This is a genomic window from Pseudonocardia sp. ICBG1034 (assembly GCF_020131375.1).
Lineage (GTDB): Bacteria > Actinomycetota > Actinomycetes > Mycobacteriales > Pseudonocardiaceae > Pseudonocardia > Pseudonocardia alni.
On sequence record NZ_JAHLEK010000015.1, the window covers coordinates 2,677,897 to 2,735,567 of the forward strand.

General features: G+C 75.0%; 50 protein-coding genes and 2 pseudogenes (2 of these 52 only partly in view). 38 read left to right on the forward strand and 14 right to left on the reverse strand.

Translation table 11 applies throughout. The features are described from left to right. Positions 1–1,866: the 3' portion of a bifunctional (p)ppGpp synthetase/guanosine-3',5'-bis(diphosphate) 3'-pyrophosphohydrolase gene (locus KPF22_RS14050; protein WP_208823712.1), read on the forward strand. The gene continues 420 nt to the left of window position 1, outside the view; 1,866 of the gene's 2,286 nt are visible here — the last part of the coding sequence; its start codon lies off the left edge, out of view; it ends in the stop codon at positions 1,864–1,866. 39 nt (positions 1,867–1,905) lie between these two features. Here the strand turns inward: KPF22_RS14050 and KPF22_RS14055 are convergent, their stop codons facing one another. Beyond that, positions 1,906–2,757 carry a peptidylprolyl isomerase gene (locus KPF22_RS14055; protein ID WP_208823689.1) on the reverse strand — a complete coding sequence of 284 codons (852 nt, stop codon included), beginning with the start codon at positions 2,755–2,757 and terminating at the stop codon, positions 1,906–1,908. 136 nt (positions 2,758–2,893) lie between these two features. Here KPF22_RS14055 and hisS point away from each other — a divergent pair, with 136 nt between their 5' ends. Continuing rightward, positions 2,894–4,195 carry a histidine--tRNA ligase gene (gene hisS, locus KPF22_RS14060; protein ID WP_224402302.1) on the forward strand — a complete coding sequence of 434 codons (1,302 nt, stop codon included), beginning with the start codon at positions 2,894–2,896 and terminating at the stop codon, positions 4,193–4,195. 7 nt (positions 4,196–4,202) lie between these two features. After that, on the forward strand, positions 4,203–4,742 hold the full coding sequence (locus KPF22_RS14065) for a bifunctional 2-polyprenyl-6-hydroxyphenol methylase/3-demethylubiquinol 3-O-methyltransferase UbiG (protein WP_208823691.1): 540 nt from the start codon (positions 4,203–4,205) through the stop codon (positions 4,740–4,742). Here the strand turns inward: KPF22_RS14065 and KPF22_RS14070 are convergent, their stop codons facing one another. Further along, positions 4,743–6,164 carry an amidohydrolase family protein gene (locus KPF22_RS14070; protein WP_208823693.1) on the reverse strand — a complete coding sequence of 474 codons (1,422 nt, stop codon included), beginning with the start codon at positions 6,162–6,164 and terminating at the stop codon, positions 4,743–4,745. Between the two features lie 128 nt (positions 6,165–6,292). On the opposite strand from KPF22_RS14070, the gene KPF22_RS14075 reads away from it, so the two are divergent. The 4 genes from KPF22_RS14075 to KPF22_RS14090 all read left to right on the forward strand — a co-directional run bounded on the left by KPF22_RS14075 (position 6,293) and on the right by KPF22_RS14090 (position 9,988). Beyond that, positions 6,293–7,102, forward strand: coding sequence for an IclR family transcriptional regulator C-terminal domain-containing protein (locus KPF22_RS14075; RefSeq protein WP_208823695.1), 810 nt, complete (start codon positions 6,293–6,295; stop codon positions 7,100–7,102). Between the two features lie 74 nt (positions 7,103–7,176). After that, positions 7,177–8,328, forward strand: coding sequence for a CaiB/BaiF CoA-transferase family protein (locus tag KPF22_RS14080; RefSeq protein WP_224402303.1), 1,152 nt, complete (start codon positions 7,177–7,179; stop codon positions 8,326–8,328). Further along, complete coding sequence (locus KPF22_RS14085; protein ID WP_208823699.1) at positions 8,325–9,122, forward strand: citryl-CoA lyase; 798 nt, start codon at positions 8,325–8,327, stop codon at positions 9,120–9,122. Before KPF22_RS14080 ends, KPF22_RS14085 begins: the two co-directional genes overlap by 4 nt. Then, entirely contained in the window at positions 9,119–9,988 is an 870-nt protein-coding gene (locus KPF22_RS14090; RefSeq protein WP_224402304.1) for a dioxygenase, read from the forward strand. The genes KPF22_RS14085 and KPF22_RS14090 overlap by 4 nt, the downstream gene beginning before the upstream one ends. A gap of 15 nt (positions 9,989–10,003) precedes the next feature. Here the strand turns inward: KPF22_RS14090 and KPF22_RS14095 are convergent, their stop codons facing one another. Next, on the reverse strand, positions 10,004–11,551 hold the full coding sequence (locus KPF22_RS14095) for a YibE/F family protein (RefSeq protein ID WP_224402305.1): 1,548 nt from the start codon (positions 11,549–11,551) through the stop codon (positions 10,004–10,006). 109 nt (positions 11,552–11,660) lie between these two features. On the opposite strand from KPF22_RS14095, the gene KPF22_RS14100 reads away from it, so the two are divergent. From KPF22_RS14100 to KPF22_RS14120, 5 genes are all read left to right on the forward strand, one after another. Continuing rightward, a complete protein-coding gene (locus KPF22_RS14100) occupies positions 11,661–13,661 on the forward strand; it encodes an intein-containing Rv2578c family radical SAM protein (protein ID WP_208826599.1) in 2,001 nt (666 codons plus the stop codon). Positions 13,662–13,719: 58 nt separating this feature from the next. Next, the gene (aspS, locus tag KPF22_RS14105; protein ID WP_224402306.1) at positions 13,720–15,513 is read left to right on the forward strand and encodes an aspartate--tRNA ligase; all 1,794 of its coding nucleotides are present in this window, start codon (positions 13,720–13,722) and stop codon (positions 15,511–15,513) included. Then, on the forward strand, positions 15,514–16,455 hold the full coding sequence (locus KPF22_RS14110; protein ID WP_208826595.1) for a DUF389 domain-containing protein: 942 nt from the start codon (positions 15,514–15,516) through the stop codon (positions 16,453–16,455). Positions 16,456–16,466: 11 nt separating this feature from the next. Beyond that, a complete protein-coding gene (locus KPF22_RS14115) occupies positions 16,467–17,663 on the forward strand; it encodes a hypothetical protein (RefSeq protein ID WP_208826593.1) in 1,197 nt (398 codons plus the stop codon). 96 nt (positions 17,664–17,759) lie between these two features. Beyond that, complete coding sequence (locus tag KPF22_RS14120; protein WP_208826605.1) at positions 17,760–18,626, forward strand: SGNH/GDSL hydrolase family protein; 867 nt, start codon at positions 17,760–17,762, stop codon at positions 18,624–18,626. A 14-nt stretch (positions 18,627–18,640) separates the two neighbouring features. Here KPF22_RS14120 and KPF22_RS14125 read toward each other — a convergent pair whose 3' ends face one another. From KPF22_RS14125 to KPF22_RS14135, 3 genes are all read right to left on the reverse strand, one after another. Next, positions 18,641–19,795, reverse strand: coding sequence for an aminotransferase class I/II-fold pyridoxal phosphate-dependent enzyme (locus KPF22_RS14125; RefSeq protein ID WP_224402307.1), 1,155 nt, complete (start codon positions 19,793–19,795; stop codon positions 18,641–18,643). Further along, complete coding sequence (locus tag KPF22_RS14130; RefSeq protein ID WP_073574671.1) at positions 19,792–20,307, reverse strand: Lrp/AsnC family transcriptional regulator; 516 nt, start codon at positions 20,305–20,307, stop codon at positions 19,792–19,794. The genes KPF22_RS14125 and KPF22_RS14130 overlap by 4 nt, the downstream gene beginning before the upstream one ends. A 77-nt stretch (positions 20,308–20,384) precedes the next feature. After that, a complete protein-coding gene (locus KPF22_RS14135; RefSeq protein ID WP_224402308.1) occupies positions 20,385–20,603 on the reverse strand; it encodes a hypothetical protein in 219 nt (72 codons plus the stop codon). Between the two features lie 179 nt (positions 20,604–20,782). Between KPF22_RS14135 and KPF22_RS14140 the strand changes: the two genes are divergently transcribed. After that, positions 20,783–22,141, forward strand: coding sequence for an energy-coupling factor transporter transmembrane protein EcfT (locus tag KPF22_RS14140; RefSeq protein WP_224402309.1), 1,359 nt, complete (start codon positions 20,783–20,785; stop codon positions 22,139–22,141). Positions 22,142–22,185: 44 nt separating this feature from the next. Next, positions 22,186–23,556: a replication-associated recombination protein A gene (locus KPF22_RS14145; RefSeq protein ID WP_224402310.1), complete on the forward strand. Its 1,371-nt coding sequence runs from the start codon at positions 22,186–22,188 to the stop codon at positions 23,554–23,556. Between the two features lie 10 nt (positions 23,557–23,566). Here KPF22_RS14145 and KPF22_RS14150 read toward each other — a convergent pair whose 3' ends face one another. After that, on the reverse strand, positions 23,567–24,619 hold the full coding sequence (locus KPF22_RS14150) for a S1 family peptidase (protein WP_224402311.1): 1,053 nt from the start codon (positions 24,617–24,619) through the stop codon (positions 23,567–23,569). 468 nt (positions 24,620–25,087) lie between these two features. Here KPF22_RS14150 and shbA point away from each other — a divergent pair. The 5 genes and pseudogenes from shbA to KPF22_RS14175 all read left to right on the forward strand — a co-directional run. Then, a pseudogene (gene shbA, locus KPF22_RS14155) lies at positions 25,088–25,609 on the forward strand (RNA polymerase sigma factor ShbA); the annotation flags it as partial. A 394-nt stretch (positions 25,610–26,003) separates the two neighbouring features. Beyond that, positions 26,004–28,676: an alanine--tRNA ligase gene (alaS, locus tag KPF22_RS14160; protein ID WP_208826926.1), complete on the forward strand. Its 2,673-nt coding sequence runs from the start codon at positions 26,004–26,006 to the stop codon at positions 28,674–28,676. Then, entirely contained in the window at positions 28,673–29,122 is a 450-nt protein-coding gene (gene ruvX, locus KPF22_RS14165) for a Holliday junction resolvase RuvX (RefSeq protein WP_208826928.1), read from the forward strand. Before alaS ends, ruvX begins: the two co-directional genes overlap by 4 nt. A gap of 141 nt (positions 29,123–29,263) precedes the next feature. After that, on the forward strand, positions 29,264–30,358 hold the full coding sequence (mltG, locus tag KPF22_RS14170) for an endolytic transglycosylase MltG (protein ID WP_208826930.1): 1,095 nt from the start codon (positions 29,264–29,266) through the stop codon (positions 30,356–30,358). 103 nt (positions 30,359–30,461) lie between these two features. Beyond that, positions 30,462–31,514, forward strand: a complete 1,053-nt coding sequence (locus KPF22_RS14175; RefSeq protein WP_224402312.1) for a 2,3-butanediol dehydrogenase — start codon at positions 30,462–30,464, stop codon at positions 31,512–31,514. 9 nt (positions 31,515–31,523) lie between these two features. On the opposite strand, the gene KPF22_RS14180 is transcribed toward KPF22_RS14175, so the two are convergent. Beyond that, positions 31,524–32,396, reverse strand: a complete 873-nt coding sequence (locus KPF22_RS14180) for a spermidine synthase (protein WP_224402313.1) — start codon at positions 32,394–32,396, stop codon at positions 31,524–31,526. 87 nt (positions 32,397–32,483) lie between these two features. On the opposite strand from KPF22_RS14180, the gene KPF22_RS14185 reads away from it, so the two are divergent. The 6 genes from KPF22_RS14185 to KPF22_RS14210 all read left to right on the forward strand — a co-directional run bounded on the left by KPF22_RS14185 (position 32,484) and on the right by KPF22_RS14210 (position 37,565). After that, positions 32,484–33,149 carry a prepilin peptidase gene (locus KPF22_RS14185; RefSeq protein WP_224402314.1) on the forward strand — a complete coding sequence of 222 codons (666 nt, stop codon included), beginning with the start codon at positions 32,484–32,486 and terminating at the stop codon, positions 33,147–33,149. Between the two features lie 13 nt (positions 33,150–33,162). Continuing rightward, on the forward strand, positions 33,163–34,365 hold the full coding sequence (gene aroC, locus KPF22_RS14190) for a chorismate synthase (RefSeq protein ID WP_073575277.1): 1,203 nt from the start codon (positions 33,163–33,165) through the stop codon (positions 34,363–34,365). Beyond that, positions 34,362–35,048: a shikimate kinase gene (locus KPF22_RS14195; protein WP_308010392.1), complete on the forward strand. Its 687-nt coding sequence runs from the start codon at positions 34,362–34,364 to the stop codon at positions 35,046–35,048. The genes aroC and KPF22_RS14195 overlap by 4 nt, the downstream gene beginning before the upstream one ends. Beyond that, positions 35,045–36,178 carry a 3-dehydroquinate synthase gene (gene aroB, locus KPF22_RS14200; RefSeq protein ID WP_224402315.1) on the forward strand — a complete coding sequence of 378 codons (1,134 nt, stop codon included), beginning with the start codon at positions 35,045–35,047 and terminating at the stop codon, positions 36,176–36,178. Before KPF22_RS14195 ends, aroB begins: the two co-directional genes overlap by 4 nt. Position 36,179: 1 nt before the next feature. After that, positions 36,180–37,064, forward strand: a complete 885-nt coding sequence (locus tag KPF22_RS14205) for a YhjD/YihY/BrkB family envelope integrity protein (RefSeq protein WP_224402316.1) — start codon at positions 36,180–36,182, stop codon at positions 37,062–37,064. 129 nt (positions 37,065–37,193) lie between these two features. Continuing rightward, positions 37,194–37,565, forward strand: coding sequence for a hypothetical protein (locus KPF22_RS14210; RefSeq protein ID WP_224402317.1), 372 nt, complete (start codon positions 37,194–37,196; stop codon positions 37,563–37,565). On the opposite strand, the gene KPF22_RS14215 is transcribed toward KPF22_RS14210, so the two are convergent. Then, positions 37,560–38,276: an MBL fold metallo-hydrolase gene (locus KPF22_RS14215; RefSeq protein WP_062395645.1), complete on the reverse strand. Its 717-nt coding sequence runs from the start codon at positions 38,274–38,276 to the stop codon at positions 37,560–37,562. The genes KPF22_RS14210 and KPF22_RS14215 overlap by 6 nt on opposite strands. Positions 38,277–38,306: 30 nt before the next feature. Between KPF22_RS14215 and KPF22_RS14220 the strand changes: the two genes are divergently transcribed. Further along, a complete protein-coding gene (locus KPF22_RS14220; RefSeq protein WP_224402318.1) occupies positions 38,307–39,386 on the forward strand; it encodes a Xaa-Pro peptidase family protein in 1,080 nt (359 codons plus the stop codon). On the opposite strand, the gene KPF22_RS14225 is transcribed toward KPF22_RS14220, so the two are convergent. From KPF22_RS14225 to KPF22_RS14240, 4 genes are read right to left on the reverse strand one after another with little or no spacing between them, the layout of a single operon-like run. After that, positions 39,373–40,575, reverse strand: a complete 1,203-nt coding sequence (locus KPF22_RS14225; RefSeq protein WP_208821256.1) for an ABC transporter permease — start codon at positions 40,573–40,575, stop codon at positions 39,373–39,375. The two genes, KPF22_RS14220 and KPF22_RS14225, sit on opposite strands and share 14 nt — an antisense overlap. Then, positions 40,572–41,507, reverse strand: coding sequence for an ABC transporter ATP-binding protein (locus tag KPF22_RS14230; protein ID WP_208821254.1), 936 nt, complete (start codon positions 41,505–41,507; stop codon positions 40,572–40,574). The genes KPF22_RS14225 and KPF22_RS14230 overlap by 4 nt, the downstream gene beginning before the upstream one ends. 29 nt (positions 41,508–41,536) lie before the next feature. Further along, positions 41,537–43,642, reverse strand: a complete 2,106-nt coding sequence (locus tag KPF22_RS14235; protein ID WP_224402319.1) for a histidine kinase — start codon at positions 43,640–43,642, stop codon at positions 41,537–41,539. Then, positions 43,629–44,294, reverse strand: coding sequence for a response regulator transcription factor (locus tag KPF22_RS14240; protein WP_073574688.1), 666 nt, complete (start codon positions 44,292–44,294; stop codon positions 43,629–43,631). The genes KPF22_RS14235 and KPF22_RS14240 overlap by 14 nt, the downstream gene beginning before the upstream one ends. A 105-nt stretch (positions 44,295–44,399) precedes the next feature. On the opposite strand from KPF22_RS14240, the gene efp reads away from it, so the two are divergent. Both efp and nusB read left to right on the forward strand, forming a co-directional pair. Beyond that, positions 44,400–44,960 (forward strand): elongation factor P, encoded by a 561-nt coding sequence (efp, locus tag KPF22_RS14245; protein ID WP_073574689.1) that lies wholly within the window; start codon positions 44,400–44,402, stop codon positions 44,958–44,960. Position 44,961: 1 nt separating this feature from the next. Continuing rightward, positions 44,962–45,381 carry a transcription antitermination factor NusB gene (gene nusB, locus KPF22_RS14250; RefSeq protein ID WP_073574690.1) on the forward strand — a complete coding sequence of 140 codons (420 nt, stop codon included), beginning with the start codon at positions 44,962–44,964 and terminating at the stop codon, positions 45,379–45,381. Between the two features lie 107 nt (positions 45,382–45,488). On the opposite strand, the gene KPF22_RS14255 is transcribed toward nusB, so the two are convergent. Beyond that, entirely contained in the window at positions 45,489–45,980 is a 492-nt protein-coding gene (locus KPF22_RS14255; protein WP_020625790.1) for a transcriptional regulator, read from the reverse strand. Between the two features lie 583 nt (positions 45,981–46,563). On the opposite strand from KPF22_RS14255, the gene pyrR reads away from it, so the two are divergent. From pyrR to coaBC, 10 genes and pseudogenes are all read left to right on the forward strand, one after another. Continuing rightward, a complete protein-coding gene (gene pyrR / locus KPF22_RS14260) occupies positions 46,564–47,157 on the forward strand; it encodes a bifunctional pyr operon transcriptional regulator/uracil phosphoribosyltransferase PyrR (protein WP_062395627.1) in 594 nt (197 codons plus the stop codon). Then, entirely contained in the window at positions 47,154–48,098 is a 945-nt protein-coding gene (locus KPF22_RS14265) for an aspartate carbamoyltransferase catalytic subunit (protein ID WP_179762644.1), read from the forward strand. The genes pyrR and KPF22_RS14265 overlap by 4 nt, the downstream gene beginning before the upstream one ends. Next, positions 48,095–49,387 (forward strand): dihydroorotase, encoded by a 1,293-nt coding sequence (locus KPF22_RS14270; RefSeq protein WP_224402320.1) that lies wholly within the window; start codon positions 48,095–48,097, stop codon positions 49,385–49,387. The genes KPF22_RS14265 and KPF22_RS14270 overlap by 4 nt, the downstream gene beginning before the upstream one ends. Further along, positions 49,387–50,490 (forward strand): annotated as a pseudogene (gene carA / locus KPF22_RS14275) (glutamine-hydrolyzing carbamoyl-phosphate synthase small subunit); the annotation flags it as partial. The gene KPF22_RS14270 and the pseudogene carA, both read left to right, overlap by 1 nt. Before the next feature lie 713 nt (positions 50,491–51,203). After that, the gene (carB, locus tag KPF22_RS14280) at positions 51,204–54,515 is read left to right on the forward strand and encodes a carbamoyl-phosphate synthase large subunit (protein ID WP_208821244.1); all 3,312 of its coding nucleotides are present in this window, start codon (positions 51,204–51,206) and stop codon (positions 54,513–54,515) included. Further along, positions 54,512–55,345: an orotidine-5'-phosphate decarboxylase gene (pyrF, locus tag KPF22_RS14285; protein WP_208821242.1), complete on the forward strand. Its 834-nt coding sequence runs from the start codon at positions 54,512–54,514 to the stop codon at positions 55,343–55,345. Before carB ends, pyrF begins: the two co-directional genes overlap by 4 nt. A gap of 509 nt (positions 55,346–55,854) precedes the next feature. Next, a complete protein-coding gene (gene mihF, locus KPF22_RS14290) occupies positions 55,855–56,169 on the forward strand; it encodes an integration host factor, actinobacterial type (RefSeq protein WP_020627642.1) in 315 nt (104 codons plus the stop codon). A gap of 33 nt (positions 56,170–56,202) precedes the next feature. Then, complete coding sequence (gene gmk / locus KPF22_RS14295; RefSeq protein WP_208821276.1) at positions 56,203–56,793, forward strand: guanylate kinase; 591 nt, start codon at positions 56,203–56,205, stop codon at positions 56,791–56,793. Positions 56,794–56,831: 38 nt separating this feature from the next. After that, complete coding sequence (rpoZ, locus tag KPF22_RS14300) at positions 56,832–57,101, forward strand: DNA-directed RNA polymerase subunit omega (protein WP_020627644.1); 270 nt, start codon at positions 56,832–56,834, stop codon at positions 57,099–57,101. A gap of 9 nt (positions 57,102–57,110) precedes the next feature. Next, positions 57,111–57,671, forward strand: the 5' end (the start) of a protein-coding gene (gene coaBC / locus KPF22_RS14305; protein WP_208821240.1) for a bifunctional phosphopantothenoylcysteine decarboxylase/phosphopantothenate--cysteine ligase CoaBC. The gene runs 657 nt beyond the window's last position; only the first 561 of its 1,218 coding nucleotides appear in the window; the start codon lies at positions 57,111–57,113; the stop codon falls past the right edge of the window.

A 57,671-nucleotide genomic window follows, 5' to 3' on the forward strand; every position in this document is an offset into this window, starting at 1 on the left:
GGCTCCGCCGCAGAGGCCGAGACGATCCGCAAGATGGTCGTCGCGATGGCCCGGGACCCACGGGTGCTGGTCATCAAGCTGTCCGACCGGCTGCACAACATGCGCACGATGCGCTTCCTGCGCCCGGAGAAGCAGGTCAAGAAGGCCAACGAGACCCTCGAGGTGTTCGCCCCGCTCGCGCACCGCCTCGGCATGGCCACGGTGAAGCTGGAGCTGGAGGACCTGTCCTTCGCGATCCTGCAGCCCAAGAAGTACCAGGAGATCGTCCGGCTGGTCGCCGACCGGGCGCCGTCGCGCGACACCTACCTGCGCCAGGTCATCGACGAGGTGTCCGCGCAGCTGGACTCCGCGCGGATCCCGGCCAAGGTCGAGGGCCGACCGAAGCACTACTACTCGATCTACCGCAAGATGATCGTCAAGGGCCGCGACTTCGACGACATCCACGACCTCGTCGGGGTCCGGGTGCTCGTCGACGAGGTGCGCGACTGCTACGCCGCTATCGGCATGGTGCACGCGCTGTGGCAGCCGATGCCCGGGCGGTTCAAGGACTACATCGCCCAGCCCCGGTTCGGCGTCTACCAGTCGCTGCACACCACGGTGATCGGGCCGGACGGCAAGCCCCTCGAGGTGCAGATCCGCACCCATGCCATGCACCGCACCGCCGAGTACGGCATCGCCGCGCACTGGCGGTACAAGGAGGTCAAGGGCGGCGGCAACAAGGAGGTCGAGGTCGAGGAGATGGCGTGGATGCGCCAGCTGCTCGACTGGCAGCGCGAGGCCGCCGACCCCGGCGAGTTCCTCGACTCGCTGCGCTTCGACCTCGCCGCGCGGGAGATCTTCGTCTTCACCCCGAAGGGCGACGTCGTCACCCTGCCCACCGGCTCCACCCCGATCGACCTGGCCTACGCCGTGCACACCGAGGTCGGGCACCGCTGCATCGGCTCGCGGGTCAACGGCAAGCTCGTCGCCCTGGAGCGGCAGCTGTCCTCCGGCGACGTCGTGGAGATCTTCACCTCCAAGGCCGAGGACGCCGGGCCGTCGCGGGACTGGCTGCAGATCGCGAAGTCCCCGCGGGCCAAGGCCAAGATCAAGCAGTGGTTCGCCAAGGAGCGCCGCGAGGAGGCCGTCGAGGAGGGCAAGGAGGCCATCACCCGGGAGGCCCGCCGCACCGGGATGCCGCTGCAGCGGCTCATCTCCGGCGACGCGATGTCCGCGCTCGCCCGGGAGATGCACTACTCCGACGTCTCCGCGCTCTACGCCGCCGTCGGCGAGCACCAGGCCAGCGCCCAGCACGTCGTGCAGCGTCTCGTCGCGTGGTTCGGCGGCGAGGAGGAGGCCGAGGAGGAGCTCGCCGAGCGGGCGACGCCGTCGACGGTCCGCCACCGGCGTCCGTCGGGCAACGCCGGCGTCGTCGTCAGCGGCGAGGACGGGCAGGCCCTCGCCGACCTCTACATCAAGCTCGCCCGCTGCTGCACCCCGGTGCCGGGCGACGAGATCCTCGGGTTCGTCACCCGCGGCGGCGGGATCAGCGTGCACCGCACCGACTGCACCAACGCCGGGGACCTCACCGCGCGCGAGGAACGCCTGGTCGACGTGACCTGGTCGGTGTCGCCGGAGTCGGTGTTCCTGGTCGCCATCCAGGTCGAGGCGCTCGACCGGCACCGGCTGCTGTCCGACGTCACGAAGGTCCTGGCCGACGAGAAGGTCAACATCCTCTCGGCGACGACGACCACCTCCCGCGACCGCGTCGCGATCTCCCGGTTCTCCTTCGAGATGGGCGACCCGAAGCACCTCGGGCACCTGCTCCATGCGGTGCGCAACATCGAGGGCGTCTACGACGTCTACCGGGTGACCAGCGCGGCCTGACCCCGGCCCGCCCCACCCGGGGGCGGACCGGGGAGCCGGTCAGCCGAGGGTGGTGCGCTGGATCTCGACCGGGATGCTCGGCACGCCGTCACCGGAGCCGACGGACTCGCCGCCCTTGGCGACCTTGTCCAGCGTCGCGAGGCCCTCGGAGCCGATGGAGCCGAACACGGTGTAGCTCGGCGGCAGCTGGGCGTCGCCGTAGATCATGAAGAACTGGCTGCCGTTGGTGTCGGGGCCGGCGTTGGCCATCGCGAGCAGCCCGCGGCCGTAGGTGAGGCCGGGGAACACCTCGTCGGCGAAGGAGTAGCCGGGGCCGCCGCGCCCGCTGCCGCTCGGGTCACCGCACTGGAGCACCTGCAGGCCCGGGCTGGTCGTCAGCCGGTGGCAGGAGGTCCCGTCGAAGTAGCCCTGCTGCGCCAGGCTCTCGAAGCTCTTGACCGTGCACGGCGCCAGGCCGCGGTCCAGCGTCAGGTCGATCGGGCCCGCGCTGGTCTGCAGGTCCGCCGTGACCGTGCCCTGGGCCGGGGTGGAGCCGGCCGCCGGCGGGTTCACCGGCTTCGAGGCGGGCTCGGGGGACTTCGGGTAGGTGCAGTCCACCGACGCAGGCAGCGCCGTCGGGCGCGTGGGCAGCGGCACGGTCGGCCGACCGGCGGTGTCCGGGCCGTCCCCGGCGGGCGCCGGCGCCGCGGCGCTCTGCCCGGCGTCGTCGGAACCGCCCCAGGCCGAGGTCAGCGCGTACACCCCGACCGCGGCCAGCACCACGACCAGCACCGTCACGACGGCCGCGATCGTCGTGTTCCGCTTGCGCTGCTGCTGCCGCTGCGCCCGGTGGGCCTGCTGCGCCTCCAGCTTGCGCTTGGCCGCCTCCCGGCGCTGCTCGTTCGTCGCCACGTCCCGCCCAACTCCCTGACTTGATCACTCGTACGCGCGGTGAGGGTATCGGGGCGACCTGGGGAGAAAGCTGAGAGACACCGGTTCTAGGCTGGAGGACCCCCGACATGATCCCCGGAGAGGACGTGCAGCAACCGTGACCGCCACCGAGCCGCAGGTGGGCCGGGCCCGCAGGCCCGAGCCGTTCGCCGCGCCGAAGGGCATCCCCGAGTACCTCCCGCCGTCCTCGGCCGGGTTCGTGCACGTGCGGGACACCCTCGCCGCCGCCGCCGAGCGCGCCGGGTACGGCCACATCGAGCTGCCCGTGTTCGAGGACACCGGCCTCTACGCCCGCGGGGTGGGGGAGTCCACCGACGTCGTCTCCAAGGAGATGTACACCTTCGCCGACCGCGGCGACCGCTCGGTGACGCTGCGCCCCGAGGGCACCGCCGGTGTGGTCCGCTCGGTGATCGAGCACAACCTCGACAAGCAGGGCCTTCCGGTCAAGCTCCGCTACGCGGGTCCCTTCTTCCGCTACGAGCGGCCCCAGGCCGGGCGCTACCGGCAACTCCAGCAGGTCGGTGTCGAGGCGATCGGGGTGGACGACGCAGGCCTGGACGCCGAGGTCATCGCGATCGCCGACGAGGGCTTCAAGGCCCTCGGCCTGACCGGCTACCGGCTGGAGATCACCTCGCTCGGCGACGCCGAGTGCCGGCCGGCCTACCGGGAGCGGCTGCAGGAGTTCCTGGCCGGGCTCGACCTCGACGAGGCGACCCGGGCCCGGGCGGGGATCAACCCGCTGCGCGTGCTCGACGACAAGCGCCCCGAGGTCCGCGCCGCGATGGCCGACGCGCCGCTGCTGATGGACCACCTGTCCGACGCCGCCGCCGACCACCACGCCCGGGTGCTCGCCCACCTCGACGACCTCGGCGTCGCCTACACGCCGAACCCGCGCATGGTCCGCGGCCTGGACTACTACACCAAGACCACCTTCGAGTTCGTCCACGACGGCCTCGGCGCGCAGTCCGGCATCGGTGGTGGCGGCCGCTACGACGGCCTGATGGCGACCCTCGGCGGCCCCGAGCTGTCCGGCGTCGGGTTCGGCATCGGCGTCGACCGCACGCTGCTCGCCTGCCGGGCCGAGGGTGTGCAGCCCTGGTCGGACGCCCGCGTCGAGGTGTTCGGGGTGTCCCTCGGCGCCGCCGCACAGCGCCGCCTGGTCGTGGTCGCCGCGCAGCTGCGGGCCCGCGGCCTGCGGGTCGACCTGGCCTACGGCGGCCGGGGGCTCAAGGGCGCGATGAAGTCCGCCGACCGGTCCGGCGCGCGGTTCGCGCTGGTCCTGGGGGACCGGGACCTGGAGAACGGCACCGTCGGGCTCAAGGACCTCGTCTCCGGCGAGCAGCAGGACGTCCCGCTGGACGCGGTCACCGACGCCGTCGTGACCGCCCTGGCGGGCTGAGGCCGCGGTGGCGGCCTCGGACCGCGAACGCTGGGATGCCCGGCACACTGCCGCGGGCGCCGGGTCGCCGCTCCCGCCGGACGCGCTGCGCGGGCGCACGGACCTGCTCCCGTCCTCGGGCCGGGCGCTGGACGTGGCCTGCGGGCGCGGCGCGGTCGCGGTGTGGCTGGCGATGCAGGGGCTCGACGTCGTCGCCGTCGACGTGTCCCCGGCCGGGCTCGCCGCGGGCGCCGGGCTGGCCGCCGCCCACGACGTACGGGTGCGCTGGGTGGAGGCCGACCTCGACGCCGGCTTCCCCCGCGACGACGACCGCTACGACGTCGTCGTCTGCCAGCGGTTCCGCGACCCGGCGCTCTACCCGGCGCTGCGTGCCGCGCTCGCGCCGGGCGGGCTGCTGGTGGTCACGGTGCTGTCCGAGGTCGGCGACACGGGCGGCCCGTTCCGGGCGGTGCCCGGTGAGCTGACCGCCGCGTTCGCCGGCCTCGAGGTCCTCGCCCACGGCGAGGGCGACGGGGAGGCGCACCTGGTCGCCCGCCTCCCCGCCTGATCAGCCGCCGTGCGTGGCCGCGCTGCGGTAGTCGGTGTAGGTGTAGGGATTGTCGAGGACCTCGGTCTCGGGGATATCGGGGTTCATCCCGGCCTGCCAGGCCGCCTCGCCCATCGTGGCGCGCAGGTGCTCGACGGTGGCGGTGACCGCGGTCCGCGCGGCGACGAGGTCGACGTCGACCAGGCGCCCGTCGCGCTTCACCACGCGCCCGTCCACCAGCACGGTGTGCACGTCGCCGCGCTGGGCCTGGAACGCGACGTGACCGTGCGGGTTGAGCAGCGGGAACGACACCGGTGAGTGGTCGTTGCGCAGCAGCACCAGGTCGGCCTTCTTGCCGACCTCGACCGAGCCGAGGTCGGACTCGCGCCCGATCGCGCGGGCCCCGCCGCGGGTCGCCCACTCCACGACCTGCTCGGCCCGCAGCGACGAGTGGGTGACGGTGTCCCCGCGCGCGTGTGCCTCCAGGTGCTCGCGGGACCGGTCGGCGCCCAGCGTGGTGCGCATCGCCGAGAACAGGTCCGCGCTCCACCACATCGAGGTGTCCATCGACAGCGACACCGGGATCCCGTGCTCGCGCAGCGCCCAGGTGGGCGGGTAGCCCTGACCGGCGCTCTGCTCGCTCTCGGTGGACACCGACACCGAGCCGCCGGTCGCGGCGATCCGGTGGTAGGAGTCGGCGGACAGGGTCGCGGCGTGCACGTAGACGGTGTCCGGCCCGGCGAAGCCGTGCTCGTGCATCAGCCGGACGCCGTCGTCGTTGGTCGCGCCCCACACCCCGGCGTGCGTGGTGACGCCGACGCCGAGCTCGCGGGCCACCTCGAACGCGGGGCGCTCGGGGAACGCGGGGTCACCGGTGACGTCGAAGGCGAGCTGGAAGCCGAGCATGTCGTCGCCGGGGGTGATGCGCCGCGACACGAACTCGCGGAACCCGGGGTCGGCGGTCCAGTTCGCGGGGGCGTCGTGGATGTTGCCGTAGGCGAGCACGAACCGGCCCGCGGTGGCGGTCAGGGCGTCGACGGCGGCGTCGGCGTGCTGCGGGGTCTGCAGGCCGTGCGACCAGTCGACGGTGGTGGTCACGCCCGCGTCGAGGGCCTCCAGCGCGGCGAGCAGGTTCCCCGCGTGGATGTCCTCCGGGCGGAAGATCCTGCCCCACTCCAGGTAGTTCCAGACGAAGTACTGGGTGAGCGTCCAGTCGGCGCCGTACCCGCGCAGCGAGGTCTGCCACATGTGCCGGTGGGTGTCGACCATGCCCGGCATCACGATCCCGCCGGTCGCGTCGACCTCCTCGGTGCCCGCGGGCACCTCCAGGCCGACCCCGACCGCGGCGATCCGGTCACCGGTCACCAGGACGTCGTGGCCGGACAGGACCGTCCGGCCCGCGTCCACGGTCAGGACGGTCCCGTTGCGGAAGACGACGCTCATCGACGCACCCCTCAGTTCTGCGGACAAGCGTCCGCTGTGCGGACATCGCACGGACGGCGGCCACTGTCGCGCACCCTCCTTGTGCTGTCAACGGCCGGGTCGCGGGGGTGTCCGGCTACCGTGGGCCCATGCCACGCGACGGGACCGGCCCGGACTTCATCGAGGCGCTCGCCCGCGGTCTCGAGGTGATCACCGCCTTCCGGCCCGGCCGGGCGGAGATGACCCTCGCCGACCTGGCCGGCGCGACCGGGCTCGCCCGCCCGACCGTGCGCCGGGTGCTGCTCACCCTCACCGAGCTCGGCTACGTCCGCTCCGGCGAGCGCGGCTACGCCCTCACCCCGCGGGTGCTGGACCTGGGCGTCGCCTACGTCCGTTCGACCGGGCTGTGGGACGTCGCCCGGCCGCACCTGGAGCGCCTCGTCGCGCGGACCCACGAGTCGTGCTCCATCGCCCAGCTCGACGGCAGTGACATCGTCTACGTCGCGCGGGTCGCGGTGCCCAAGATCGTCGCGCTGTCGGTGCAGATCGGGACGCGGTTCCCGGCCGCGTCGACGTCGCTGGGGAAGGTGCAGCTCGCCGCGCTGGCCCCCGAGGAGCTGGAACGGGTGCTGGCCGAGCCGTCGCGCTCCGGGCTGACCCCGCGGCACGCCCCGGCGCCCGCCGAGCGCGACGCCGAGCTGCGCGAGGTCCGAGCCCGCGGCTGGGCGCTGACCGACGAGCAGCTCGCCCCGGGCATCCGCTCGGTCGCCGCCCCGCTGCGCGACGGCGAGGGCCGGGTCGTCGCCGGGGTCAACGTCAACTGCCACGCCGCGGAGACCTCGCTGGAGACCCTGCTCGAACACCATCTGCCGCTGCTGCTGCAGGCCGCGGGCGACATCAGCGCCGACTTCGCCAGGCTCGCCTCCGCGCCGCACGTGACGGTGTCGGCCACGGCTTGACCGCCGCCCGCGCCCGGGGCCACGATCGTCTGGCGGACACTCGTCCGCACAGCGATCACTTCGGAGGGACACCGATGGCGGAACCCGGAACCGGCGGGCCGCTCGACGGCGTACTCGTCGCCGACTTCTCCCGGATCCTGGCCGGGCCGTACGCGACGATGCTGCTGGCGGACATGGGCGCCGACGTCGTCAAGGTCGAGGGACCGGCGGGCGACGACACCCGCACCTGGACCCCGCCCGAGCGCGACGGCGAGGCCACCTACTACCTCGGCATCAACCGGGGGAAGCGGTCGATCGCGCTCGACCTGCGCGACCCCGGCGACCTCGCCGCGGCCCGCGAGCTCGCCCGCCGCGCCGACGTCGTCATCGAGAACCTGCGGCCCGGCGGGATGGCCCGCTTCGGGCTGGACCACGCCTCCGTCGCCGCCGACAACCCCGGTGTCGTCTACGCCTCGATCTCCGGGTTCGGCTCCGGTGCGGGCGCGCACGTCCCCGGCTACGACCTCATGGTGCAGGCGATGTCCGGGCTGATGAGCCTCACCGGCGACCCGGACGGGCCGCCGTACCGGGCCGGGATCTCGGTGTTCGACGTGATGGCGGGCAACCACGCCGCGATCGGGATCCTGGCCGCGCTGCGCCACCGCGACCGCACCGGCGCCGGCCAGCACGTCGAGGTCAACCTGCTGTCCTCCGCGCTGACCGGGCTGGTCAACCACAGCTCCGCCTGGGTCGCCGGCGGGACGGTGCCCTACCGGATGGGCAACGCCCACCCCTCGGTCTTCCCCTACGAGCCGATGCCCACCGCCGACGACGACCTCATCGTGGCCGCCGGCAACGACGCCCAGTTCCGCAAGCTCTGCGGCGTGCTCGACGTGCCCGGCCTCGCCGACGACCCCCGCTTCGCCCGCAACGCCGACCGCACGGTGAACCGGGAGGAGCTGCGCCCGCTGCTGGAGGAGCGCCTCGCGACCCGGGGGGCCGTCGAGTGGTTCGAGCTGCTCACCGCCGCCGGCGTGCCGTCCGGGCCGATCCAGACCATCGACGGTGGGTTCGCGATGGCCGAGCGCTTCGGGCTCGACCCCGTCGTCACGGTCGGGGAGGGGGACCGCGCGGTGCCCACCACCCGGCACCCGGTCCGGTTCTCCGCCACCCCGGCCGTCTACCGGCTCCCTCCGCCGCGGCTCGACGAGCACGGCGCCGACCTGCGGAAGTGGCTCGACTCATGACCTACCCCACCGCCCTGGGCGCCTCGTCGAAGGACGCCATCACCCTGCTCGGCCACGACCTCGCCGACGACGTCATGGGGGAGGTCGGGTTCGGCGAGCTCGCGTTCTGGCTCGCCACCCAGCGCCGCCCCACCCCCGGTGAGACCCGGGTGTTCGAGGCCGTCCTCGCCGCGCTGGCCGACCACGGGTTCACCCCGACCGCGATCGTCACCCGGCTCACCCACCTGTCCGCGCCGGACTCGGTGCAGGGCGCACTCGCCGCCGGGCTGCTCGGCGGCGGGTCGCGCTTCCTCGGCGTCACCGAGGACTGCGGCCGGTTCCTGCACGACCACCTGCCCGCCGACCGCCCCACCACCGACGACGGCTGGGACGCCGTCGCCCTCGACGTCGTCACCGCGCAGCGGGCCGCGAAGCGGTTCGTGCCCGGCCTCGGCCACCACGTCCACAAGGACGGCGACCCCCGCACCCCTCGACTGTTCGCCATCGCCGCGCAGGAGGGGCTGACCGGCCCGCACCTGAGCCTGTTCGCCGCGATCGGCCGGGTGCACCCGCAGGTGCTGGGCCGGACGCTGCCGCTCAACGGCGCCGGCGTCTGCGGCGCCGCGCTGGCCGACCTCGGCCTGCCGCTGGAGCTGCTGCGCGGCTTCGCCCTGCTCGCCCGCACCGCGGGCCTGATCGGCCAGCTCGCCGAGGAGCTGCGCCATCCCGTCGCCAACGACATCTTCCTGTCCGTGGACCTGCACAACCGGTCCGTCGACCCCGACCCGTACCAGCCCGAGGGAGACCTGCGATGACGCAGCCCACCACCGTCACCGAGGACACGATCACCGACGCCGCCGTCGCGCGCTGGGCGACCGCGCACGACCCGCGCACCGCCGAGCTGATGACCGCCCTGGTGCGTCACCTGCACGACTTCGCCCGCGAGACACGTCTCACCGAGGACGAGTGGATGGCCGCGGTGCGCTGGCTGACGGCCACCGGGCAGATCTCCGACGACAAGCGCGAGGAGTTCATCCTCGCCTCCGACGTGCTGGGGCTGTCCATGCTCGTCGTCCAGCAGAACCACCGGCTCGACCCGGCCGCCACCCCGGCGACGGTGCTGGGCCCGTTCCACATCGACGGATCCCCGGAGAAGGCCTCCGGCGAGGACATGTCCGACGGGCTGCCCGGCGACCCGCTGTTCGTGCACGGCAGCGTCCGCGCGCTCGACGGCACCCCGGTGACCGGAGCGGTCCTCGACGTCTGGCAGTCCGACGCCGACGGCACCTACGAGGCCCAGCTCGACGTCGACGAGGCCCGGCTGCGCGCGAAGTACACCACCGGCGACGACGGCGGCTACTGCCTGCGCACCATCGCCCCGCTCGGCTACGCCATCCCGATGGACGGCCCCGTCGGCGACCTCGTCTCGCGCACCGACATCAGCCCGATGCGGCCCGCGCACATCCACTTCCTGCTGGCCGTGCCCGGCTACGAGCCGCTGATCACCCACCTGTTCCGGGAGGGCACCGAGTTCCTCGACTCCGACGTCGTGTTCGGGGTCAGGCGCGAGCTCGTCGTCGGCTTCACCCGCCGCGAGCCCGGCCCGACGCCGGACGGTGGGCACAGCGAGGTGCCCTGGTACGAGGCCCGCTACGACTTCGTGCTCCAGCCCGCCGGGTAGGTCGCCGGACCGGACTCAGCGCCGGCCGACGACGAGTGCGGCCAGCCCGGTCGTCACCGGGACGGCGGCGACCAGCCCGACGCTGCCCACCAGGGTCCGCACGATCTCGGTCGCCACGTCCTGGCTGGTGAGCACCTGGGTCACGCCGCCCGCCGCCACCGTGAACAGCAGCAGCAGCGGGAGCGCGGCGCCGGCGTAGGCCAGCACCAGGGTGTTCACCGCGGACGCGACGTGGTCGCGCCCGATCCGCATTCCGGCCGCGAACAGCTCGCGCACACCCAGCTCGGGGTTCGCCGCGCCCAGCTCCCACACCGCGGAGGCCTGGGTGACGGTGACGTCGTCGAGCGCCCCGAGCGCGCCGATCACCAGTCCGGCCAGCACCAGGCCGCGCGGGTCGACCGGCACCCCGGGGCCGAGCGTGCCGATCAGGGTGGCGGTGGTGTCGTCGAGCCCGGTGAGCCGCGAGGTGACGGTGAACAGGTAGCCCAGCACCCCGATCAGGGCGAGCGAGGCCAGCGTGCCGAGCACCGCGCAGGAGGTCCGCGCGGTGAACCCGTGGGTCAGGTACAGCACCACGAACATGATCAGGCAGGCGCCGGTGACGGCGACCGCGAGCGGGGAGCCGCCGGACAGGATCGCCGGCAGCACGAACCACAGGAGGATCACGAAGCTCAGCGCCAGGCTGACCAGGGCCGCGAACCCGCGCAGCCGCCCGAGCACCACGACGGCCAGCGCGAACGCCGCCGCCAGCCACCCCAGCGGAGCGCCGCGCTGGAAGTCCACGAGCTGGTAGGAGCCCGCGTCGTCGGGGTTCGCGCCCGACCAGGACAGCGTGACCGGGTCGCCCACCGCGAACCGCGGCGTCGACGGCTCGTTCGGCACCAGCTGCACCAGGTCCCGCCCGGCGCGCGGCCCGTCGGACAGCGCGACCGTCACCCCGGTGCAGCGACGGTCCCCGGCGCCGGGGGAGCAGTCCGCGACCTGCACCGCGGTGACGGTCCCGTGCACCTGCTGGGTGGGTGGGATCTCCGGGACCGGGGTCGCACCCGGCCACAGCAGGGCCACCCCGGCGAGCGTCGCGAGCACGCACGGCACGAGCAGCGCGACCAGCAGTCTGCGCACCCGTCGCCCGGCCGGGGACGCGGCGCCGTGCCCGTGTCCGTGCCCGTGTCCCGGCGTGTGTCCCTGCCCGTGTCCCCGGCCGGGGGCGGGCGGCGCCGCCGGGCCGGGTGTGGCGCCGAGGTCGGCCTGGCCGGGGCAGTCGCCCCAGCCGCCCGGGTGCCCGGGGTGGGGGATGGGACCGGTCTCGGCGCCGTCGGCGGGGTCCGCCGCCGCGCCGCGCGCCGGTGCGGGCCCGGGGCGGTCCTCCACGGGGGCCGGACGCCGCGGGGCCGGAGCGTGGCGGGCCCGGTGCCGCGCCGGTTCGCCACCCGGGGGCCGGTGCCCGCCCGAGGCGCCCGGGGGCCGGTCCTCGGCGCGCCGCCGCCCACCCGTCCGCGGGGCGGCGGGCCGCCCGCCGTCGGGGGCGGACGGGTCGCGCGGGACGGGCGGGGGCGGGGGCACGTCCGCATCCTTGCAAACGATCTTCGACCTGCGGGGTGCCGTTCGCCCGGACGCGACCGCCCGGCGACGACCGGTTGTCCGACGTTCGAACTTGTGTTCGACTGACTCGGTGCGATGGGACGGACAGCAGGTCGGGGCGGACGGTGTCGGGAACGCGACGGCGCTGCCGGGGATGCGGGGGTTGCTGCGCTCGGTGCGCACGCCGGGGTTCGCGGACACGGTGTTCCACGAGGTCGAGGCGCGCTCGGTGCTGAACCGGGTGCCGTCGTCGTCACCGGTGCCGTTCGGCTGGACGGTCAACCCCTACCGCGGCTGCTCGCACGCGTGCACCTACTGCCTCGTCCCGGAGACCCCGGTACTCACCGCCGACGGCCGGTCGCGGCCGATCGGGGAGCTGCGCCCGGGCGACGAGGTGGTCGGCACCGTCACCGACGGCGGCGGTCGGCGCCGCTTCGTCCGCACCCCGGTGCTCGCGCGCTGGTCGACGCGGCGCCGCGCCCAGGAGGTGACCCTCGACGACGGCACGCGGCTCGTCACCTCCGCCGAGCACCGCTTCCTCACCACCTCCGGCTGGGCGCACGTGCGACCGGGGCGCTGCCGGGCCTCCGCGGACCGGCCGCACCTGAGCCCGGGGACGGCGCTGGTCGGGCCCGGTGCGGCCGCGGTCCCGGGCGGGGCCCGGCCCGACGGATACGCCGAGGGCTGGCTGTGCGGGCTGGTCCGGGCCGACGCGGTGCGCGGCCGGGTGCGGGCCGAGCCGTTCCCGACCGCCTGGGTCGAGCTGGAGGCGCTCGCCCGCGCCCACCACCTGCTGACCGCACGGCCGGCGCCCGTGGCCGCCGGGATGATCGCGGCGCCCGCCCCGTCGCCGGCGGCCTGGCCGCAGCGGCCCGCCCGCGGCTGGACGGCCGGGTTCGTCGGCGGGATCGTCGACGCCTGCGGTGAGGTCTCCGCCGGTGTGCTGCGGATCGTGCCCGGCGACGAGGAGCTCACCCGGGCCTGCGTCGACGCGCTGCGCCGGCTCGGGTTCCGCGTGGCCTCCGAGCCGTCGGCCCGGCCCGGGGTGCGGGCGCTGCGGGTGCTGGGCGGGGTCGCCGAGCAGCTGCGGCTGGTCGCGGTGACCGACCCGGCCGTGGCCCGGGTGCGGGACGTCGGCGGCGCCCGCGTCGAGGAGCCGCCGGGGGGAGCGCCGCGGGTCGTGGCGGTCCGCGACACCGGCACCCTCCGCCCGATGGTCGACATCACCACCGGCACGGGGGACTTCGTCGCCGCCGGGGTGGTCAGCCACAACTGCTTCGCCCGCAACACCCACACCTACCTCGACCTCGACGCGGGCGCGGACTTCGACTCCCAGATCGTGGTCAAGGTGAACGTGGCGCGGGTGCTGGAACGGGAGCTGGCCCGGCCGTCGTGGCGGCGCGAGCACGTCGCGATGGGCACCAACACCGACCCCTACCAGCGGGCGGAGGGCCGCTACCGGCTGATGCCCGGGGTGATCACCGCGCTGGCCCGCTCCGGCACGCCGTTCTCCATCCTGACCAAGGGCACCGTGCTGGGCCGGGACCTGCCGCAGCTCGCGGCCGCGAACGCCGACGTCCGCGTCGGCACCGGGGTGTCGATCGCGCTGCTGGACCGTGAGCTGCAGTCGCACCTGGAGCCGGGCACCCCCGGTCCGCGCGCCCGCCTCGACCTCGTCCGCCGGATCACCGACGCCGGCCTGCCCTGCGGGGTCATGGTGGCCCCGGTGCTGCCGTGGCTGACCGACTCCACCGAGGCCCTCGACGCCCTGCTGGCGGAGATCGCCGCCGCCGGGGCGAGCCGGGCCACGGTGCTCGCGCTGCACCTGCGTCCCGGGACCCGGGAGTGGTTCCTGGCCTGGCTGGGGCGCACCCACCCCGCGCTGTTGCCGCGCTACGAGCGGCTCTACCGCGGCGGGACGTACGCCACCCGGGACTACCGCGGGGCCCTGGCCCGGCGGGTCGTCCCGCTGCTGGCCCGGCACGGCCTGGACCGGCCCGAGCCGAACCCGCGCGACCCGGGGTGGACCCGGCAGCCGGTCGCGTCGCCGCGGGCTGCGGAGCCCGGGGACGGGCAGCTGAGCCTGCTGTGAGAACCCGCCGGAAACCTGGTGGCAGACGGCCCGGGGGGTGCCGATAGCCTTGACCGCCGTGATGCGAACCCACCTCGTCGGCACGCTGCGTGCCGAGAACGCCGGCCAGACCGTGACCCTCGCCGGATGGGTGGCCCGCCGCCGCGATCACGGCGGCGTGATCTTCATCGACCTGAGGGACCGCTCCGGATCGGCCCAGGTCGTGTTCCGCGAGGGCGAGATGGCCGAGCGTGCCCACCGGCTGCGCTCCGAGTTCTGCATCCAGGTCGTCGGCGAGGTCGTCCGCCGGCCCGCGGGCAACGAGAACTCCGACCTGCCGACCGGCGACATCGAGGTCACGGTCACCGAGCTGACCGTCCTGTCGGAGTCGGCGCCGCTGCCGTTCCCGATCGACGAGCACACCGGCGTCGGCGAGGAGATCCGGCTCTCCCACCGCTACCTCGACCTGCGTCGTTCCGGGCCCGCCGCGGCGATGAAGCTGCGCAGCGACGTGAACAAGGCCGCCCGCGACGTGCTGGCTGCGGAGGACTTCATCGAGGTCGAGACGCCGACCCTGACCCGCTCCACCCCCGAGGGCGCGCGCGACTTCGTCGTCCCGGCGCGGCTGCGCCCCGGCTCCTGGTACGCGCTGCCGCAGAGCCCGCAGCTGTTCAAGCAGCTGCTCATGGTCGGCGGGCTGGAGCGGTACTACCAGATCGCGCGCTGCTACCGCGACGAGGACTTCCGCGCCGACCGCCAGCCGGAGTTCACCCAGCTCGACATCGAGATGAGCTTCGTCGAGCAGGACGACGTCATCGCACTCGCCGAGAAGGTCCTCACCGCGCTGTGGCGCCTCGTCGGGTACGAGATCGAGACCCCGATCCGCCGGATGCCCTACGCCGAGGCGATGGCCCGCTACGGCTCGGACAAGCCCGACCTGCGCTTCGACATCGAGCTCACCGAGCTCACGTCGTACTTCGCGGGCACCGGGTTCCGGGTCTTCCAGAACCCCTACGTCGGCGCCGTCGTCATGCCGGGCGGTGCGTCGCAGCCCCGCAAGGTGCTCGACGGCTGGCAGGAGTGGGCCAAGCAGCGCGGCGCCCGCGGCCTGGCCTACGTCCTGATCGGTGAGGACGGGCAGGTCGACGAGCGCGGCCCCGTGGTCAAGAACCTGTCCGAGGCCGAGCGGTCCGGCCTGGCCGAGGCCGTCGGCGCGAACCCCGGCGACTGCATCTTCTTCGCCGCCGGCAAGCCCTCCGAGGCCCGTGCACTGCTGGGCGCGGCCCGTGGCGAGATCGCCCGGCGGACCGGTGCGATCGACTCCTCGGCCTGGTCGTTCGTCTGGATCGTCGACGCGCCGCTGTTCGAGTCGGCCGCCGACACCGACGACGTCGCCGTCGGCGGCGGTGCGTGGACCGCGCTGCACCATGCGTTCACCTCCCCGACCCCGGAGTGGATCGACACCTTCGAGAAGGACCCGGGCAACGCCCTGGCCTACGCCTACGACATCGTCTGCAACGGCAACGAGATCGGCGGCGGCTCGATCCGTATCCACTCGGCCGACGTGCAGAAGCGGGTCTTCGAGATCATGGGCCTGTCCGCGGAGGAGGCCCAGGAGAAGTTCGGCTTCCTGCTCGACGCCTTCTCGTTCGGCCCGCCGCCGCACGGCGGGATCGCGTTCGGCTGGGACCGGATCACCGCGCTGCTCGCCGGCGTCGACTCGATCCGCGAGGTCATCGCGTTCCCGAAGACCGGCGGCGGGTTCGACCCGCTGACCCAGGCACCCGCGCCGATCACCGCGGCCCAGCGCAAGGAGGCGGGCGTGGACGCGAAGCCCGAGCGCGCCCCGGAGAAGCCCGGCCCGGCCGCGTAGGTGCTGCACCTGCGGGTGGTCTGCCCACCCGGGCGGACGGTCGAGGTCCGCAGCGTCCTCGACGCCGAACCCGGGGTGGCCCACCTGGTGGTCCACCCCGGGGTGGCGGTGCACCCGGCCGGTGACCTGGTCGAGGCCGACGTCGCCCGGGAGTGCGCCGACGACCTGCTGGGCCGGCTCGCCGACCTCGGCGTCGACCACGACGGCGGCATCACCCTCGAGCAGCTCGACACGGTGCTGTCCGACCGGGCCGACGCCGCCGAGGAGGCCGCGCCGGGGGACGGGGCCGACGCCGTCGTCTGGGACGAGCTGATCCAGCGCACCGGCGAGGAGTCGCGGCTGTCCGCGACGTTCCTGACCTTCCTCACCATCGCCTGCCTGCTCGCCGCCGTCGGCGCGGTCACCGACTCGCCGGTCACCGTGGTCGGGGCGATGGTGCTGGGCCCGGAGTTCGGCCCGATGGCGGCGATGGCGATCGGGCTGGTGCTGCGCCGCCGCGACCTGGTCTCGCGCGGTGCGCTCGCGCTCGCCGCCGGGTTCCCGCTCGCGATGGCCGTCACCGCCGTCGCGACCCTGGTGTTCGACCTGCTCGGCTGGCTGTCCTCCGCCGGGCTCGACGACCTCGAGCAGATGGACTTCATCTACGAGGTGGGGCCGTTCTCGCTGGTCGTCGCCGTGCTCGCCGGGGCGGCCGGGATGCTGTCGCTGACCTCGGCGCGCTCGTCGGCGCTGGTCGGGGTGTTCATCTCGGTGACGACCGTCCCGGCCGCCGCCTACGCCTCGGTCGCGGTGATCGAGGGACGCTGGAGCGAGGCGGCCCAGTCGGTGCTGCAGCTGGGGGTCAACCTGGTGGGCGCCATCGGTGCGGCGGCCGCGGTGCTGGTGCTCGCCCGTCGCGGATCGCGTCGTCGGGGCGCGGACCGCGCGCTCTCCGAAGGGTAGGGTCCCCTTCGATGACCGATCCGCAGTCGACTCCCGGCGCGGTCGCGGCGGTGGCCGGGGCCGCGCGGTTGCTGTCGCGGCGGGCGGGCTCGGAGGTCGAGCTGTTCGAGCCCGAGGACCTGGGCGGCAGCGGCCGCTCCGTCGTCGCCCGGGCCCGGATGGCGAAGAACCCGTTCTCCGACCGGCGCAGCGTCGTCGTGAAGCACTACGCGCCGCCCGAGGACGGCACGGACCTGGCGTCGGACCCGTTCCGCTACGAGGTCGCGTCCTGCCAGCTGTTCACCGCGCTGCCCAGCGACGTCCGGCCCAGCCCGGTGATCATCGCGCACGACCCGGTGCAGCGGCTGCTCGTACTGGAGGACCTCGGCCGCAGCCTGACCCTGGCCGACAAGCTGTTCGGCCCGGACGCCCAGGCCGCCCGGACCTGCCTGCTCGGCTGGGCCCGCGGCCTGGGCCGGATGCAGGCCGCGACCGCCGGTCGGGAGGGCGACTTCGGGGCGCTGCTGCGCCGGCTGGGGGAGAAGGCGCGCCGGGACCCGGTCGCCGACCAGGCCCGCGCCGCGCTGGCCGGTCTCCCGGAGCTGCTGGCCGGGATCCTCGGCGTCGAGGTGCCGGAGATGGCGCTGTTCGAGGCCCAGGGCGGCGTGCGTCTGCTCGGCGGCACCGGGTTCCGCGCGTTCAGCCCCTCCGACACCTGCCCGGACAACAACCTGGTCACCAGCCGCGGGGTGCGGTTCGTCGACTTCGAGTGGGGCTGCTTCCGCGACGTCGTCCTCGACGCCGCCTACGTGCGGGTGCCGTTCCCCGGCTGCTCGTCGAGCTTCGCTCTGCCCGACGCCGTCGCCGACGCGATGCTCGACGCCTGGCGGGCCGAGGTCGCGCCGGTGTGGCCCGAGCTGGACGACCCCGAGCTGCTGGAGTCGCGCCTCGCCGACGCCCATGTGCTGTGGGTGTGGTGGTCGACCTGGCAGCTGCTGCCGCGGGTGCCCGAACGCGACGGCCCGATCGGCCCCGACGCCGGCCGGTCCCCGCGGATCTCCACGGCGCTGCGGCACTACTGGCGGGGCCTCGGCGTCACCGCGGAGGCGACCGCCCGGCCCGGCACGGCCGCGCTGGCCGCGGCCGTGGTGACCGCGCTCGACACCCGTTTCCCGGACGCGTCGTCGACGCTGCCGCTGTTCCCCGCCTTCCGCGGCGGCGAGTGGTAGGGGCCCGCCCCGAGAGTTCCCACGGCGGTACGGGACCCGTCACCGGTTGCACACGGAAACGGTGGCTGCGGCGGTGATGGTGTCGGCGTGTCCCCGATGACCGTGCGCCCGTCCGTCGTCGATCCGGTCGTCCGCCCCGTCGCCGTACCGCACGTGTCCGGCCGGCCCGTCCGGCACCTCGTCCTCCTGGGCGACTCCACCGCCGTCGGGCTGGGTGACCCCCTCCCCGGCGGTGGCTGGCGTGGGTTCGGCCCGCTGCTGCGCGACGCCCTCGACGATCCCGCCCACCCCGGCTCGGTCCGGCTGGACAACCACGCCCGGACCGGGGCGCGGATGGCCGACGCCCGGCACGGGCAGGTGCCCGCGGCCGCGGCGTCGGGGCCCGATGTCGTCGTGCTGTGCGCCGGGATGAACGACACCCTGCGCTCGGACTTCGACCCGGCCGCGATCCGGCGGGACTGCGCCGGGTCGCTGGAGCTGCTGCTGCGGGCCGGTGCGACCGTGCTGCTGCTCCGCTTCCACGACCACACCCGCGTCTGGCCGCTGCCGGGGCCGTTGCAGCGGGCGCTCGCCACCCGGATCGCCGCCCTGAACGGGGCCGTCGACGGGGCGGTGGCCGACGCCGTCGCCGCGACGGGACGGTCCGCCGTCGGGATCCTCGACCTCGACACCGCCGGCAGCTACGACCCGGCGGCGTGGAGCGTGGACCGGTTGCACCCGTCCGAGCTGGGGCACCGGTTGCTGGCGCGTGGTTTCGCCGCGCTGCTCGGCGCCGCAGGGTTCGTGGTGCCGGGGGAGATCGGGCTCGACGCCGCCGGCGGGCGGGAGGTGACGGCCTGGCAGCGGGGGGCGTGGCTGGTGGTGCAGGGGGTGCCGTGGCTCGTGCGGCGGTCCCGGGACCTCGGGCCGGTGATGGTGCGGGGGCTCGTGGAGGGGGCGCGGGCGCGGAAGGTGCCCGCCTGACCCCGGCGGCCCGGTCACAGGCGTCGCAGGAAGTTCCCGATCCGCTCCACGGCCTGCTCCAGCTGCGGCAGCGCCGTCGCGTACGAGCAGCGGATGTGCCCCTCGCCGGAGGGCCCGAACACGCTGCCCGGGACGACCGCGACCGACTCCTCCCGCAGCAGCCGCTCGGCGAAGGTCTCCGAGTCCAGCCCGGAGGCGCGGACCGAGGGGAACGCGTAGAACGCGCCCGCCGGCTCCGGGCAGTCCAGCCCGGCCTCGCGCAGCCCCTTCACGAACACCCGGCGGCGACGGTCGTAGTCGGCCACCATCTCCGCGACGTCGCCCTCCGCGCTGGTCAGCGCCTCCACGGCGGCGATCTGCGAGATGTGCGGCGCGCACAGCATCGTGTACTGGTGCACCCGCAGGCACAGCTCCGCGATCGGTTCCGGGGCGGCGAGCCAGCCGACCCGCCACCCCGTCATCGCCTGGGCCTTGGAGAACCCGCCCAGGACCACCGTCCGCTCCCGGGCACCCGGGACCGCGCCCAGGCAGGTGTGGGCGCCGGTATAGGTGAGGCGGTCGTAGATCTCGTCGGAGAGCAGGTACAGGTCGTGCCGCTCGGCCAGCGCGACGAGCTCGCGCAGCACCTCGGGCGGCTGCACCGCGCCGGTCGGGTTGGCCGGCGAGCCGATCAGGATCGCCTTCGTCCGCGGCGTCACCGCGGCCTCGACCGCGGCGATGTCGATCGCGAACCCGTCCTCGGCGCGGGTCGGCACCCCGACCGGCACCCCACCGGCGAACGCCACACACGGCTGGTAGGCAACGTAGCAGGGTTCCGGGACGATGACCTCCTCGCCCGGGTTCAGCAGCACCCGGAACGCCAGGTCCAGCCCCTCGGACACCCCGGTCGTCACCAGGCACTCGGTGGCGGGGTCGTAGTGGGCGTCGTAGCGCGACGCCAGGTCCGCGCACACCAGCTCACGCAGCTTCGGCAGGCCCGCGTTCCCGGTGTAGGTGGTGTAGCCGCGCTCCAGGGCGTAGATCCCGGCCTCGCGGATCCGCCACGGCGTCACGAAGTCGGGCTCACCGACACCGAGGGAGATGACGTCGTCCATCTCGGCGGCGATGTCGAAGAAGCGCCGGATCCCCGACGGCGGGATCGCCGAGATCGTCGCGTTGAGCGCCTTCACGGGGTCACCGGCAGCCGGTGGTCGGGCTCCGGCTCGGCGAAGGAGTCGCCGTCGCGCTTGTGCGTGGCCAGCACGAAGTGCGTGGCGGTCGAACGGACCCGGTCGATCGTGGACAGCTTCTGGGACACGAAGTCGCTGACCGCGCGGATGTCCGGGCCGACGACCGTGCAGCGCAGGTCGTGCCCACCGGAGACGAGGTAGCAGTCGCGGACCTCGTCGAAGCGGGAGATGCGGGCGGCGACGTCGTCGAACCCGACCCCGCGGGCCGGGGCGACCGACACGTCGATGAACGCCGTCACCTGCGCCCCGGCGCGGCCGGCGCCGGAGTGGCCGTTGCCGCCGTCCTCGTACCGGGCCCAGTCCACGACGGCCTTGTGCCTGCGGATCACCCCGGAGCGTTCCCACTCCGCGATCCGGGCGTCGACCTCGTCCCGGGGCAGACCCAGCATGGTGGCGACGGTGTCGTGGCTCAACGACGCGTCACGTTCGAGCAACTCGAGGATCTCGCGCACGGCGTGACCCTACGACGACCGCCCGTCGCCGTGCCGCGGGCCGGGCGGGTCGGTGGTGGCCCGCCCCGTCCGACCGGTCAGGCCGCGTGCGGCAGCGGGGCCGCGGCGTCCGGGGCGACACCGCCGCGTGCCGGGTCGAGCAGCCCGCACTCGAGGTCGACGAGGTGGGTACGCGTGCACGGACCGCACACGTACACCGTGCCGGCCGGGCCGTGGTGGCTGCTCCAGGCGAGTCCGCGGACGTCGGCGGGGGTGCGCGGACGGGTGCAGAGCGGGCAACTCGGGATCGTGTCCATGCCCCATGAGCGTGCACGGGTTCTGTTGCGGGCCGGTGACAGCGCGCGTCCGCGGCGTTGCGTTCCGGCGACGATCCGGGGTCGGAGACGATCACGCTGCGTACGCGTCGGTCACGAATCGGGGGCGAGCCGGTGAATTCGGCACCGCCGTACCCCGCCCGCAACTAGGGTCCGCGCGCATGAGCAGCAACGAACCGCCGCGGGGCGAGGACCCGCAGGCCGGTCCCGGGGGAGCCGCGACGCCCGGTGGCGCCCAGGAGCCCGGGCAGGCGGCCGGGAGCGGGGACCAGCCGGGCACGCCGTACCCCGGCGGGCAGCAGGCCGGGCAGGACGACGCCGCCGGCGCGCAGGAGCCGGGACAGCACGGCAGCGCCGCCCCGTCCCAGCACGGCGGGCAGCACGGCCAGCAGTACGTCCAGGACCTCGGGCAGCAGTACGGCCGGCCGTACGCGCAGGACCCCGGCCCGCAGTACGGCCCGCAGTACGGCCAGGCCCCGTACGGTCAGGCCCCGGGACAGCAGTACCCCGGCCAGCCCTACGGGCAGCAGCAGTACCCCGGACAGCAGCAGTACCCCGGCGCAGGCCAGTACGGCCAGCAGCAGTACGGGGCCCAGTATCCCGGCCCGTACCCCGGGGCCGGGCAGCAGTACCCGGGCCAGTACCCGACCGGTCAGCAGTACGGCGGCCAGTACCCGCAGGGCGGCTACGGCCAGCCCGCCCACCCCTCCGGCGGTGCCCCGCCCAGCGGCACCTCCCCGGACCCGCTGGTGCCGTTCTCCTTCGGGGACTGGTTCTCGAAGATCGTCGGCGTGCTGCAGCGCAGCTGGAAGCCGCTGCTGATCATCAACCTGATCGTGCTGATCCCGACCGCGGTCCTCAGCGGCATCAGCTACCTCCTCGACGGGGGTCCGCGGTCGTCGTTCGACCCCGTCGACCTCGACCTCGGCACGGGGTTCGTGGCGGGCCTCGGCCTGACCAGCCTGGTCCTGGCCGTCGTCGCGATCGTGCTGTCCGCGCTCGGCTACGCGGCGTCGGTGTTCGTCGTCGTGCGCGACGCGGCCCAGCGCCCGTGGAGCCAGGACCAGGTCATCGCGTTCGCGAAGAACCGCGCGCTCCCGGTGATCGGCTGGTCGCTGCTGGCCGGGCTGCTGTTCGTCATCGGCTTCTTCCTGCTGATCATCCCGGCCATCTACCTGGGTGTGGTGTTCACCGGCGCGCTGATCGGGGTCGTCGTGATCGAGCGGGCCGGGATCGGCCGCACGTTCACGCTGGTCAACCCCCGGTTCTTCCCCGTGTTCGGCCGGCTCGTGGTCTTCTTCCTGATCGCGATCGTGTACTCGCTGGTGACCTCTCTGGTCGTCGTCGCGCCGCTGACGTACCTCAGCCCCGTCCTGGGGCAGGTCGTGGGGACCCTGCTGCAGCTGCCCGTGCAGATCGCCGGCGTCGCAGCGATGATCGTCACCTACGCCGAGTGCCGCTTCCACGAGCACAACCCGGTGCACACCCCCGTCCTCGCCGACGAGATCGACCGCGCCTGAGCCGCCCGTCCCTCCGGGGACGGTGTCCTGGCACGCTGGACGCGATGAGCACCGACGGCCTGTTCGACATCGACCCCGGGGGCGACGAGCGCGACACCGGTGACGGCGACGCCGTCCGCCCCGACGCGCCGCTCGCCGCGCGGATGCGCCCGCGCACCCTCGACGAGGTCGTCGGCCAGGCCGACCTGCTCACACCCGGTGCGCCGCTGCGCCGACTGCTCGACGGCGGGGCCGCGGCGTCGGTGCTGCTCTACGGCCCGCCCGGCACCGGCAAGACCACCCTCGCCCGGCTGATGGCCGGCGCCGGGGGAGCGGAGCGGCACTTCGTCGCCCTGTCGGCGCTCTCGGCCGGGGTGAAGGAGCTGCGGGCCGTCATCTCCGAGGCCCGCCGGCGTCGCGACCGCAGCGGCACCACCACGGTGCTGTTCATCGACGAGGTGCACCGCTTCTCCCGCACCCAGCAGGACGCCCTGCTCGGAGCGGTCGAGGACCGGCTCGTCCTGCTCGTCGCCGCGACCACCGAGAACCCGTCGTTCTCCGTCGTGTCCCCGCTGCTGTCCCGCTCCCTGGTGCTGCAGCTGCAGTCCCTCGGGGAGGACGACGTGCGCACCCTGCTCCGGCGCGCCGTCACCTCCGAGCGGGGCCTGAACGCGGCCGTCCAGCTCGCCGAGGACGGCGAACAGGCACTGGTCCGGCTCTCCGCGGGCGACGGGCGCCGCGCGCTCACCGCGCTGGAGGCGGCCGCCGACGGTGTCCTCGGCGCCGGCGGCGAGCCGGTGATCGACCTCGCCGCCGTCGAGCGCGCCGTCACCGAGGTCGCCGTGCGCTACGACCGCGCGGGCGACCAGCACTACGACGTCATCAGCGCGTTCATCAAGTCCATCCGTGGCTCCGACCCCGACGCCGCCCTGCACTACCTGGCCCGGATGCTCGTCGCGGGGGAGGACGCCCGGTTCATCGCGCGCCGGCTGATGATCCACGCGTCGGAGGACGTCGGGCTCGCCGACCCGACCGCGCTGCCCGCCGCGACCGCGGCCGCCCAGGTCGTGCAGCTCGTCGGGATGCCGGAGGCGCGGATCGCGCTCGCCCAGGTCACCGTGCACCTGGCGACCGCACCCAAGTCGAACGCCGTGATCACCGCGATCGACGCCGCGATGGCCGACGTCCGCTCCGGCAGGGTCGGCGGGGTGCCCCCGCACCTGCGCGACGGTCACTACGCCGGCGCGCAGAAGCTCGGCAACGCCGTCGGCTACCGCTACCCGCACGACGACCCGGACGGGGTCCTGCGCCAGCAGTACCCGCCCGAGGACGTCGTCGGCGTCGACTACTACGCGCCGTCCGGGCGCGGGCACGAACGCGTCCTCGCCGAGCGCCTGCCCAAGCTGCGCCGCGTCGTACGCGGCGCCCGGGACTGAGCCGGCGCGCTCAGCCGGTGGTCAGGGTCAGCCCGAGCGCCCCGGTCGCGGTGCGGATCGGGGTGAAGTAGCTGGTGCAGTTGCCTGCGCCGCCCGCACCGGTGTGCACGCCCTGGGCCTGCCCGGACGAGGTGATGTAGGGGGCGCCGGAGTCGCCCTCCTGGGCGCACGCCGCCACCGAGGTCAGACCGGACTGGCTCTGGCCCTCGAAGTTCACCGTCATGTCGGTGCGCTGGACCGTGCCGCAGGACCGCCCGCTGGTGGACCCGTACAGGCAGACCGTGGAGCCCACCGGCGCCGGACGGCTCCCGGCCACCCGGATCCCCGACACGGTCGCCGACACGCTGCCCGACTCGACCGCGATCGCGCCGACGTCCACCCCGCGGCCCGCGGTCTCGACCTCGGAGCCGATCGTCGAGCCGTCGGTGGCGTACCAGGACGACGACCCCCGGGTGCAGTGCCCGGCGGTGATCAGCCAGTCGCTGCTGCCGTCGGAGGCGGCGAACCCGGCCGTGCAGCGGCGGGTCCCGTCGGTGATGGTGTCGCCCCCGCCGACCGCGGCCTGCCGGTGCGCCGGCGCGGCCACCCGCTCCACCCGCACCGCGGACGGGTCGAGACCGCCGGTCAGGTCCGCGGCCAGTGCGTCGGCGCCCGGCCCGTCGACGACGCTCACGACGACCTGCTCGGTGCGGGGGTCGACACCGTAGGAGTCCAGACCGGCGGGCATCCCCGTCGCGGTGCGCCCGGCCAGTGCCGAGAGCACCGCGGCCGGGTCGCGGCGCGGCTCGTCGCGCACCACCGGCGTCGCGCCGAGCGCGGTGACCAGCGGGGCGGCCGCGGCGTCCCAGGTGCCCACCATCAGCCGTCCGTCGGCCAGCCACGTCCCGGCCAGCGCGGGCCCGAGGGCCTCGGTCACCGCGGGCACCAGTGCCGCGGCCGCGTCCTCGCCGACCGTGACCGGGGGGAGCGCCGGGGCCGCGGTCGCCGGCACGGCCACCCCCACACCGATCGCGACGGTGCCGAGAGCGGCGAGCAGGAGGCGGTGCGGGCGACGCAGAGACACGAGCGGTCCTTCGGGCGAGCGGAGCGTGACACCCGGCTCAACGACGCTGCTCCGCCCGGGTCACGGCCCGCAGGCGGAGGACACCCCTCCGGCAGGGGTGGACGCCCGTCCGAGTCCGAGGTTGCGCCCATCAGGAGCAAGGTCCCTACTGTCCGTCCACCTATACCGCAAATTGTGCATGTTGATTGACCCCGAAAGGGTGCACCGGAAGAGTTGATCGCAGGCCGGGGCGCGGCCGAGCGGACCTGCCGGCAGCGCCGACCACCACCGGCGGAGGACAGCGCGACAGTCGCACCGCCCGACCTCTCCTGGGCCGGACGGGCGGTGCCGGCGCCTGACGCGGCCCCCCGGTCGCGACTGAGGAGAGCTGGGCAGATGCACGACGGACCCGTGGCCATCGCGACCGCACCCGAGGACGCCGCCGAGGAGGCCGACGCCCGGCAGGCGGCGGACCTCCTCCCGCCGGAGATGCTGGCCGCGGCCGTCGCCGGCGACGAGCGCGCGGTCGCGCTGCTCCTGGCGAAGGTCCACCCGCAGGTGGAGCGCTTCTGCCGGGCCCGGCTGGGGCGGCGCGAGACGATCCTCGGCTCGGCCGACGACGTCGCGCAGGACGTCTGCATGGCCGTGCTCTCCGTGCTCCCGGACTACCGGCCGTCGGGGATGTCGTTCCGGGCGTTCGTGTTCGGCATCGCCCGGCACAAGATCGCCGACGCGTTCCGGGCGATGGCCCGCAACCGCTGCGACGCCGTCGAGGAGCTCCCCGAGCGGCTCAGCCGCGAGGACGACCCGGAGCAGGTCGTCCTCGACGCCGAACGCAACGACCGCCTGTCCGAGCTCATGGGCCTGCTCGGCCCGCGCCAGGTCGAGATCCTCACGCTGCGCATCGCGGTCGGACTGACCGCGGAGGAGACCGCCGACGCGCTCGGCTCCACCCCCGGCGCGGTCCGCGTCGCCCAGCACCGCGCGCTGCAGCGGCTGCGCCGCGAACTCGAGGACCGCGCGTCCCGCCGGGCCGGCGTCCGGGTCGTCGCCGTCCCCGCCCCGCGGACCCCCGTCCGCACCCCCCGCGTCCTCGTCCCCGCGCCGCGGACCCCCCTCGACGCCCCGCTGCCGGTCGCGGTCTGACCGGAGCGAGACGGCGGACCCGCCGGCCCTCCGGTCGACCCCCCGGACCGGGAGCACGGCGGGACCCGCAGACGGCCGGTGCCGGTGCGCTCGGGCGCGCACCGGCACCGGCCGTTCCCTCCTCCGGGTGCCGGTAACCTGGCACGACCGGCCTCCCGCGGCGTCCCCACGCCGCGCGGCCTACGGTGTGGCGCGGGCGCAGGGCGCCCGCCCCGTCGCCGACCCGTCGCCAGCCGTACCCGTCACGAGAGACCCACCGGTGCAGACCCACGAGATCGTCCGTCGTTTCACCGCCCACTTCGAGAGCAACGGGCACACGCCCGTCCCCAGCGCCTCGCTGATCCTCGAGGACCCGCAGCTGCTGTTCGTCAACGCGGGCATGGTGCAGTTCAAGCCGTACTTCCTCGGCGACGTCCCCGCTCCCTACCCGCGCGCGACGTCGATCCAGAAGTGCGTCCGCACCCCGGACATCGACGAGGTCGGCAAGACCACCCGGCACACCACGTTCTTCCAGATGGCCGGGAACTTCTCCTTCGGCGACTACTTCAAGCGCGGCGCCATCGAGTTCGCCTGGTCGCTGATCACCCGCAGCCAGGACGAGGGCGGCTACGGCTTCGACCCCGAGATCATCTGGGTCACCGTCTACCACGACGACGACGAGGCGATCGCGCTCTGGAAGGAGATCGCCGGCCTGCCCGAGGAGCGCATCCAGCGCCGCGGCGGCGACGACAACTACTGGGACATGGGCGTCCCCGGGCCCGGCGGCCCCTGCTCGGAGATCTACGTCGACCGCGGCCCGGAGTTCGGCGCCGAGGGCGGCCCCGAGGCCGACGAGGACCGCTACCTCGAGATCTGGAACCTCGTCTTCATGCAGGACGAGCGCGGCGCGCTGTCCCCGAAGAAGGGGCACCCCCCGATCGGCACCCTGCCGCACAAGAACATCGACACCGGGATGGGGGTCGAGCGGGTCGCGTTCCTGCTCCAGGGCGTCAACAACGTCTACGAGACCGACCTCGTCCGCCCGGTCATCGCCAAGGCCGAGGAGCTGTCCGGGAAGCGCTATGGCGCGGGCGGCCCGGACGGCGAGATCGACGACGTGCGCTTCCGCGTCATCGCCGACCACGCCCGCTCGTCGCTGATGATCGTCGGCGACGGCGTCACCCCCGGCAACGAGGGCCGCGGCTACGTGCTGCGCCGGCTGCTGCGCCGCATCGTGCGCTCGGCCCGGCTGCTCGGCGTCACCGGGCCGTGCCTGGGCGAGTTCGCCGCCGTCGTCCGCGACACCATGGCGCCGACCTACCCCGAGCTCGCCACCGACTTCGAGCGGATCTCCGCGGTCATCCGGGCCGAGGAGGACACCTTCCGCGCCACGCTGACCGCCGGCGAGCGGATCTTCGAGGGCGCGGTGTCCCGCGCCCGTTCCGCCGGCAGTGACACCCTGCCCGGCGACCAGGCGTTCGCGCTGCACGACACCTACGGCTTCCCGATCGACCTGACGCTGGAGATGGCCGCCGAGGCCGGGCTGACCGTCGACCGGGAGCGCTTCACCGCGCTCATGGACGAGCAGCGCTCGCGGGCCAAGGCCGACGCCGCCGGGCGCAAGGTCGGCTTCGTCGACGCCTCGGTCTACCGCGCCGTCCTCGACACCCACGGCGCCACCGACTTCCTCGGCTACCAGACGCTGCAGTCGGAGTCCCGCGTCGTCGGGCTGCTGCGCGACGGCGCCACCGTGCCCGCCGCCCACGAGGGCGAGCAGGTCGAGGTGCTGCTCGACCGCACCCCGTTCTACGCCGAGGCGGGCGGCCAGCAGGCCGACACCGGGCTGCTGCGCGGCGCGTCCTTCGAGGTCCGGGTCGACGACGTCCAGTCCCCGGTCGCCGGGCTGCGGGTGCACCGCGGCGTCGTCACCGCCGGCACCGTGACCCTCGACGCCGAGGTCGTCGCCGAGGTCGACCGCACCCGCCGGTCCGCGATCTCGCGCGCGCACACCGCCACCCACCTCGTGCATGCCGGGGTCCGCGGCGCGCTCGGCAGCGCCGCCGCCCAGGCCGGGTCGCTCAACGCCCCGGGCCGGCTGCGGTTCGACTTCACCTCCCCGACCGGGGCCGTGCCGCCCGCGGCGCTGGTCGAGATCGAGGAGGAGGTCAACTCGGTGCTCCAGGAGGACCGGGAGATCCAGACCTACGAGACCTCCATCGACGAGGCCCGCACGCTCGGCGCGATGATGCTGTTCGGCGAGAAGTACGGCGACCGCGTGCGCGTCGTGGACATGGGCGACTACTCGCGCGAGCTGTGCGGTGGCACCCACGTCGGGCGCACCGGTGAGCTCGGCCTGGTCCGGGTGCTGTCCGAGGCCTCCATCGGCTCCGGGGTGCGCCGCGTCGAGGCCCTGGTCGGGCTGGACGCCTTCAAGCACGCCACCACCGAGCACCTGCTGGTCAACCAGCTCGCCGACCAGCTCAAGGCCCGCCCGGAGGAGCTGCCGGAGCGGATCAACGGGATCGTCGAGCGGCTGCGGACCGCCGAGCGCGACCTGGAGAAGCACCGCGCCGACGCCGTCCTGGCCTCGGCCGGGGCGCTCGCCCAGCAGGCCGAGGACCTCGACGGGACCGCCCTGGTCGCCGTCACCGCGCCGGACGGTGTCGGTGGCAACGACCTGCGGACCCTCGCCGCCGACGTCCGGGGCAAGCTGGGCGACCGGCCCGGCGTGGTCGTGCTGTTCGGCGTCGACGGGGAGAAGGTGTCCTTCGTCGTCGCCACCACGAAGGCGGCCCGGGACAACGGGATCGCCGCCGGGAAGCTGATCGGGGAGTTCGCCGCGGCCGTCGGCGGGCGCGGCGGCGGCAAGCCCGACCTCGCCCAGGGCGGTGGCACCGACCCGGCCGGGATCGACGCCGCGGTGCAGAAGCTGCGCGCCGCGCTGCGTCCGTGACCCCCACCCGCGGGCGGCGCCTGGGCATCGACGTCGGCGCCGTCCGCGTCGGGGTCGCCATGTGCGACCCGGACGGCATCCTCGCGACCCCGGTCGAGACCGTGCCCCGCGACGCCGAGGGCGGCGCCGACGTACGCCGGATCGCCGCGCTGGTGGCCGAGCACGACGTCGTCGGCGTCGTGCTGGGGCTGCCCCGGAACCTGCGCGGCGAGGACGGCCCGGCCGCCGTCGCCGCCCGGGAGTTCGCCGCCGCGCTGGAGGCGGGGCTCGCCGCGGCCGGCTGCGCGGTCCCGGTCGAGCTGACCGACGAGCGGATGACGACCGTCGTCGCGACCCGGCAGCTGGCCGGGCGCGGCGTGCGCGGCCGCAAGCAGCGTGCGGTCATCGACCAGCAGGCCGCGGTGGCGATCCTGCAGGGCTGGCTGGATACCACCCGCGGGACCTGATCACCGTGACCGGGGGTGACCACGGGCCGTGCCGGCGGCGGATACCCTCGAGCCCGTGACCGGCGCCGGCGAGAACGACGTGACGTCCCGGGGCCCGATGTGAGCGTGACCGCGGGGCCCGTACGACACCGTCCGACCCCGGTGCACTTCCGGCGGCGGCGGCTCGCCCTGCTGGGGTCGGCGTTGCTGGCCGGCGCGGTACTCGTCGCCGTCGGCCTGTACCTGCGCGGCGCCGACGACTACGCCGGCTCCGGCAGCGGCTCGGTCGTGGTGCGCGTCGAGTCCGGCGACACCACCAGCGCGATCGGGGAGACCCTGGCCGGGCTGGACGTGGTGAAGTCCCGGGCCGCGTTCGTCGAGGCCGCCGCGGAGGAGTCCGGCATCCAGCGGGTCCAGCCCGGCTACTACGAGCTGCGCTCGCAGATGTCCGGCGACTCCGCGGTCGAGGGGCTGCTCGACCCGGAGCGGCGCGTCGGGTTCTTCGACGTCAAGGGCGGTGTCCAGCTGGACGACACCCGCGCCCCGGACGGCACCGTCTCCCCGGGCGTGCTGTCCCAGATCTCCCGCGCCACCTGCCTCGGCACCGCCGACGGGGACGCCCGCTGCACCGGCGTCGACGCGCTGCGCGCCGCGATGGCCGACGCCGACCCGGCCTCGATCGCCGTCCCCGAATGGGCCCGCGCGGGCTACCGGGCGGCCGCCCCCGAGCGCCGGATGGAGGGACTGGTCGCCCCCGGGCCGTACGACCTGGATCCGCGCGGCACCCCGGAGCAGGTGCTGCGCCAGGTGCTCACCGCGTCGGCGACCAGGCTGGAGGCCGCCGGGCTGGGCGGGGAGAACGCCTACCGCACCCTCGTCCTCGCCTCCGTCGTGGAGAAGGAGGCGCTCGTCCCCGACATGCCGAAGGTGGCCCGGGTGATCGAGAACCGGCTCGCGGTGAACCAGCGCCTGGAGATGGACTCCACCGTCAACTACCCGCTCGACGTGCAGGCGCTGCGCACCACGGCCGAGGCCCGCAGCACCCCCGGGCCGTACAACACCTACCTCAACACCGGGCTGCCGCCGACGCCCGTCGCCTCGGTGTCCACCGCGGCGCTGTCGGCCGCGGAGTCCCCGGCCGCGGGCCCGTGGCTGTTCTTCGTGCGGTGCACCACCGAGGGCGCCTCCTGCTTCGCCACGACCTACCCCGAGCACCTCGGCAACGTCGACCGGGCCCGCGCCGCCGGAGCGTTCTGACCCATCACCGGGCACGCATGCAACCTGGGTCCAACCCGTGACGGCGCTCACCCCCGCCGGTAGACCGGGACCCGACAGCGACGTCAGGCGAGAGGAGCCAGCGATGCGTGCGGTCGTCTACCGGGGGCCCGGGGACCTCGACATCACCGACGTGCCCGAGGGCGAGGTGGGTCCCGGCGAGGTCCGGCTGAGGGTCGGGTTCAACGGCATCTGCGGCTCGGACCTGCACGAGTACTACGCGGGCCCGATCTTCATCCCGAACGGGGAGAAGCACCCGCTGACCGGCCGCGAGCTGCCGCTGACCCTCGGCCACGAGTTCTCCGGGACCGTCGTCGAGATCGGGGCCGGGGTCGAGGGCGTCACCGAGGGCGACCGGGTCGCGGTGATGCCGCTCTACACCTGCGGGATCTGCTCACGCTGTTCCGAGGGCCGCTACAACGTGTGTGCGCAGATCGGCTTCCACGGGCTGATGGCCGACGGCGGCATGGCCGAGACCACCGTCGTCCCGGCGCACATGCTGCACCCGCTGCCGGAGAACGTGTCGCTGGAGATGGGCGCGCTCGTCGAGCCCATGGCCGTGGCCTACCACGCGGCCGAGCTCGGCGGGGTGAACCCGGGCGACACCGCGCTGGTGTTCGGCGCCGGGCCGATCGGGATCGGCCTGTGGTTCGCGCTGCGCGGCATGGGCGTGGAGGACGTCCGCGTCGTCGAGCCGTCGGCGACCCGGCGCGGCGCGATCGAGCGGCTCGGCGCGCACACCCTCGACCCGACCGCCCAGGACGTGCCGGCGATCGTGGCGGAGGCGACGAACGGCCGCGGCGCCGACGCCTGCTACGACGCCGCGGGGGTGGCCCCGGCCGTCGCGACCGCGCTGGACTCCCTGGGGGCGGGCCGCCCGATGGTCAGCGTCGCGATCTACGAGACGCCGCTGGTGACCCCGCTGCTCAACCTGGTCCTCGGCGAGTCCCGCATCCAGGGCTCGCTCTGCTACACCCACTCCGACTACCGGGCGGTGATCGAGCTGATGGCGAACGGTCACTACGACACCACCGGCTGGATGGAGAAGATCGCCATGCGCGACGTCGTCGAGGAGGGCTTCGAGGCGCTGCACGCGGGCCGGAAGATGAAGGTCCTGGTCGACCCGTCCCTGGCCTGACCCCGGGGGTCACTGCCCCCAGAAGCCCTCCGGCGGCCGGGGCGAGGGTGCGGCGCACGCGTCGGTGACGACGCCCGCGCCGCGCCCGAGGGCGCGGGTGTCGGCGTCGTCGAGGACCCGGGCCGGGAACGGGTCCCCGGCCGCCCGGCGGGTCACCCCGGGCACCGGCAGCTCCCGGTCCGACGCGGCCAGCACGAGGTTGCCGAACCGGCGTCCGTGCAGCACGTCCGGGGCGGCGACGAGTGCGAGCTCGGCGAACGCCGCCCCGGCCGTCGCGATCTGGCCGGGCAGGAACGGCCAGGGGGCGCCGTCGCCGAGGTTCGCCACGTGCATCCCGGTCGGCGCGAGCACCCGGCGCACGGCGGTGAGGAACTCCGCCGTCGTGACCTGGGCCGGGGTGCGGGCCCCGGCGAACACGTCGACGACCACGACGTCGAACGACGCGGGCGCGAACCGGCCCAGGGTGGCGCGCGCCTCCCCGGTGACCACGGCCAGCCCGTCGGCGACCCCCGGGCCCGGCAGCCGGTGCGCGACCAGGGCGGCCAGCTCGCCGTCGAGCTCGACGACGGTCTGGGCCGACCCGGGGCGGGTCGCGGCGACGTAGCGGGCCAGCGTCCACGCCCCGCCGCCCAGGTGCAGTACCCGCAGCGGCACCGCGGGCGGCGCGGCGAGGTCGACGAGGTGGGCGATCCGGCGGACGTACTCGAACTCGAGGTGCTCGGGGTCGTCGAGGTCGACATGGGACTGGGCCGTCCCGTCGAGCAGCAGCGTCCACGACGACGGCCGCGCCGCGTCCTGCACCAGCTCGGCGACACCGTGGTCGACCTCGGCGCGGACCACCGCCCCGGCCCGGCGGTCACCCTGCGGCGCACTGGAACCCATTCCGGTCATCCTGCCCGCGCCCGGCGGGTTGTCCACAGGCGGGCAACCCGTCGGTCCGGACGGCCCGGCCCGCCCCAGGATCGAGGCATGGACCTCGCCGCCACCGCCACCGCCACCGTCCTGGTCGCCGCCGTCCTCGGCGGGGGCGCCGGCGTCGCGACCCGGCGATGGCTGGCCCGGCTGCCGCGCGGCGCACCGGTCCCGGCCGGGTGGTGCGAGGCGGGGCTGGCGCTGTGCGGGGCGGCGACGGCGGGGCTGGTCGTCTCGGGGCTGCTCGACCCGCGGTGGACGGCGCTGCTCGCGGTGCTGTCCTGGCTGGCCGTGGCGGGATCCGCGACCGACCTGCTGGTGCGGCGGCTGCCGAACGCGCTCACCCTGCCCGCACTCGCGCTGGTGCCCGCGGCGCTCGTGCCGGCCGGGGGTGCCGCGGTGGGGCGCGGCCTGGCCGGGGCGGTGCTGCTCGGCGGCGCCTACCTGGTGGTGCACCTGGTCTCACCGCGGGCGATGGGCGGCGGCGACGTGAAGCTCGCCGGTCCGGTGGGCGCCGCGGCCGCCGGTGCGGGATGGGCGGCGCTGCCGGTGGTCGCGGTGCTGGCCGCGGTCGTCTCGGCGGCGGTGGCGCTCGTCGCGGTCGGGGCCGGGCGGGCCGGGTGGGGGAGCAGGCTGCCGCACGGCCCGGTCCTGCTCGGTGCGGCACTGGGGGTCGTGGTGCCCGCGGTCGTGGTGCTGTCGGGGGCCCGGATCCCCGGGTGAGAGGATGGTCGCCGTGCTGCGATGGATCACCGCCGGGGAGTCCCACGGTCCGGCCCTGGTGGGCGTGCTGGAGGGCATGGTCGCCGGGGTCTCGGTCACCACCAAGGAGCTGCAGGCCGAGCTGGCCCGCCGCAAGCTCGGCTACGGCCGCAGCCCGCGGATGGCGTTCGAGGCCGACGAGCTGGAGGTCATCGGCGGCCTGCGGCACGGCCTCACGCAGGGTGGGCCGGTCGCGGTCCGCATCGCCAACACCGAGTGGCCCAAGTGGGAGACGGTGATGGCCGCCGACCCGGTGGACCCGGAGCTGATCGCGCACCGCGCCCGCAACGCGCCGCTGACCCGGCCCCGTCCCGGCCACGCCGACCTCGCCGGCATGACCAAGTACGGCTTCGACGAGGCCCGCCCGGTCCTGGAGCGCGCCAGCGCACGCGAGACCGCCGCCCGCGTCGTGCTCGGCACCGTCGCCAAGGCGTTCCTGCAGCAGGCCCTCGGCGTGACGATCGTGTCCCACGTCGTGGGCATCGGCGCCGTCGACGCCCCGGACGACGAGCCGCTGCCCGGCCCCGCCGACCTCGACCGCATCGACGCCAACCCGGTGCGCGCCTTCACCGACGCCACCGGCGCCGCGATGGCCGCCGAGATCGACGCCGCGCACGAGGCGGGCGACACCCTCGGCGGGGTCATCGAGGTCATCGCCTACGGGATGCCGGTCGGCGTCGGCACCTACGTGCAGGCCGACCGCCGGCTCGACGCCCGGCTCGCCGCCGCGCTGATGGGTATCCAGGCGATGAAGGGCGTCGAGATCGGCGACGGCTTCCGCACCGCGCACCGCCGCGGCTCCGTCGCTCACGACGAGATGGTCCCCGCCGGCTCGCCAGGGCAGGGTCCGGCGGGCACCGTGCCGGTCACCCGGCTCACCAACCGGGCCGGCGGCATCGAGGGCGGCATGACCAACGGCGAGCCGGTCCGGGTCCGGGTCGCGATGAAGCCCATCTCCACCGTCCCCCGGGCGCTGCGCACCATCGACACCACCACCGGCGAGGAGGCCACCGCCATCCACCAGCGCTCCGACGCCTGCGCCGTGCCGCGTGCCGGGGTCGTCGTCGAGACGATGGTGGCGCTGGTGCTGGCCCAGGCCGCACTGGAGAAGTTCGGCGGCGACTCGCTCGACGAGACCCGCCGCAACCTGGCCTCCTACCTGGCGGGGCAGCGGTGACCGCGCCGGCCCCCACCCCGGCCCCCGACGCCGAGGGCCGCCCCTGGGTGGTGCTCGTCGGCCCGCCCGGGTCCGGCAAGAGCACGGTCGGCTCGCTGCTCGCACAGCGGCTCGGCCTGGACTTCGCCGACACCGACGCCGCGATCGTCGCCCGCATCGGCAAGCCGATCGCGGAGATGTTCGTGCAGGAGGGCGAGGCCGCGTTCCGCACGCTGGAGCGCGAGGTCGTCGCCGAGGAGCTGCGCGCCGGGCACGGCGTCCTCGCCCTCGGCGGCGGCTCCGTGCTGGCCGCCGAGACCCGCGCACTGCTCGCGGGGCACCGCGTCGTCGCGCTCGAGGTGGACCTCGCCGACGGGATGCGCCGCACCGGGATGTCCACCGCGCGCCCGCTGCTGGCCGGGGTGAACCCGCGGGCGACGTTCCGGGCGCTGCTGGCCGAGCGGGCCCCGCTCTACGCCGAGGTCGCCACCGTGGCGGTCACGACGGTGCGCCGCAGCCCCAACCAGGTCGTCGCCGCCGTGCTGGCCGAGCTCGGGCACGGCCCGTCCGCGCTGCCCGAGGCCTCCCCGGACGCCGCCGACCCGTTCGACCGGCCCACCCCGCGCCAGGACTCGACACTGCCGGCGCCCGGCTTCGGCTCGCCGCAGGACGGGGCCGGCACCGAGCGGGCGGAGACCCGATGACGGCCACACCGTCCGGCACGCTGCCCGACACCTCCGGCACCACCGAGTCCGACGGCTCGGTCCGCATCGACGTCCGCACCGAGCAGCCCTATCCGGTGCTCGTCGGCGCCGGGGTGGCCGCGCGGCTGGCCGAGGTCGTCGCCGGCACCGGGGCGGGCCGGGTCCTCGTGCTGCACCCGCCGACGCTCGCCGACCGCGCCGGTGCCGCCCGCGCCGAGCTGGAGGCCGCCGGGCTGGCCGCGTTCACCCACGAGGTGCCCGACGCCGAGGACGGCAAGTCCCTGGCCTCGCTGGCCGACTGCTGGGACGCCTGTGCCCGTGCCGCGCTGACCCGGGCCGACGTGGTCGTCGGGTTCGGCGGGGGAGCGGTCACCGACCTGGCGGGGTTCGTCGCCGCGACCTGGATGCGCGGGGTACGGGTCGTGCACGTCCCGACCACGCTGCTCGCGATGGTCGACGCCGCCGTCGGCGGGAAGACCGGCATCAACACCGCCGCCGGGAAGAACCTGGTGGGCGCCTTCCACGAGCCGTCCGCGGTGCTCGTCGACCTCGACACGCTGCGCACGCTGCCGCGTCCCGAGCTCGTCGCCGGGTCCGCGGAGGTGTGGAAGGCCGGGTTCATCGCCGACCCGGTCATCCTCGACCGCGTCCGCGCCGACCCGGCCGCCGCGCTGGACCCGGCCGGGCCGGTGCTCGGCGAGCTGGTGCGCCGCGCGATCCGGGTGAAGGCCGACGTCGTCGGGGCGGACCTGCGCGAGTCGCACCTGCGGGAGATCCTCAACTACGGCCACACCCTCGGCCACGCCGTGGAGCGCCGCGAGCGCTACCGGTGGCGGCACGGCAACGCCGTCGCGGTCGGCCTGGTGTTCGCCGCCGAGCTGGCCCGCGCCGCGGGGCGGCTCGACGACGCCACCGCCGACCTGCACCGCGAGGTGCTGGAGCTGGTCGGGCTGCCGACGCGCTACGAGCCCGGCGTGCTCGACGAGCTGACCGAGACCATGCGCGGGGACAAGAAGTCCCGGGCCGGGACGCTGCGCTTCGTCGTGCTCGACGGGCTCGCCGAGCCCGGCCGCCTGGAGGGCCCGGACGCGGGCCTGCTCGCGACCGCGTACGCGGCGATCAGCGGCTGAGGTGGCGGTCCGGGCGGGGGTCGCGCACGCCCGCCGGGCCGCCGACCGCTACCGCCACCAGCGCGGCAACCACCTGTCCGCCGCGGTCGCGTTCTACACGGTGATCGCGGCGGTGCCGCTGCTGCTCGTCCTGTTCTTCGCTCTCGGGCTGCTCGTGTTCTGGCGCACCACCTCCCGCGACGACCTGGTCCTCGCCGTCGAGGCGGCGTTCCCGGCCGGGCTGACCGGCGCCGTCGCCCCCGCCGTGGAGGCCGCCGCCGACCGCAGCGGGTCGCTCGTCGGGATCGGTGCGCTCGGGGTGCTGTGGGCCGGGTCGACGTGGACGTCGTACCTGCGGGAGGCGCTGTCGGCGCAGTTCCGGCTGCCCGCCGAGCGGATCGTCTCGCCGCGCCGGGTCCTGTGGGACCTGGGCGCGCTGGCCGTGCTCGGCGCCGCCGTCCTCGCCTCGGTGGTGGTGACGTTCGCCGCGACCGGGCTGGCCGGGTTCACCCTGGAGCTGGTCGGCGTCCGCGACGCGCTCGGCGGCCGGGTCGCGCTGCGGGTGCTCGGCGCCGTCGTGGTGCTGGTCCTGGACTGGGCCGTGTTCTGCTTCGTGCTGGCCCGGCTGCCGCGCCGGCCGGTCCCGCCGGGCCGGGTCGTGCGTCCCGCCGCCGTCGGCGCGGTCGCGCTGGAGCTGCTCAAGCTCGGGGCCGCGCTGGCCGTCGGCGTCGTGTCCGACACCGCGGGCGGGGCCGTGTTCGGCACCGTGCTCGCGACGCTGTTCTTCCTGTTCCTGCTGTCGCGGCTGCTGGTGTTCTCCGCGGCGTGGATCGCGACCGACGGGACCGACCCCGCACCCCGGTCGGAGACCGACGTCGTCGAGGACCCGGCGCAGCGGGTCCGGTAGCGCCCGCAGGTCCAGCTCGGCGGCGAACAGCGCGCCTCTGCGCCCGGAGCGTGCCGAGAGGAACCGGCGCAGGTTCTCGCAGCCGCCGCGGCCGCCGCGGCCGCGGCGGCCGGGCTGACGGGCCAGGGCGTGCAGCGCGGCGAGCTCACCGCAGGCGTCGAGGACGGCGTGCACCCGCGCGGTGCCGAGCGCGCGCAGCAGCTCGTCCTCCAGGTCGGCGTCGCACACCCGGACCGGCACCGCCGCCCCGGCGGCCCGGCGGCAGGACGCCGCGGCCCCGGCGTCGCACAGCACGGCGACCCGGTCCGGGGCGGAGGGGGCGAGGGCCGCCAGGGCGGTGCCCAGGTCGGTGTAGCCGTGCAGGACGACGATCGCCACGTCGCCGGGCGGGGTGCCGCGACGTCGCGCGAGGGTCTCGAGCACCGCGGCGTCGCCGGCCCCCTCGACGGGCACCACCGCGGCCGGGGTCACGACCCGGCCGTCACGGTCCGGCCGTCATGACCCGAACGCGGCCACGAACTGCTCGGCCGAGGTCGCCCGGTAGACGGTGTTGGTGGCCCGCACGTCGTCGAGCGGGGCGTTCGACGCCGGCGAGTACCGGTGCCCCGGGTAGACCGTCGGGTTGCCCTTCAGCGCTGCCAGCTGCTGCAGCGAGTGGTACATCTGCGCGGTGTCGCCGCCCGGGAAGTCGGTGCGCCCGCAGCCCTGCAGGAACAGCGTGTCCCCGGCGACGAGCCGGTCGCCGTCCGGGCCGGGCACCAGGAAGCACTGGCTGCCCGGGGTGTGGCCGGGGGTGTGCAGCAGCCGGATCGCGACGTTCCCCACCTCGACGACGTCGTCGTGGTCGTGCGGGGTCAGGTCGGTCGCGGACAGCCCGGTCACCCGCGTCACGTAGTCGGCCTCCGCGCGCTGCACGTGGATCGGCACCGGGTGCGACCCGATCAGCTGCGCGACGCCGACGAGGTCGAAGCCCATCATCGTGCCGCCGACGTGGTCGGGGTGGTGGTGCGTGGCCAGCACCCCGGTCAGGCGCATGCCGTCGGCGTCGAGGGTCGCGAGCAGCTCGTCGGGGGAGTAGGCCGGGTCGACGACGACGGCCTCGCGGGTCTCGTCGTCGCCGATCAGGTACGAGAAGTTGACCATCTGGGTGGCCACCGGGTCACCCACGGCGTAGTCCTGGCCCGACAGCAGCTGGCGGAAGTAGAGACCCATGGCCGCGACCCTAGACATAGGGTTCGGGCCATGTCCCACCCCGCCCGGCGCGACGCCCTGCGCGCCCTGCTCCCCGCCGCCGGACTGGACGCGCTGCTGGTCACCGACCTGCTCGACGTCCGGCACCTCACCGGGTTCACCGGCTCCAACGCCGCCGCGGTGATCGCCGCCGACCCGGGCGGCGACCTGCTCTGCACCGACGGGCGCTACCGGGTCCAGGCTGCGGAGCAGTGCCCCGGCCTGGAGGTCCTCGTCGACCGGCCGAGCGCGCCGGCCGCCGCGACCCGGGTCCCCGCCGGGCTGACCCTCGGCTACGACTCGGCGACCCTCACCGTCGACGGGCTGGCCGCGGTCCGCGACGCCGTCCCCGGCCGCAGGCTGCGCCGCGCCCCCGGCCTGGCCGGGCGGCTGCGCGCGGTCAAGGACGCCGGCGAGGTCGAGCGGATCGCCGCGGCCTGCGCGCTGGCCGACACCGCGCTGCGCTCCCTGCTCGACGACGGCGGCCTGCGCCCGGGGCGCACCGAGGCCGACGTCGCGCTCGACCTCGACGACCGGATGCGCCGCCTGGGCGCCGACGGCCCCGCCTTCGACACCATCCTCGCCGCCGGCCCGCACTCCGCGGTACCGCACCACCGCCCCACCGGCACCGAGCTGCGTCGCGGCGACCTCGTCAAGATCGACTTCGGGGCGGCGCTGGACGGCTACCACTCCGACACCACGCGCACGTTCTGCCTGGGCCCGGCCGCGGACTGGCAGCGTGAGCTGCACGCCCTGGTCGACGCCGCCGCCGCGGCCGGGCGGGCCGCACTCGTCGCCGGGGCGTCGGTGACCGCCGTCGACGCGGCCGCCCGGGACGTGATCACCGCCGCCGGGCACGGCGAACGGTTCCCGCACGGCCTCGGCCACGGGGTCGGGCTCGCGGTGCACGAGCCGCCGTGGCTCGGGACCACCGCCACCGGGCGGATCGAGGCCGGCAACGTCGTGACCGTCGAGCCGGGCGTCTACCTCGACGGACGGGGCGGGGTGCGGATCGAGGACACCCTGCACGTCGTCGCGGGCGGCCCGGCCGTGCCGCTGACCGGGCTGCCGCACGAGCTCATCGAGATCTGAGCGCCTCCCGCCACGGCACGGTCGCCCCGATCCGCAGCACCGACCGCTCGTAGACCCGGGCGCCCGCCTTCGCCAGCAGGACCAGCGCCACCAGCATGACCAGGGCCGACCCGGCGACGTGCCACGCGGTCGCCGACCCGTCGGCGATCATCAGCGGCATCAGCATCGCCGGGAACGGCGGGATCCACGACAACACGCCGAGCACCGCGGAGTCCGGCGAGCCCAGGAACCAGAACGAGACGCCGTACATCGCGAACAACAGCATCATCAGCGGCCCGGTCGTGCTGTTGACGTCCTCCTGGCGTGACACGAGGGACCCGGCCGCGGCGTAGAGCACCGCGAAGAACGCGTAGCCGAGGACGAACCAGCCCAGCGCGGCGCCGAACACCCCGAGCGCGGTGCCGGTGATCGTCAGGAGCCCGGTGGCGATCCCGGCGCCGATGCCGACGACGCCGTAGAGCAGCAGCTGCACCAGCCCGACGGCGCCGATCCCCAGCACCTTGCCCCACAGCAGGTGCAGCGGGCGGATCGTCGACAGCAGCAGCTCCACCACGCGGCTGGACTTCTCCTCGACCACGCCCATGGCGACGGTGAGGCCGAAGCCCACGATCTGCATGAACATCACGATCAGCACGACGAACGACAGCGCGGTGCGCTGCCCGGCCTCGGGATCGGCGGGGTCGAGCGCGTCGACGGTGAGCCCGGCGGGCGGGGTCGCGGCGGCCAGCTCGGCCGGGGTGAGGCCCACCGTCGCCAGCGCGGCCGCGGTGGCCCGGTCGGCGAGCGCGGCGTCGAGCACCGCGCGGGTCGCCGACGGCACGTCCGAGTCGACGACGGCCACCGCGCCCGCCGGGCCGTCCGCGGTCAGGGCGACGTCGAGCTCCCCGGCGGCGACGGCGTCGCGCCCGGCGGCCGCGGACGGCACCTCCCGGACCTCGACGGGCAGGCCGAGCCGATCCCCGGCGGCCGCGACCGCCGCGGTGAGCGAGGCGTCTCCGGCCACCCCGACGGTGGGACGGTCGTCGCCGCCGGAGCCGAACACCGCGTAGGCGACCATGCCGCCGACGATGACCAGCACCATGATCGCGTTGCTGATCCAGAAGCTGCGCTTGTGCACCTGCACCCGGAACTCGCGACGCGCGACGAGCGCGACCGCGCGGTGCGCGGGCAGGGTGGCGGACCCGGTCATGCGACGACCTCCCGGTACAGATCGGTCAGCGACGGCGTGGTGACGGTGAAGCCGCGCACCGGCCCGGTGGCGAGCGCCGCGGCGAGTACCCGCTGGTCGTCGGCGCCGTCGCCGAGCGCCAGGACGGTGCGGCCACGGTCCTGGGCGAGCACGGTGACCCCGGGCAGGCCCTGCGCCCAGCCGGGCGCGGCGGCGGGGGCGTGGACCTCCAGCCGGGTGCCGCCACCGCGGCGCACCTCGCCGACGGTGCCGACGGTCCGCATCCGGCCGGCCACGAGGATCCCGACCCGGTCGCACAGCCGCTGCACCAGGTCGAGCTGGTGGCTGGAGAACAGCACCGGCACCCCGGCGCGGGCCTTCTCCCGCAGCACCTCGCTCATCACGTCGACGGCGACCGGGTCCAGCCCGGAGAACGGCTCGTCGAGCACCAGCACCGCCGGGTCGTGCACGAGCGCGGCGGCCAGCTGCACACGCTGCTGGTTGCCCAGGCTGAGGGCGTCGACGGTGTCACCGAGCCGGTGATCGACGCCGAGCTGCTCGGCCCAGCGCAGCACCGCCCGGCGCGCCGCGGCCCGGTCGACGCCGTGCAGCTCGGCCAGGTAGGTCAGCTGCTCGCCGACCTTCATCTTCGGGTACAGCCCGCGCTCCTCGGGCATGTAGCCGATCGTGCGGCGCACGTCGAGATCGACCGGGCGCCCGCCGAGGCGGACCTGCCCGGAGTCCGCCGCCAGCACCCCGAGGGCGATCCGCATCGTCGTCGTCTTCCCGGCGCCGTTGGAACCGACGAAGCCGAAGATCTCGCCCGGGCGGACGTCGAAGCTCACCCCGTCCAGGGCGACGGTGCCGCCGTAGCGCTTGGTCAGCGCGTCGACCTCGAGCGTCGCGCCGGTGTCGGTCACCGGCCCGGCCCGGAGCTGCTGCTGTGCTGTCATCGGTCCCTCCCCGCTCGTGGGGGCCGACGCTACGAGCCGGGTGCCCCCTCGCGGATCGGCGCGCAGGACGAGATCGGCGACGCGGCGGGGTCGTCCTCGCGGACGAGCGGGCTGCGGGGCAGCACCGCGCGGACCGTCCACCCCGGACCGTCGCCGGGGCCGGTGTACAGATCGCCGCCGAGCAGCGCGACCCGTTCCCGCATGCCGAGCAGGCCCAGGCCGGAGCCGGTGCCGTCGGGCCGGTGGCCGGGTACCGGGCCGTCGTCGTCGACCTCCACGACGACGGGTCCGCCGTCGCCGCCCCGGGTGACCCGCACCCGGGTGGGGGTGGGCCCGGCGTGGCGCAGGGTGTTGGTCAGGGCCTCGGTGACGATGCGCCGCGCGAACAGCTCCGCTTCACCGGGCGTCCCCGCCGGAGAGCCCCCGACCGTCACCTCGACCGGCAGACCCGCCGAGCGGGACGGCGCGACCAGCGCCTCCAGCGCGGCGGGGGACAGGTCCGCGCCGTCCGGGTCCGGACCCAGGTCGGCGAGTGCCGGCAGCGCCTCGGCGACCCGGCGGACCGAGTCGGCGATGTGCCCGAGCGCCTCGGCGCGCGTCGCCGGGTCGGCGGCGAGCCGCGCGGCCCCGGCCTGCACCGCCACCGCGGACACGTGGTGGGCGACGACGTCGTGCAGGTCGCGGGCCACACGCAGGCGTTCGCGGGTGAGCGCGTCGCGCACGCCGGCCTCGGTGAGCGCGCGTCGCCGGGCCGCGGTGTCGAGCCGGTGGTGGCGGACCGCGACCCCGGCCGCCCACAGCGGCACCACGGCCAGGAAGTTCAGCACCACCACCGACTCCGGGTAGCCGAGCCGGTCCCACACCCCCGTCAGGACACCCCCGGCGACGACGACGAGTGTCGACACCACCACGGCCACCGCGGACGGCACGACCGGCGCCGCCGTCGCCGCGCCCCAGACCAGCAGGACCCAGGCCGACTCGGCGAACACGTTCGAGCCGTCGAGCAGACCCGCGGCGAGCGACCCGGCTCCGGCGAGCAGCAGCGCCGGCACCGGCGCGGTCCGCCACCAGGCGACGAGTGCGAACTGCGCCATGACGACGACCGCCGCGGCCGGGTCCCGCCACGGCAGCTGCAGCATGCGCAGGAACCCGTCGACGACCGGCTGCCCGGTGTCCACGCCGGCCACCGGGGCGACCAGCGCACCCATCAGCAGTGCCGGGACCACGAACGCGACGAGCGCCCACAGCCCGGCCCGGTCGGGTACCGGCAGCCGGCGCCGGCGCGGGGGTGCGGCGGGCTCCGGCACCGCGACGGCGACGGGGCCCGGCTCGACGGCGGCGGGCGCGCGCAGCACGCCCAGGACCCGGCGCATCGCGGCCAGCACCGACCGGGCCCGCTCCCGCACGGCACGCAGGTCGGCCTCGGTCGCGTCGGGGCCCAGCGCCCCGGCCTGGGCGACCAGGCCACGCAGACCGCTGAGCACCCCGCCGCCGATCTCCTCGGCGATCCGGGACCGCTCGGCGTCCAGCGCGGTGCCGTGCCGCAGCCTGTCGGTCTCGGCCCGTTCCCGGTCGGCGCGCAGCGCGGCGGACCGGCTCCAGCGCCCCGCGAGGGCGGCGATCACCAGCAGCGGCGCCACCACCGTCGAGCCGCCGACGAGCATCCCCGCCTCGGTCGCCGGGTCCGGCGACAGCGGGACGCGCAGGAGCCCGGCCAGCCCGAGCGCCCCGAGCCAGGGCAGCGTCACCCAGGCCGCCGCGCCGACCGGTCCGCGCTGCGGGGCCCGCGCGACGGAGAAGGCCAGCAGCGGCCACAGCAGCGCCGCGAACCCGGTGAGGAACGCCATCGCCGGGGCGGCGAGCACGGCCAGGACCAGGTAGGCGCGCCGCGGCCGGTGGCGGCGCAGCAGCACGGTGGCGGCCATCGCCGGGCTCAGCACCGCCGCCAGCGCCACGGACAGCGGGAGGGGGAGCCGGTGGGTGTAGCCGGGGATCTCCAGGACCAGGGCGGTGACCAGCTCCTGGGCGACCAGGATCAGCGCCAGCACCGCCAGCGCGACGTCCCCGGCGCGCGTGCCGGGCAGCGGCGTGGGGGCGGGAGCGGGGGCGTCCGGTCCGGGCTCAGCCGTCGGCACCGGCCGCTCCCACCAGCCCGTGCTCGTAGGCGAACACCACCAGCTGCACCCGGTCGCGCAGCCCCAGCTTGGTGAGCAGGTTCGAGACGTGGGTCTTGACCGTCGTGCCGCCCAGCACCAGCCGGTCGGCGATCTCGGCGTTGGACAGCCCGGCGGCGACCAGCCCGAGCACCTCCCGCTCCCGCTCGGTCAGCCCGGCCGCGGGCCCGGCCGGGGCGGGCGGGTCGGCCGGGACGAACGAGCCGACGAGCCTGCGGGTGACCGACGGCGCGAACAGCTCGTGCCCGGCGTGCACGGTGCGCACCGCGACCTGGAGGTCCTCCGGCTCGACGTCCTTCAGCACGAAGCCGGACGCGCCGGCCCGCAGGGCGTCGTAGACGTGGCGGTCCAGGTCGAACGTCGTCACCACCAGCACACGGATGCCGGGGTCGCGCAGCGCGCGGATCCGCCGGGTCCCCTCGATGCCGTCGGTGCCGGGCATCCGGACGTCCATCAGCACGACGTCCGGGCGCAGGGTCTCGGCCAGCTCGGCGGCCTCCGCGCCGTCCCCGGCCTCCCCGACGACGTCGATGTCCGGCGCCGCCGCGAGCACCGTCCGCAGCCCCGCCCGCACCACCGCCTGGTCGTCGGCCACCACCACCCGCACCGTCATGGCGCCCATCCTGGCAGGTCGCCCGCCCCTCGGGCGGGCCGGTGAACCGGGTGGCGGTACCCTGACCGACGCACGAATCCGAGATCCGAGCAGGAGAGCGCGCACGTGGCGACCACGAACGACCTGAAGAACGGCCTGGTCCTGAACATCGAGGGCCAGCTGTGGACCGTGACGGCGTTCCAGCACGTCAAGCCCGGCAAGGGCGGTGCGTTCGTTCGCACCACGCTGAAGAACGTGATGTCCGGGAAGGTCGTGGACCGGACCTTCAACGCGGGCACCAAGGTCGACACCGCGACGGTGGACCGCCGCGACATGACCTACCTGTACCGCGAGGGCACCGACTTCGTCTTCATGGACGGCGACACCTTCGACCAGATCCCGATCCCGGAGAAGGCCGTCGGCGACGCCGCGCGCTACCTGCTGGAGAACGCCTCCGCCCAGGTGTCGCTGCACGAGGGGGAGCCGCTGTTCATCGAGCTCCCGACCTCGGTCGAGCTGGTCATCTCCCACACCGACCCGGGCCTGCAGGGTGACCGCTCCACCGGCGGCACCAAGCCCGCGACCCTGGAGACCGGCGCCGAGATCCAGGTGCCGCTGTTCCTGGAGAGCGGCACCAAGGTCAAGGTCGACACCCGGGACGGCCGTTACCTCGGCCGCGTGAGCTGAGGTGCGCGCACGCACCAAGGCCCGTAAACGGGCACTGGACATCCTCTTCGAGGCCGAGGCCCGCGGTGAGGACGCGCTGTCCGTGCTCGCCGCGCGCCGCGAGACCGACGACGCGCCGCCCGTGCAGGACTACGCGGCGCGGCTCGTCGAGGGCGTCGCGACCCACCGGGACCGGATCGACCAGCTGATCGCCGAGCACGCCGAGGGCTGGGACGTCGACCGGATGCCCGCGGTCGACCGTGGCCTGCTGCGGCTCGGGATCTACGAGCTGCTGTGGGTCGACGACGTCGACGACCCGGTCGCGATCACCGAGGCCGTCGAGCTGGCCCGGACGCTGTCGACCGACGACTCCCCGCGCTACGTCAACGGGGTGCTCGGCCAGATCTCCGACATCGCCGAGCACCTGCGCGCCACCCTCTGACCAGGGCCTGAACGCACGAAGGGCGGTGGCCGGGGGACTGTGCAGACCCCGGCCACCGCCCGACCGGTCGCGTCACCCTTCCCCTGGGACGCGGCCGGTGGAACAGATCATCCCACGTGCTGCCCGGGACGCGCCTCGGGAGGGAGCACTCCCCAGTCGATGAGCTGGTCGGTCAGCTCGCCGGGGGACATGTCGTAGATGATCGCGAGCGAACGCAGGTCCTCGGCACGGATCGAGAGCACCTTGCCGTTGTAGTCGCCGCGCTGGCTCTGGATGGCCGCGGCGTAGCGGGCCAGCGGCCCGACCTTGTCCGCGGGGAGCTGCTGCAGCCGCTCCAGGTTGATCACGATCTTCGTCGCGGGCTCGCTGCCGGAGGGGATGCGGCCCTCGGGGAGCAGCTCGGCCACCGGGACGCCGTAGAAGTCGGCCAGCTCGGCCAGCTTCTGCACGGTGACAGCACGGTCCCCGCGCTCGTAGGAGCCCACGACGACCGCCTTCCAGCGTCCGCCCGACTTCTGCTCGACGCCGTGCAGGGAGAGCCCCTGTTGCTGCCTGATCGCCCGGAGCTTGCCCCCGAGCGCCTTGGCGTAGTCGCCCATCGATCTCCTCGTTCCTGACGGTCCGTACCGGTGTGGCCGGACCGGCCGGTCACCGGCGGTGCACCGGTGGCGTTGTCGCGCCTGCCGCGTCGTCGCCCCTGTGGGTGGTCCCGTTCGGGGCGGCAGCTCCGGCGGGGGTCGGCGTCCCGACCGTCCCGCTCGTCGCGGCGCTGCTGCACGCGTGCTGATTGATACGGAGAGTAATCCTCCGGGTCCGGTCCGGCACCGTCAAGTTCGACCCCCTGCTCGGGGGGTTGACGAGCGGTTTCCCACACGAACGGGGCAGTCCGCGTCCCTCGTCAGCGGTAGCGCAGGGTGCGGGTCCGCGATCCCACCACCCGCCCCTGTGGGTGCGCATGGGCAGAATCGGGTATCGCAAGGTGTCGTGTCGGTCGGCCGTCGGCCATCGCGCATCGTGACGGGAACGTGACCTCGAACGGGTGATGCGGCTGTGGCGCGGCTCGCGGTGTGACGCGCTGCGGCCGTCCCGCGCGGGCACCCGCCGAGTTGCTAGGTTGGCGCACAGCTCGTGTACGACCGTCCTTTAAGACCCGTCCGGTGAGGCGGGGAAGGAGACCACCTCGTGGCGCAGAACCGCCGCGGGGACGCCGACGCACAGCAGCCCGCACGGGAACTGCTGTCCGCCGCCGACGTCACCCGCACCGTCGCGCGCATCGCGCACCAGATCATCGAGAAGACCGCCTTCAGCGCCGAGAACCCCGACGGGCTCGTGCTCCTGGGCGTCCCCACCCGCGGCGTGCACCTGGCCCACCGGCTCGCCGCCGCGATCACCGACTTCGCCGGCGCCGCACCGGCCGTCGGCTCGGTCGACGCCACCCTCTACCGCGACGACCTGCGCCGCGGCCCGGCCCGTGCGCTGGAGTCCACCGCGGTGCCCGAGGGCGGCGTGGACGACCGGCTCGTCGTTCTCGTCGACGACGTCCTCATGTCCGGGCGCACCACCCGCGCCGCGCTCGACGCCCTGCGCGACGAGGGCCGTCCGCGTGCGGTGCAGCTCGCCGTGCTGATCGACCGCGGCCACCGGGAGCTCCCGATCCGCGCCGACTACGTCGGCAAGAACGTCCCGACGTCGCGCTCGGAGCAGATCCTGGTCTCGCTGACCGAGATCGACGGCAGCGACGGCGTCTGGATCACCCAGGGAGAGGGGGACAGGTGAGACACCTGCTCTCGGTCGCCGACCTCGACGCCGCCGAGGCCACCGCGCTGCTCGACACCTCCGACCGGCTGCGCGAGGCGCTGCTCGGCCGCGAGGTGCGCAAGCTGCCGACGCTGCGCGGCCGCACGGTCATCACGATGTTCTACGAGAACTCCACCCGCACCCGGGTGTCGTTCGAGATCGCCGGCAAGTGGATGAGCGCCGACACCGTGAACGTGTCCGCCTCCGGCTCCTCGGTCTCCAAGGGCGAGTCGCTGCGCGACACCGCGCTGACCCTGTCCTCGATGGGCGCGGACTGCGTGGTCGTGCGCCACCCCGCCTCGGGGTCGGCGCACCGGCTCGCGCACTGGGCGGACGCCGACCGCGAGGTCACCGGCACCCCCACCGCGATCGTCAACGCCGGTGACGGCACCCACGAGCACCCCACCCAGGCGCTGCTCGACGCCGCGACCCTGCGCGACCGGCTCGGCGGCATCGCCGGGCGCCGGATCGGGATCGTCGGCGACGTCCTGCACTCCCGGGTCGCCCGGTCCAACGTGCTGCTGCTCGCGACCCTCGGGGCCGAGGTCGTGCTCGTCGCGCCGCCGACGCTGCTGCCCACCGGCGTCGAGTCCTGGCCGTGCCGGGTGTCCCACGAGCTGGACGCCGAGCTGCCCGCGCTCGACGCGGTCATGATGCTGCGCGTGCAGTCCGAGCGGATGCACGGCGGCTTCTTCCCCTCCGCGCGCGAGTACGCGGTGCGCTTCGGGCTGTCCGAGGACCGCGCGAGGCTCCTGCCCGACCACGCGGTCGTCCTGCACCCCGGCCCGATGATCCGCGGCATGGAGATCGCCCCCGCGGTCGCCGACGCCCCCAACTCCGCCGTCCTGGCCCAGGTGCGCAACGGCGTGCACGTGCGGATGGCCGTCCTCTACCACCTTCTCGCCGGAGCTCCCGAATGACCGACCTGCTGATCCGCAACACCCGGCCCTACGGCGGGGACCCGGTCGACGTGCTCGTCGCCGACGGCGTCGTCGCCGGCATCGGCACCGGCCTGACCGCGCCCGAGGGCGCCGAGGTCCTCGACGCCGACGGCGCCGTGCTGCTGCCCGGCTTCGTCGACCTGCACGTGCACCTGCGCGAGCCCGGCGGCGAGGAGTCCGAGACCATCGAGACCGGCAGCCGTGCCGCGGCGCTCGGCGGGTTCACCGCCGTGTTCGCGATGCCGAACACCACCCCGGTCGCCGACTCCGACGTCGTCGTCGAGCACGTGCGCCGGCGCGGCGAGGAGATCGGGCTGGTCGACGTGCACCCGGTCGGTGCGGTCACCGTCGGCCTCGGCGGCGAGAAGCTCGCCGAGCTCGGCACGATGGCCGCCTCCCGCGCCGCGGTGCGGATGTTCTCCGACGACGGCCGCTGCGTGAACGACCCGCTGATCATGCGCCGCGCGCTGGAGTACGCCTCCGCGCTCGACGTCGTCATCGCCCAGCACGCCGAGGACCACCGCCTCACCGGCGGCGCCCAGGCGCACGAGGGTGCCGTCGCCGCGCGCCTCGGGCTCGCCGGGTGGCCCGCCACCGCGGAGGAGACGATCGTCGCCCGCGACTGCGCGCTGGCCCGCGAGGCCGGCGCGCGGCTGCACGTCTGCCACATCTCCACCGCCCGCACGATCGACGTGCTGCGCGCGGCCAAGGCCCAGGGCGTGCGGGTGTCGGCCGAGGTCACCCCGCACCACCTGCTGCTCACCGACTCCCGGCTGACCGGCTACGACCCGGTGAACAAGGTCAACCCGCCGCTGCGCACCGCCGACGACACCCGCGCGATGCGCGAGGCGCTGGCCGAGGGCGTGATCGACGTCGTCGCGACCGACCACGCCCCGCACGCCGCGCAGTACAAGGACACCGAGTGGCAGGCCGCGAAGCCGGGCATGCTGGGCCTGCAGACCGCGCTGTCGGTGCTGGTCGAGACGATGGTGGAGCCGGGCCTGCTGGACTGGCACGGCGTCGCGCGGGTGCTGTCGGAGCGCCCCGCGGAGATCGGGAACCTGCCCGACCAGGGCCGTCCGATCGCGGAGGGGGAGCCGGCGACGTTCGCGCTGGTCGACCCGGACGGGGTCTGGACGGTCCGCGGTGCGGAGCTGGCGAGCAGGGCGGCGAACACGCCGTACGAGGGAATGCGGCTGCCCGGAACGGTGGTCGCGACGGTGCTGCGGGGACGCATCACCGCGCAGGACGGGAAGGTTGTGCAGTGATGGGGGACAGGACAGCGCTACTGGTGCTCGAGGACGGGCGGATCTTCCGCGGACAGGCGTACGGCGCCACCGGGGAGACACTCGGTGAGGCCGTGTTCACCACCGGCATGACCGGCTACCAGGAGACCCTGACCGACCCGTCGTACCACCGCCAGATCGTGCTGCAGACCGCACCGCAGATCGGCAACACGGGCTGGAACGACGAGGACGACGAGTCGCGGGCGATCCAGGTCGCCGGCTACGTCGTGCGCGACCCCGCCCGGCGGGCGTCGAACTGGCGGGCCACCGGCTCGCTGGAGGACGCGCTGCGGGCCCAGGGGATCGTCGGGATCGCCGGGATCGACACCCGCGCCGCGGTGCGCCACCTGCGCGAGCAGGGCGCCATGCGCGCCGGGATCTTCTCCGGCCCCGGCCTCGCCGCCGACGACGAGCTGGTCGAGCGGGTCACGCAGTCCCCGCAGATGGAGGGCGCCGACCTCTACGGCGCCGTCACCACCGCCGAGGCCTACGTGGTGCCCGCGGTGGGGGAGCGGCGCTTCGTCGTCGCCGCCCTGGACGTCGGCATCAAGTTCAACACCCCGCGGATGATGGCCGCCCGGGGCATCGAGGTGCACGTGCTGCCCGCGTCGAGCACCATCGAGACCGTCGAGTCGCTGCGTCCGGACGGTTTCTTCCTGGCCAACGGCCCGGGTGACCCGGCCACCGCCGACGGCCCGGTCGCGCTCGCCCGGCAGGTCCTGGAGCGGCGCATCCCGCTGTTCGGGATCTGCTTCGGCAACCAGATCCTCGGCCGCGCGCTCGGCCGGTCCACCTACAAGCTGCGCTACGGCCACCGGGGCATCAACATCCCGGTCGTCGAGCACGCCACCGGGCGGATCGCGATCACCTCGCAGAACCACGGCTTCGCGGTGTCCGGCGAGGCGGGCGAGGAGTTCGACACCCCGTACGGCCGCGCCCAGATCACGCACACCTGCCCCAACGACGGCTGCGTCGAGGGCATGGCCGGGCTCGACTTCCCGGCGTTCTCCGTGCAGTACCACCCGGAGGCCGCCGCGGGCCCGCACGACGCGTCGGACCTGTTCGACCGCTTCGTGGAGCTCATGACCGAGTACCCGGTCGGCTACGCCGGCGTCGCCGGGCAGCGGCCGGAGGGCACCGCGCCCGCGCCGTACCCGCGGCCCGAGGCCGAGACCCACTCCGGGAGCGAGCCCCCCTCCGAGGCCCGGCCCGGGGCCGGGACCGAGGCGGCGCCCGCGCCGGCGATGACCGCCCAGCCCGACCCGGCCACGCCGCCGACGGCGACCGCGGCCCCGTCGGTCGACCTGCGGCCCGCCCCGGCCGCCCCGGCCGCCCCGGCCGGCCCGGCCACGGCCCCGGCCGCGGGCGGGTTCGAGCCGGGCAGCCCGGAGGGCCCGCACGGCGGGGCCGACGCCGGAACGGACGCCGCCGACGAGCACACCACCCGGCTGCCCGTCACCCCGCCGGCCGGGACCCCCGCCACCGGCCGCGGCGAGGTCGAGCCGCCGACCGGCCGGATGCCCGCCGTGGGCCGCCCCGGCACCCCGGACCCGCTGACGGCGCCGTTCTCCGACATCGAGGACGCGCTGCGCCGCGACGGCGGTACGCCCGCCCACCCGGGCGCCACCGCCGACCCGGACGCCGAGGACACCCCGGCCGAGCCGGCACCCGGCGGCGACCCGGTGTCCGGCCGTGCCCGGCCCGTCGACGACCGCCCGTGGCCGCCACCGCCCACCGGATCCCCATCCACCCCGCAGCACCCGGACCGGCACGACCAGGCCCGGCAGGAGGACCACTGATGCCCCGCCGCGACGACATCGACCACGTCATGGTGATCGGCTCCGGGCCGATCGTCATCGGCCAGGCCTGCGAGTTCGACTACTCCGGCACCCAGGCGTGCCGGGTGCTGCAGGCCGAGGGCATCCGGGTCTCCCTGGTCAACTCCAACCCGGCGACGATCATGACCGACCCGGAGTTCGCCGACGCCACCTACGTCGAGCCGATCACCCCGGAGTTCGTCGAGAAGGTCATCGTCGCCGAGCGCGACAACGGCACCCCGGTCACCGCGATGCTCGCGACCCTGGGCGGGCAGACCGCGCTCAACACCGCGATCGCGCTGCACGAGAACGGTGCCCTGGAGCGCCACGGCGTCGAGCTGATCGGCGCCGACGTCGACGCGATCGAGCGCGGCGAGGACCGGCTGAAGTTCAAGGACATCGTGATCGGGGTCGGCGGCGACGTCCCCCGCTCCCGGGTCTGCCACTCCATGGAGGAGGTCCGCTCCGCCGCCGACGAGCTGGGCCTTCCCGTTGTCATCCGGCCGTCGTTCACCATGGGCGGGCTCGGCTCGGGCATGGCGCACTCGGCGCAGGACCTGGAGCGCCTCGCCGGCGCCGGGCTCGCCGCCTCCCCGGTCACCGAGGTCCTCATCGAGGAGTCGGTGCTCGGCTGGAAGGAGTACGAGCTGGAGCTCATGCGCGACCACCACGACAACGTGGTCGTCATTTGCTCCATCGAGAACATCGACCCGATGGGCGTGCACACCGGTGACTCGATCACCGTCGCCCCGGCGATGACCCTGACCGACCGCGAGTACCAGCACATGCGCGACGTCGGCATCGCCGTGCTGCGCGCGGTCGGCGTCGACACCGGCGGCTGCAACATCCAGTTCGCGATCCACCCCGAGACCGGGCGCCTGGTCGTGATCGAGATGAACCCCCGGGTCTCCCGGTCCTCGGCGCTGGCGTCGAAGGCCACCGGCTTCCCGATCGCCAAGATCGCCGCGAAGCTCGCCGTCGGCTACACCCTCGACGAGATCCGCAACGACATCACCGGTGAGACCATCGCCGCGTTCGAGCCGTCGCTGGACTACGTCGCGGTCAAGATCCCGCGGTTCGCGTTCGAGAAGTTCCCCGGCGCCGACCCCGAACTGACGACGACCATGAAGTCCGTCGGCGAGGCGATGGCGCTGGGCCGCTCGTTCCCGGAGGCGCTGGGCAAGGCGCTGCGCTCGATGGAGCGGGCCCGGGCCGGGTTCTGGACCGCTCCCGACCCGGAGGGCGAACCGCAGTACACCGTCCCGGTCGACGGCCGCATCTACGAGGTCGAGCGCGCGCTCCGCTCCGGCCAGTCGGTCGACGACGTGGCCAAGAACTCCGGCATCGACCCCTGGTTCGTCGACCAGATCGCGCTGCTGGGGGAGATCCGCGCCGAGCTCGAGGCCGCACCCGTCCTCGACGCCGACCTGCTGCGCCGGGCCAAGCGCCACGGCCTGTCCGACCGTCAGCTCGCCGCGGTGCGCCCCGAGTTCGCCGGTGAGGACGGCGTGCGCACCCTGCGCCACCGCCTCGGCATCCGGCCGGTCTACAAGACCGTCGACACCTGCGCTGCCGAGTTCGCGGCGAGGACGCCCTACCACTACTCGGCCTACGAGACCGATCCCGCGGCCGAGTCGGAGATCGCCCCGCAGACCGAGAAGCCGAAGGTCCTGATCCTCGGCTCCGGCCCGAACCGCATCGGGCAGGGCATCGAGTTCGACTACTCCTGCGTGCACGCGGTCATGGCGCTGCGCGCCGCCGGGTTCGAGACCGTCATGGTCAACTGCAACCCGGAGACGGTGTCCACCGACTACGACACCGCCGACCGTCTCTACTTCGAGCCGCTGACCTTCGAGGACGTCCTGGAGGTCGTGCACGCCGAGCAGGCCTCCGGCACCGTCGCGGGCGTCATCGTGCAGCTCGGCGGGCAGACCCCGCTGGGGCTCGCGCAGCGCCTCACCGACGCCGGTGTGCCCGTCGTCGGGACCTCCGCGGCCGCGATCGACCTGGCCGAGGACCGCGGCGCGTTCGGCGAGGTCCTGCGCAAGGCCGGCCTGCCCGCCCCGGAGTTCGGCATGGCCACCTCCTTCGAGCAGGCCCGGGGGATCGCCACCCGGATCGGCTACCCGGTGCTCGTGCGGCCGTCCTACGTGCTCGGCGGCCGCGGCATGGAGATCGTCTACGACGAGGCGACCCTCGCCGGCTACATCGCCCGCGCCACCACCATCTCCCCGGACCGCCCGGTGCTGGTCGACAAGTTCCTCGACGACGCCATCGAGATCGACGTCGACGCCCTGTGCGACGGCGAGGAGATCTACCTCGGCGGCGTGATGGAGCACATCGAGGAGGCCGGGGTCCACTCCGGGGACTCCTCCTGCACCCTGCCGCCGATCACGCTGGGCTCCTCGGTGCTGGCGAAGGTCCGCGAGGCGACCGCCGCCATCGCGCACGGCGTCGGCGTGCGCGGGCTGCTCAACGTCCAGTACGCCCTGCACGGCGACGTGCTCTACGTGCTGGAGGCCAACCCGCGGGCGTCGCGGACGGTGCCGTTCGTGTCCAAGGCGACGTCGGTGCCGCTGGCCAAGGCCGCCGCCCGGATCATGCTCGGCGCCACCATCGCCGACCTGCGCGGCGAGGGCCTGCTCCCGGCGACCGGCGACGGCGGCGCGCTGCCCGCCGACTCCCCGGTCGCGGTCAAGGAGGCGGTGCTGCCGTTCAACCGGTTCCGCAACACCGCGGGCCAGGGCGTAGACCCGCTGCTCGGCCCGGAGATGAAGTCCACCGGCGAGGTCATGGGCTTCGACTCCGCCTTCGGCCCGGCGTTCGCCAAGTCGCAGGCCGCCGCCTACGGCTCGCTGCCGACCTCGGGCACGGTGTTCGTGTCCATCGCCGACCGCGACAAGCGGGCGATGGTGTTCCCGATCCGCCGCCTGGCCGACATGGGCTTCCAGGTCCTCGCCACCGAGGGCACTGCGGAGATGCTGCGCCGCAACGGGATCGACGTCACCGTGGTGCGCAAGCACAGCGAGGGGTCCGGACCGGAGACCCCGACGATCGTCGACACCATCCTCGCCGGGGACGTCGACCTGATCGTCAACACCCCGGTCGGGAACCCCGGCCCGCGCGTCGACGGCTACGAGATCCGCGCCGCCGCGGTGTCGCGCGGGGTGCCGTGCATCACCACGGTGCAGGGGACCGCGGCCGCGGTGCAGGGCATCGAGGCGCTCGCCTCGGGCGGGATCGGCGTGCGGTCGCTGCAGCAGGCGCACGCGGCGCTGAAGGCGAAGGCGTGAGCTTCGCCGCCCGGCTCGACGGGGCCGTCGCCGCCCACGGGCCGCTGTGCGTCGGGATCGACCCGCACCCGGCACTGCTGGCGGCCTGGGACCTCACCGACGACGCCGACGGCCTCGCCGCGTTCGCCGACCGCTGCCACGCGGCGTTCGCCGGGGCGGTGTCGGTGGTGAAGCCGCAGTCGGCGTTCTTCGAGCGGCACGGCTCGGCCGGCGTCGCGGTGCTGGAACGGCTGCTCGCCGGGTTCGCGGGCTCGGGCACCCTGACCCTGCTCGACGCCAAGCGCGGCGACATCGGCTCCACCATGGACGGCTACGCCGACGCCTACCTGCGCGTCGGTGCGCCGCTCGGGGCGGACGCGCTCACGCTGTCGCCCTACCTGGGGTTCGGGTCGCTGGAGCCGGCGCTGACCGCCGCCGACGAGGCCGGGCGCGGGGTGTTCGTGCTGGCCCGCACGTCCAACCCGGACGGTGCTGCGGTGCAGTGCGCCACGACGGCGGACGGTACGAGCGTCGCCCAGCGGATGGTCGACGACGCCGCCGGCCGCAACGCCGGTGCCCGGCCCCGCGGCGCGGTGGGCGTCGTCGTCGGCGGCACCCACGAGCACGGCCTGGACCTGACCGCGCTGAACGGCCCGGTGCTGGTGCCCGGGCTCGGTGCCCAGGGCGCGAGCCCGGCCGACGTGGTGTCGCGGTTCGCGGGCACCGCGGGCCCGGTCCTGCCGGTGTCGGCGCGCGGTGTGCTGCAGGCCGGCCCCGACGCCGTCGCCCTGCGGGACGCGGCGCACCTGCTCGGGGAGGAGCTGGCCTCCACCGCCGCCGGGTCGCACTGAGCGGGCGCCGGTCCCGGTGATCGTCCGCCGTCAGGTGTCCGGTGCCGGATCCGGCACCGGACACCTCACGCGTCGCGATCACGGACTCCGGGACGGCGTGGGCCCGGTGGTGGGCCGGCGACGCCGGACGCGCGCCGGACGGTCCGCTCCACCCGCCGGGCGCCCCCGGGCGCACCGGGACGCCGATCGGGCGCGTCCGGTGGCGGGCCGGCTGCCCCGTCCGGCGGGCAGCGCTGCGCCGACCCGCCGTACGGGGGAGCCGGATGGCACTCCTGTCGTGGTTCGAACAGGGTGCCGTTGATCACCTCCTGATGGCCGAAACCGGAGGTGGGACCCCCATTGACGCTTCCGTGGAGGTCGTGGGTACGTTCGAATACGACGCCGGGGACGTCCCCCGGACGGGTCGGTGCGACCCACCACCCGATCGCTGACGCGACACCCCGGCGCGAGCCGGGATCACGGCGGCGAGAACGACGAGAACGACACAGGAAAGTACGGAGGAACCAACCGTGGCCCTTCCCCAGCTGACCGAGGAACAGCGCGCCGCCGCGCTGGAGAAGGCCGCGGCCGCGCGCCGGGCCCGGGCCGAGCTGAAGGACCGCCTCAAGCGCGGCGGCACCACCCTCGAGGAGGTGCTGAAGAAGGCCGAGACCGACGAGGTCCTCGGCAAGATGAAGGTCTCGGCGCTGCTCGAGGCCCTGCCGAACGTCGGCAAGGTCCGCGCCCAGCAGATCATGGAGGAGCTGGAGATCGCGACCAGCCGCCGTCTGCGTGGCCTGGGTGACCGCCAGCGCAAGGCGCTGCTCGAGCGCTACCCGAGCTGATCCGGGCGTCCCGTGACCGACACCTCCTCCGTCATGTCCTCCGGCCGGACCGGCCCCGCCCGCGGGCGGCTGCTCGTGCTGGCCGGGCCCTCCGGGGTGGGCAAGAGCAGCGTGGTCGCGGGACTGCGCGAGGCGCTGCCGGAGCTGCTGTTCAGCGTGTCCGCCACGACCCGGCCCGCGCGGCCGGGCGAGGTGGACGGCCGTGACTACCGCTTCGTGTCCCGCGAGGAGTTCGACGCGCTCATCGAGCGCGGCGAACTCCTCGAGTGGGCCGAGGTGCACGGCGGGCTGCAGCGCTCCGGCACCCCCGCCGCGCCCGTCGAGCAGGCGCTCGCCCAGGGCCGCCCGGTCCTGGTCGAGGTCGACCTGCAGGGCGCCCGGTCGGTCAAGCGGGTCCGTCCCGAGGCCGTCACCGTCTTCGTCGCGCCGCCGTCGATGGAGGAGCTGGCCCGCCGGCTCACCGACCGCGGCACCGACACCCCCGAGCAGCGCGAGCGCCGGCTGCGGACCGCCATCGAGGAGATGGACGCCCAGGGGGAGTTCGACGAGGTGGTCGTCAACGACGACCTGCAGGCCGTGATCGGCCGGTTGGTAGCATTGGCGGTCGACCGCGGCGCCGTCTGAGCGCCCCCGGTCCCCCTCGTTCTTCAGGAGTCCACCACGTGAGCACGCCCACCGGCACCTCCACCGCCCCCGAGGGCATCACCTACCCGCCGATCGACGACCTGCTCGGCCAGGTCAGCTCGAAGTACGCGCTGGTCATCTACGCGGCCAAGCGCGCGCGGCAGATCAACGACTACTACTCCCAGCTCGGTGAGGGCCTGCTCGAGTACGTCGGCCCGCTCGTCGAGCCGGGCCCGCGCGAGAAGCCGCTGTCGATCGCGATGCGCGAGATCCAGGCGGGGATGCTCGAGCACACCGAGGGCGAGTAAGACCTCTCGATGGCTCCTCCCGAGGTGCTCCTCGGCGTCTCCGGCGGCATCGCCGCCTACAAGAGCGCCGAGGTACTGCGTCGCCTGACCGAGTCCGGCCACGCGGTGCGGGTGATCCCCACCGAGTCCGCGCTGCGGTTCGTCGGGGCCGCGACGTTCGAGGCCCTGTCCGGCCGTCCCGTCGCCACCGGGGTGTTCCACGACGTCCACGAGGTGCCGCACGTGGCCCTGGGCAAGGGCGCGGACCTCGTCGTCGTCGCCCCGGCGACCGCGGACCTCATGGCCCGCCTGGCGCACGGCCGCTCCGACGACCTGCTGACCGCCGCGCTGCTGACCGCCCGGTGCCCGGTGGTGCTGGCGCCCGCGATGCACACCGAGATGTGGGAGCACCCCGCGACGGTCGACAACGTCGCCCTGCTGCGCGCCCGCGGCACCGTGGTGATCGAGCCCGCCGCGGGCCGGCTGACCGGCGCGGACACCGGCAAGGGCCGGCTGCCCGACCCGTCCGAGATCGTCGATCTGGCCCGGCTGCTGCTGGAGCGCCCGGACGCGCTGCCGCGCGACCTGGAG

Bases quoted from the DNA above. Each gene is read 5' to 3' on its own strand.
- KPF22_RS14070 (WP_208823693.1), bottom strand. From the start codon at position 6,164: ATGAGCGTCGTCTTCCGCAACGGGACCGTCCTGACCGTGGACGCGGGC.
- KPF22_RS14075 (WP_208823695.1), top strand. From the start codon at position 6,293: ATGCCACGCGACGGGACCGGCCCGGACTTCATCGAGGCGCTCGCCCGC.
- KPF22_RS14080 (WP_224402303.1), top strand. From the start codon at position 7,177: ATGGCGGAACCCGGAACCGGCGGGCCGCTCGACGGCGTACTCGTCGCC.
- KPF22_RS14085 (WP_208823699.1), top strand. From the start codon at position 8,325: ATGACCTACCCCACCGCCCTGGGCGCCTCGTCGAAGGACGCCATCACC.
- KPF22_RS14090 (WP_224402304.1), top strand. From the start codon at position 9,119: ATGACGCAGCCCACCACCGTCACCGAGGACACGATCACCGACGCCGCC.
- KPF22_RS14115 (WP_208826593.1), top strand. From the start codon at position 16,467: ATGACCGATCCGCAGTCGACTCCCGGCGCGGTCGCGGCGGTGGCCGGG.
- KPF22_RS14120 (WP_208826605.1), top strand. From the start codon at position 17,760: ATGACCGTGCGCCCGTCCGTCGTCGATCCGGTCGTCCGCCCCGTCGCC.
- KPF22_RS14135 (WP_224402308.1), bottom strand. From the start codon at position 20,603: ATGGACACGATCCCGAGTTGCCCGCTCTGCACCCGTCCGCGCACCCCC.
- KPF22_RS14140 (WP_224402309.1), top strand. From the start codon at position 20,783: ATGAGCAGCAACGAACCGCCGCGGGGCGAGGACCCGCAGGCCGGTCCC.
- KPF22_RS14145 (WP_224402310.1), top strand. From the start codon at position 22,186: ATGAGCACCGACGGCCTGTTCGACATCGACCCCGGGGGCGACGAGCGC.
- KPF22_RS14175 (WP_224402312.1), top strand. From the start codon at position 30,462: ATGCGTGCGGTCGTCTACCGGGGGCCCGGGGACCTCGACATCACCGAC.
- KPF22_RS14180 (WP_224402313.1), bottom strand. From the start codon at position 32,396: ATGGGTTCCAGTGCGCCGCAGGGTGACCGCCGGGCCGGGGCGGTGGTC.
- KPF22_RS14185 (WP_224402314.1), top strand. From the start codon at position 32,484: ATGGACCTCGCCGCCACCGCCACCGCCACCGTCCTGGTCGCCGCCGTC.
- aroB (WP_224402315.1), top strand. From the start codon at position 35,045: ATGACGGCCACACCGTCCGGCACGCTGCCCGACACCTCCGGCACCACC.
- KPF22_RS14215 (WP_062395645.1), bottom strand. From the start codon at position 38,276: ATGGGTCTCTACTTCCGCCAGCTGCTGTCGGGCCAGGACTACGCCGTG.
- KPF22_RS14220 (WP_224402318.1), top strand. From the start codon at position 38,307: ATGTCCCACCCCGCCCGGCGCGACGCCCTGCGCGCCCTGCTCCCCGCC.
- KPF22_RS14225 (WP_208821256.1), bottom strand. From the start codon at position 40,575: ATGACCGGGTCCGCCACCCTGCCCGCGCACCGCGCGGTCGCGCTCGTC.
- KPF22_RS14230 (WP_208821254.1), bottom strand. From the start codon at position 41,507: ATGACAGCACAGCAGCAGCTCCGGGCCGGGCCGGTGACCGACACCGGC.
- KPF22_RS14240 (WP_073574688.1), bottom strand. From the start codon at position 44,294: ATGACGGTGCGGGTGGTGGTGGCCGACGACCAGGCGGTGGTGCGGGCG.
- KPF22_RS14255 (WP_020625790.1), bottom strand. From the start codon at position 45,980: ATGGGCGACTACGCCAAGGCGCTCGGGGGCAAGCTCCGGGCGATCAGG.
- KPF22_RS14270 (WP_224402320.1), top strand. From the start codon at position 48,095: ATGACCGACCTGCTGATCCGCAACACCCGGCCCTACGGCGGGGACCCG.
- carB (WP_208821244.1), top strand. From the start codon at position 51,204: ATGCCCCGCCGCGACGACATCGACCACGTCATGGTGATCGGCTCCGGG.
- gmk (WP_208821276.1), top strand. From the start codon at position 56,203: ATGTCCTCCGGCCGGACCGGCCCCGCCCGCGGGCGGCTGCTCGTGCTG.